The organism is Trichocoleus desertorum AS-A10 (assembly GCF_039962155.1).
In the GTDB taxonomy this organism is placed as follows: Bacteria; Cyanobacteriota; Cyanobacteriia; order FACHB-46; family FACHB-46; genus Trichocoleus.
In genome coordinates this window covers 115,343-160,409 of sequence record NZ_JAMPKN010000014.1, presented here as the reverse complement: position 1 = coordinate 160,409, position 45,067 = coordinate 115,343, and the positions used below count along the sequence as shown (strand labels likewise).

Here is a 45,067-nt window from a genome sequence, read left to right as displayed (position 1 = left end):
GATCTGTAGTTGTCGTCGCGATCCCTAGTTGTCGTTGCGATCTGAGGTCTCGACTGACGACATTCACTCACCAAGCCTCTGTCGCGACACGTCTATCCCCTTGACATTTAACACAATTCTGGCAGCAGCATCTTGTGAAGGGCTGGCCCATTGGCTCAACTCTTTTGCGAGAGGGGGTGGTCTAGCTTTGTACACAGGCTTAGCTGTGCTTCTTCCACTCAACTTGCCGCCATTTCTACCCTTCCACGAAGGCAATCGCGTCGGTTGGACTGGTTGGTTAACCCATGTGATTCGTGAGATACCTTTGCCAGTAGTAGTAGGACAAACATCAGAAGCCGCTTATTTGCAGAAAACAGTCCCTTCCTATTCGGCTTGGCAATATATCAATGCTCACTTACCCAAAACAGCTAGAATTCTCACCTTTAGTGATGGTGACCAATTCTATAGCGATCGCGCTCGCTTGTGGAGTGACGCCACGATCGCCCGCCCAGCGACTTGGGGAGCAGCACGAGGACAGGAAAAACAAGCCTTTCAGTCCTTACAGAAGTCAGAAATCTCCCACATTCTCTTCGATAAGCAACAGCTCAAGTCACTGCCTCCAGATACTCTGGCAATCGCCCAACCCGAAGTAGTAAAAACTTGGTATGAGGAAGTATATGAGGATAGCCGTTATATTCTCTACCGAGTGCAGTGGGAGAAATCAGCGCTTCAACCAAAAATCACCCTCACTCCGCCCTGAGTCTCACCCTTTTGATAGTAATTGAGGTGGTAACTGCAAAGGTAGCCTGATACAGCGGATAAAAACCGTTTACTGGATTACAAGACGCAGCTCAGGTTGACTCAATGCTTGAAACAGTTAAAAAGCCCCAACTTCCCCAAGAACAGCCACCTCAACTGTGGTCGCTGGGCAAAGTGATACAGATGGGCTTAGCTGGATTTGCCTTCCTATACTTATTGGGCTATGGCTTTGTAGGTCAGATGATGCTCTCCCCCTCGCCAGCTCAGCAAGTAACTTCTAACGTGACTGATACTGACGACGCGCTTACGATGGTTCCCTAGCAACAACTTGAGCCATTATTCGGGTCAGATTGATTTAGCAGTTAATTAGGTTGGCATCTACCATCGCTTGTTGTAGTTTTTTCAGAGTACCCTGAGCTTTACGGCGATTAAGTAAATCACCACGATCGCTAAATAATTGTTCTGCCTGCTGTAAATCGGCGATCGCTCCTGGGTTATCACCTAGCTTCGCACGAGCTAGACCGCGATAGAGGTAAGCAGTGGCGTCTTCAGGATGGAGTCCAATCGCCTGACTGTAGTCTTCAATTGCGCCTAGTTTGTTACCGATGCGGGTTCGAGCTACTCCCCGGTAGAAGTAAGTAGTCGCATCATCGGGAGACAGTGCGATCGCCTGAGTGTAGTCTTCAATTGCGCCTAGCTTGTCGCCTAACTCGGCACAGATAAAGCCACGATTGCAATAAGCGACACTGTTGTCAGGATTTTGCTGAATTGCTTGGTCAAAGTCGGCCATGGCCTCTGCTGAGTCGCCTAAGTCATAACGAGCCACGCCCCGGTTGGTATAGGCGACATCGTTATGTGGATCAATCTGTAAGACTTGGGTGTAATCGGCGATCGCCCCTGATTTATCACCAATCTCGTAGCGGGTAGCCGCCCGCTGAAAATAAGCTGTAGCATCGTTGGCATCTAACAGCGGTTGCTCAAAGCGATCAATTAATCCTTGAATAGTTTGAGCATCAGTGGTGCGGAGTCCGAGTTCTAGTTCTGGAAAAACGGTGCTAGAAACGGGTAGGTTAGGAATTTTGAGAATGGCTAAGCGGCGATCGCACACCAAGAAATTCTCATCTGCTCCCAAGATTTTGAACTTAAATTGTTGCGGAAACTCCTGCTTCAGTTGCGCTAGTTGCTTCAGCGTGTTGTGGAGCCAACTTCTTTCGGGGGGTGATATGGGTGATCGCGGACTGATATAGCGAGGGGCGTAGCTTTGATGGGTCATGCCTAAATGGCTCCACCCCATCGCAAGGCAACCGCCGCGTTGCAAGAACGCTCGAAACTTCTCTAGCAAGGCAGCATCTAAACTAAACGGGTTGGGCCACGGCCAAACTACAATCACTTGATTTTCCGCTTGGTCGAGTAATTCTTCTAAAAAGGCTCGGCTACCCGCTAGTGGTTCCGGGCGATCGCTGGGTGCTGGCAAGGTAGAGCGCAGCGCCATGACTAGCTCATGGTTTGGCATTCCCGGCAAAGCTTGCAATTGCTGATTGATACCGCCCAATCGCTTTTGCAACGTTGTTTCTAGTTCGCCCCGGACTTCTACCATGTTGCCCTCCACCCCTTCCAGGCGAGTTGCTAAGCTTTGGAGTTGGCTTTGCAGGGCACTGTTGTCTAACAGTTGCGGTAAACGATGAATCCAGTCGCGCAGGGCTTTGTGCTGTTGGTATAGCGCTTCCGTGTTGCGTTGTACGGTGGTGACTTGTTGGCGGAGCTGAGCGACCTCAGGGCCTAAACTCGCTTGAGCTTGAATCTGGTCTTGCAAATCCGCCAAGTCAGGTAAGGTTGGCAATTGGCTCAGCCGAGCCTCCATTGCAGCGACCGTTTGGCTCAGCTCCTCTAGAAGCTGGGCTTCGCCAGGAGCATGAACTTTACTGTGGAGGACATCTAGTTGTTTGCGAAAAATAGTGATTGCCAACCGCAAAGGGGCGACAGACTGCTCTAGACCTTGATACTTGTGCTGTAGATTTTCTAAATCCACTAAGGCGCGAGTAAATTCTCGGCGGGGTACTAGCCCTGCAATGACTCGGATCAGGGATTCTACGTCTTGCTTGAGGGAACTGGCATCAAAGGGAGTGGGCAAATGATTCAGGCGACGGTTGATGTGGTTAACCTGATCTTGCAACCCCTTCACCTGGCTCATAGGCTCGTTGCTGAGAAGCTTCAGATCAGCTTGGGCTTGTACCATGTCTGCTTGCAATCGGGCGATTGCGGCTTCTGTCTGCTCTGCTTGAGGATGCGCGGTCAACTGAGCCAATTGGTCTGTCACCTGTTCTAAGGCGGTGGCAACTTGAGTATGCTGGATTTGCATTTGCTCCAAGTCCTGACGCAGCCCTGCAACATCTTGGGCTTTCAGGGGAGCCAGTTGGCGTTGCATTTCCCATTGCAGTGTTTGTAACTGTTCTGAGAGCCTGTTCAAAGACTCACGGTGCCGCCGAAAGAAGTTTTGCTTGAGGCTGTCTAGCTCTACGACGCTGGGTAAGCCTTCAATGTGCTCTTGGAGGTAGGCTATTTCTCTAGTAACGCGACTGTCCAGTCGGGTGATGGTCAACTTGGTCAGTTGCTTGGTTTCTTGCTCAAACCGCTGTCGGTTGACTAGATTGAGAGCCAGCAAGCAAGAAATCGGGGCAGCCGCAAACAGAAATTGCTGCGAGACAGCCGCCGCAACTGCTCCAACCCCTGAGCTTGCAAGCATGAAATATTCGGCAGTTTCGCGCCAGCGACGATGATTCACAGCGTTTCCAGATAGCTGAAGTGAACAAGTCAGAAGGGTCTGCCTAAACTGGGTGGCCTAAACCTGGGTATAAGAGTAGATTGCACCGTGACAGAACAGCACCTTATTTCGCTCTTCAGCTCGGCTCAAGTGAATCAGGAACGTCTACGCATAGCAATGGTGATATAAAGCACGAGTTGCGGTGATACGGTGCAGCTCTCTAAACCAGCGATCGCCCCACATCTTTGAGTAGCAGCTTGCTACGGCTGACTCGGCTTCTCCGTACCTCGTTCTTTAAAGATTGGTTGAAGTAAAAAACTGTCAGCAGAGTTAAATATTTGGCTAAGCCTTTGGCGATCGCACCTTGGCTAAAAAGGTTGACAACTCCTGTGCTAGCCACTTTTGCTCTGTATGGGTCAGCGCCGAGCCAAATTGGTGAGTTCGCACTCCCTCGATTAAGGCACAGGTATACACAGGCTGATCGTTGATTCGCATTTGGCTGTCGAACCATTGAATAGCTTCCAAATCCTCCGTGTTACCTTCAACCTGACGGTACCGCCAACCCAAGCACTGCTGCTGGAGCCGAAAACGATGGCGATTGATTTCTACATACGTTTGGATGGTAATGGGAGCTAAGGCATGGCCTAGTAAAGTTAAACCTGCCATCCAGAAGGGAATGGAGAAGAGAGGAAAAAAGATGGGCGCACCCATCGCGATCGCAGAGCTTGTCCAAAAAAAGATAAAACCATTCCAAACCAACGCAAAACCGAATAAACCAAGATTGCGAGATAGAAAACGTTGGGGTGGGATGTCAACTAGTACCTCCTGGGCTGTACGCTTTAGCTGAATGCGACTGCCAGCAGGTTGCCGATCAATCTGGAACTCGGAGCTTGCTAACTCAACCTGATGACGAGGTGGCGCTTGTAATGCAGCCAAAGCTTCCTTGGCAGACGGAAAGCGATCCTCCATCGCAGGCTCTAGCATCTGGTCGAGCCAGTCGGCAAAACTGGGGGAGAGTTGAGTACAGGCATGAATATCGATTTTGAGGCGGCGCTGGGGTAGATCAGCGGGAGATTGGTGGGTCAGCAAAAATAATAGTGTGGCCCCCAAGCCGTACAGGTCAGTGGCGAGAACGGCTTTACCCCGAAACTGCTCTGGAGCCATGTAGCCGTAGGTGCCCACAACTGTACTGCCTTGAGTCAGAGTGTCCCGGTAAGTGTCTTGCACCGCCCCAAAATCTACTAAGAAGATTTGCCCGTCTGACCGTCGTAAGATGTTTTGGGGTTTGATGTCGCGGTGAATCACAGGTGGGGTGAGCGAGTGCAGGTAACTCAGCACTTCTAACACTTGTATCGCTAGCTGCTTAGCTTCGACCTCTCCAATCCGCCAGCCTTCCTTGACCCACTGCGCCAGCGATCGCCCCTCCGCCAATTCTTGCACCAGATAACACCAGCGATTCTCCGGCGTATCCACCTGAAAGTAGTTGAGATAGTGCGGAATAGCGGCATGTTGCAGGTAAGACAGCACTCTGGCTTCTCGCTCAAACAGTTCCAGCACTTTCCAGTCAGTGATGCGCCGAAGAGAGAGGGCTTTTAGGGCTACCTGCTGCTGGGTTTGTAAATCTGTGGCTTTGTAAGTGGTGCCAATGCCACCCTGACCCAAAACTTCCAGGATGCGGTAGCGATCGCCAATAACATCCTGCGGCTGATGTAGTGCCTCCATCCACCCTGCTCCTCAAGCTGCGGTTCTGCTTTAATTGTGGCCTATTGGCTAGAGCGAGTCAGAGGCTGGAGGAGTTTCTGCAACTGGGGGCGAGGGAGGTGTGGGTTTTTGCCAGCGGTGGTAAGCGATCGCCCCTAATCCGCCAACTAGCAAGAGATAAGGGCTGTAGACAAACAACCAAATACTTAGGTTCAGCAACCCAACGGTTAGCTTGCCCATCGAATGAGTGGCTTGGCCCCAGGTTTCCTGCATGCGTAAACCGACTGGGCTTTCGGCTGGCGGCGAGGCGGCGATCGGCTCGGCCAAACTCAGGTTAATCGTAGAGAAGGCGACTTGCCCTTGGAGGCTTTTGAGTTGTCCATCTATTTGCTCAATTGATTGCCGCACGTTACTCAACTCCTGGGTTACACGCAGCACATCATTCATTGAGCCAGAGCGCTCCATAATCTTGAGCAGCATTTCCTCAGAGCGACGGAGATTGCGTAACCGAGACTGAAAATCTACGAGTTGAGTGGAAACATCTTCTACGGTAATGGCGCGAGACTGCACATTGCCCAATTCTGCCAATGCCGCAAGCGTTGCTTCCAGGCGCTCCTGGGGCACCTGAATTTGCATTGAAGCGGTGTGGCGAGTACTGTTATCCTGCGGTTTTTGGTCTTGTAGACCGACGACATCGCCTTGCTGACGTTGAGCGATCGCCGCGACTGACTTTAAGCTCGCGTCAATTGATTTGACCACCACGCTCAGCTCTGCCCGCTTGATCAATTGGGGTCGAGCTTGGGGAACTGCGGCGATCGCTTGTCCCGATGCTGCTTCTGCTCCAGAGCCGCTGGTGTTGCTATCACTGCCAGAATTACCACTGGCAGAATCGGTAGCCGTTTGTTTTTGGGCCATCATTGGCGCTGAAGCCAACTCCATCGTCTGGTTAGGTGCTGAAGCACAACTAACAAACAAAACGCTGCTAAACAGGGTACTCAACAGCAACGAAGGCTTAAGTTTTAGGTGAGATAAGCGGTTCACAGCCTACCCTCTCAGTAATTTTTGTTACTGCTAGTATGGCTCCGACTTTAGCTCACTCAGGATTGTGTAGCAATTTGTGTAACAGAGTCATAGTTACGCCTGCTCATGCTCGATGAGAATTCTATGTTCTACCCACTCCGATTCTCTCTGTCTTAAATTTTCCTGTGCAACGGCAAGATAAGCTTTGACGGCTGCTACATGTTCCTCAACCGCTTTTCCATGCTCACTCGTAGCCATGACATAAGCTTCGGTAGAGGCAGCTTTGTTGATTTGGGCGAGCTTAGCATACTCCTTAGACGCTTGGGCATACTCCTGAATCCACTGCCCCCGCTCTTCAATAACCTGTCCTACGTCTGCGCTCGCACCCTCTTGGCCTTGCAAAAGTTTGCCGACCGTCTCGATCGATTCCCCATGCTTTTGAGCAATTTCTGCATGTCTTAATGCAGCTTCTGCACTTTCTGGTGATATTTCATGCATAGATGGCCATTCTCCTCTTGGCGGTGGGACTCTTTGAGCGCTCTCTCTAGATCATAGAAACATTACGGCTCATTCTCACCTATCCTGAGACCCAGGCTAAATATGTGATGAGCAGCACTTTAGGACCTTAAACAATTTCAGGCTGACAGGGCGATCGCCATTGAAATCAGACAGGTTTCCAGCGGCGTAAATATTGGCAGAATTGGCAGACTCTTTCACGCAACAAATAGACTAACAGAACGAGATCTAAGGTCTGCTCAAACCACTGAAATTCGTGGCCGTAATAGCGAGGGTCCCAATAGCTGATGGCACTGTGGAAGCGGACAGTCCAGTTCAGCGGGAAGAACAACAGCGGTCCATCATCTACATGAGTCAAGATGTCTACGGTCGTGTGAAATAGACAGGCCAGCAGAAACCAAAACAGCCAGCGAGTGCGAGAGCCAATGTTCCGTCGCCGGGGCCATACATAAGCTAGCCCCAACAGCAACAGCACTGGAGCGTGCAAGGTATTATGTGCCGCGATCCAAAACGGGTTGTGAAAATACAGCTCGTCAAACAGGAGATGAGCCGTATCCGCCAAACTCCAACCTTTGATGAGGTGATAGTAGACAATGCCCCCGATCGACAGAACCCACAGAGGCAAATCGGGAGCTACAGAACCCAGCAAGAAGGCTCGCTTAACGATGGGTACTCGTGGCAGCGCTTTGTCCAAGGCAGCCGTCATCAAAAAGTGAGAATAAGTGTTCATAGGGGCGATCGCACTACATCAAGAGCAGGTTGTTAGAGTGAGAAGGAATTTTGTCAGCAAACTAATCCGTTGTAGCAACTCAGGGAGCCCACATGGAGACGCGATCGCTCGGTAACTCTGACATCCAAATTTCGCCCGTTCTCATGGGTACCTGGCAAGCAGGCAAACGCATGTGGGTAGGAATTGAGGATGCAGACACAATTAAAGCAATTCGAGCGGCCTTTGAGTCGGGCATCACCACCATTGACACCGCTGAAGTTTATGGAGAAGGCCACTCAGAGCAAGTCGTCGCGGAAGCCCTCTCCGATGTGCGAGATCAAGCGGTCTATGCCACCAAAGTCTTTGCCAACCACCTCAAATATGACCAAGTGATCGAAGCTTGCGATCGCTCCCTCAAAAACCTCAAAACCGACTACATCGACCTGTACCAGATCCATTGGCCCTGTGGAGCCTTCAACAGCGAGCTAGTGCCGATTGAGGAAACGATGCGGGCGCTGAATGACCTGAAGCAACAAGGCAAAATTCGGGCGATCGGGGTGTCGAATTTCTCTCGCGCTCAGCTAGAAGAAGCCTCCCAGTATGGCCGCATTGATAGCTTGCAACCGCCTTACTCGCTGTTTTGGCGCTATGTCGAAACTGATGCTGTGCCCTACTGCGTCGAAAACAACATCTCGATCTTGGCCTACTCTCCTTTAGCTCAAGGCTTACTCACTGGCAAGTTTGGGCCAGGCCACACCTTTGACTCCGCCGATAATCGCGCCAAAAATAAGCTATTCCAAGGCGAGAACTACGAACGCGCCCAAACCGCACTGGACAAACTCCGCCCGATCGCCGAACGGCACCAATTCACACTAGCGAACCTGGCCTTAGCTTGGTTAATCGCCCAACCTCAAGCCAACGCGATCGCGGGTGCCCGGAACGCCGAGCAGTCGGTACAGAATGCTCAAGCCACAGAAGTAAAGCTCTCGGCGGAAGAACTGCAAGAGATTGACGCGATCGGTCGGATAGTCACCGATCAACTAGCCAACGAAGGCCCCGTGATGTGGAGTTGGGGTTAGTTCTAGCTACTGCCTTACATGCACAGGCCAAACTCCAAACCCAATGATCCGCGGCGGCAGATCCCGCAAAAATGGCCACTGGAGGAAGGCGGGTGGCTGGAAGGGCTGGCTAGTATCCAGGGCCCGCGCAATCAGTCGTTTTTGAATCAGCGCTTGCAGAGCTTGGATGATGCGAGTGGGCCATTCTCGTCGCGCTTGCACTTTTGCCAGATGCCGCACCTCTAAATGCTTTGTCTGCAGCGGCTGGGTCAGGATATTGGCTGCCACCACAGCATCTTGGATCGCGTAGTTGATGCCCACGCCGCCCACCGGAGACATGACATGAGCCGCATCGCCAATCAGCAGCAATCCAGGGCGATACCAACGAGGTAAGCGACTAGACTCCACCGAGAGAAACGCCACCTGAGACCACTCTTGTAAATGCTGAACGCGATCGCTCAATTCTGGCACCACCTCCGCGATCGACTGGCGCAATGCTTCTAAACCTGCTCCCCGCAACTGCTGATACCCGCCTTTAGGAAAAATGTAAGCAGCTTGCCAAGTTTCAAAGCGGTTGAGCAAGGCCATCATCTTGCCTCGGCCAACTTTGGCAACCACGCCTTCCGGTTCATCTGCGCGTCGAGGCAGGCGAAACCACAGTACATCCATAGGTGGTGAGGTGCCGACAGCGGTAAAGCCTGCCAGTTCGCGGATGCGAGAGTGACGACCATCTGCACCCACCGTCAGCATGGCTCGGACTTCGTGCCAGCCTCCCTGACCTCGATACCGCACCCCTCTAATCTCACCGTTCTCCTCAATCAGCTCTTGGACATTCGCCCCTAAGACGAGCTGGAAGTTAGGGTACTGTTTCGCTTCATCCGTAATAAATTCTAGAAACCGTGCTTGCGGCATCATCGTGATATACGGATAGTGAGTTTCGAGGCGGCTAAAGTCCAGCGTCAGGAAGGCTTGCCCTTGCGCCGTAAACGTTCCCGTTCGCATCTTGGTATGGGGCAGTTGGAGCAAGCGTTCTGCCAAGCCCAGTTCTTCCATAATTTCCATGACCGAAGGGTGCAACGTATCACCCCGAAAGTCGCGATCGAAATCTCGATGGGCTTCTAGCAGCGTCACAGCAATGCCTCGACGTGCCAAAAGTAAGCCGAGTAAAGCACCCCCAGGCCCACCGCCCACAATGCAGCAATCTGTGGGTCGCACATCTAAGATTTCGTGAGTTCCCGGCGTTGGGAGAGCAACCGGGACTTCTGAAGTCGCATTTGTCATGCTCAGCACTCCTGCAATCCGCAAATAGTTGAGGCGCGATCGCCGACTACAGGGCATTTGGTTCAGTGGCTTCTCTATGGCCCAGCCAGCCATAAGCCTACGAGGTCATGTTGCCTGATCTGAAGCGGCTTGAACTCACCCTAACTCAGGCAACTTGAGAGGTTCTGTAGATGTAAGAAAAAGTTTCTTTCCTTGGGGGGAGTTTAAGTCAGCACAACTTCTAGCTCAAGGATGACTCCCAAACCCGTTAAAACTCTTAATGTTCTACGAGAGGTGTGTCCTGAACTGATTCAAGCGGACCTCAAAGAATTCAGAGCAAGGATTCAGAGTTTGTCCAGGCTGTAAACGCTTTACAAAAAAAAGGAACTTTAAGATGAAATCTTCAGGCTTATCCAAGGTTGTTGGGGCAGGTGTTCTCACCCTCAGTTTGGCAGTACTCCCCATCACTCTTCCTGCTGCGGCTCAGGATGCAACAGGCGGAGCGACTGGTACCGCTGGCACCACTGGCACGACTGGTACTGGAACTGGAACCGATGCGACTGGTACCGCTGGCACCACTGGCACAGGTACCGATGCGACTGGCACAGGCACCACAGGCACCACCGGAACTGGCACGGGTCTCGGTACTGACACGACTGGCACCACAGGCACCACTGGAACTGGCACAGGTCTTGGTACTGATACGACTGGCACCACCGGAACTGGCACAGGCCTCGGCACTGATACCACCACAGGCACCACTGGCACGGGCACCACAGGTACCACCGGAACTGGAACCGATGCGACTGGTACTGCTGGTACCACTGGTACAGGCACGACTGGCACGACTGGCACCACCGGAACTGGAACCGATACCACCACTGGTACAACTGGCACCACTGGTACTACCACCTCTCCTAGCACCACGACCACGACCACAACCACAGATACTGCTGGCGATCGCGACTTCGACTGGGGTTGGTTAGGTCTGCTCGGTTTGCTCGGTTTGGCTGGTCTAACTCGCAAGCCTGAAACCACCACGACCTACCGTGATCCTGCTGAGACCACTCGCACTCGCTACTAAGCTTTGATATAGCACCGTTCTAGGTGCATACAAGCTAGAAATCAACTGAAGTCGGAGCCTTGGGTGAACGCCTGAGGCTCTTGTTTATTGGGTCCTTATTGGGGCGATCGCATTGTCAACCGTAAGTTTTCCGATAAGCGGGGTACGAGTTGTGAAGCTTTAATTAGCCAACTCAGGCGCGATCGCATTCAGCAGGGAAGAGAGCCCCATGAACGAAACAGCCAACAGCCCCAACTTGGAAAAGATTGCCAGCTTAGAACAACAAAATGCTGAACTGCGCCAAGAACTAAAAACCCTCACTGAAGAAATCTATCCCTATCGTCTTTACGTTGAAGCTCGTAACAAACTCTCTGGCCTCATGGTTGGATTAGTGACCGTGGTGGGCTTATTTGGGTTCGTCTCAGTTCAAGCCTTAGTGCAAGAAATTGAGCAGCATATTAAGGAGAAAGAAATTCAAAATATTAGTCGAGATGTTAAAGATGGTTTGATCGTCAATGAAGATTTTCGAGAAAAAATTTCGACAGATACGCGAGAAGCGATCAAGCAAGAAGTCCTACGAGATCAAGTTTTCAAGGACAGGATCGCTAAAGAAGTCATTACGTCATTAAATCAAGATCAGGCATTTCAAGACAAAATTGCTAAAGCTACGATTGATAACCCTAGAATTCAGTCCTTGATTGAGGAATCTGTTCGAGCTTCCCTACTTCCCGTGGCAACCAAAGCTCAACAAGCGGCGACGACTGAGAGTGGGTCTCAATTCGCGCAAGCCTTAACCCAGTCTTATGAAGACAAGCGCTACTTCGTAATTGCAGCCTCCTCGCTGAGAGCTAAAGATGTGCAAAACGAACTGAGCCGCGTCCAGAAACTGGTCGGTGAGTCATTTAATCAACAGTTTCCCAATGCCAGAACTTGCGTACCCAAAGCTAGCAATTCTAGACATGCCTTAGTAGTAGGTAGTAATCTATCCTTTTCCGAGGCAGAAGCACTTAAAAAGAAGGCGATCGCTAATAAGTTTCAGAGTGACACTTATGTTCTACCTGCCAACAAAATCTTTTTTAATTGCAGCTAACCTTTCTTAGCTTTGGCACCCTAGCGGGGAGCAACCGCTCAGACAGAGTATCATTCATCGGTTTTCAGGACAGGCAGTGGGTAAAATCAAGTTCGACTGCCTCGAATGGATGAATGGTGAAAGCGATGGGAATGCCCTGTGAAGTAAACAGTATTTTGAAACTCAACTCAAATCAGGGCTATCCCGCTGAATTGGTGCCGCGATCGCAACATCAAACCGTCAAATCAGGGTATCGCATTCTGCCAATGGATGTGCCATTGCCGTTGGTGAATGAACAGTGGGTTGCTCATGCGGATATTGTGATTTGTCAGCTAACCTGGGAAAACGGTGAAACGAAGCTTGTCTTTGAGATTCACCGAGTTTATGAAAGCCCGTTTAGTCTGAAGAGTTAGCAGCCGAAAGTGCGAATTCACGTTGAAACCTTTACTATTCACAAACGATTTCCGCTCACTATTAGCCGAGGTACAACGGCTCAAACGACAAATGTCTGGGTGCGAGTGGAAGCAGATGCCATTGAAGGCTGGGGGGAAGGGTCTCCTTTCTCGGTCGGAGAAACGCCACAAACTACAGAAGCGATCGCGCGACAGTTGCAGCAAATAGCGCTTGCCTTAGAACCGCTTCATCCCCTCGATCGCCAGAAAATTGAAAGGGTTTTACAGGAAGTTCAACTTTCTTCCGCGGCTCATGCTGCGTTAGATATCGCCTTGCTAGATTGGCTGGGCCAAAAAGCGCAGTTGCCGCTGTGGCGAATATGGGGCCTCAATCGCGATCGCATTGTTCCGACCTCGGTCACGATTGGCATTAACCCGCCAGAGGTAGCTCAGCAACGAGTGAAAGATTGGTTACAGCTCACCTGTGCTAAAGCTCTAAAAGTCAAACTAGGGAGTCCCGATGGGATTGCTGCCGATCAAGCCATGTTGCTAGCTATCCGTGAAGTCGCTCCCCCGCAGGTGAAGCTCAGCATTGATGCCAATGGGGGTTGGAGCCTGACTGATGCGATCAAAATGAGCCAGTGGCTGGAGCAGCAAGGCGTGACTTATATTGAGCAACCGCTGCGTCGGGGGCAAGAGCAAGACTTACCCAAACTGTACGAGCGATCGCCTTTGCCGATTTTTGTCGATGAAAGTTGCTTTACCAGTCGAGATATTCCCGCTCTCAGCGATCGGGTTCACGGCATTAATATCAAGCTGATGAAGTCGGGTGGGTTAAGTGAGGCGGTGCGGATGGTGCATACAGCGCGTGCCTGTGGCCTTCAGATTATGTTTGGTTGCTATTCTGACAGTGGCTTGCTGAATACTGCTGCTGCTCAGCTCTCACCTCTAGCGGATCATTTGGATCTTGATAGTCACTTGAATCTACTCGACGGTCCTTTTTCCGGTGCCAGCTTGCAGGATGGCCGTTTGCTACCCAACGATTTGCCTGGTTTAGGAGTTTACTATGCGCCTCAGTCCTGAACATCGTGTCGCCATTCTGCTCCATGATGGCATTCGAGGCACCCAAGGCAAAACAGGGCTATCTCTGCTGCGCTACAGCGATGCCAACATTGTCGCGGTGATTGATCAGCAGTGTGCCGGAGAATCTCTGCCTGATCTAACTGGCATTCACCGTTCCGCCCCCATTGTGGCCTCTGTTGCAGATGCTCTAGCTTATGAGCCAGATGTTTTAGCGATCGGGATTGCGCCTTCCGGTGGTGTGCTGCCAGAAGCTTGGCGGCAAGAAATTCAACAGGCGATCGCGGCAGGCATTTCTGTAGCCAATGGCTTGCATACCCCCCTGGCTCAAGACCCAGAACTCAAAGCTCTCCTTCGTCCAGAGCAATGGATTTGGGATATGCGCCAGGAACCCACAGGTTTAACGGTAGGTACTGGAGCGGCGCGATCGCTGAATTGCTTGCGGGTGTTGCTGGTAGGCACCGACATGAGTGTGGGCAAGATGTCTACCGCCTTGGAGCTGCACCAAACGGCTTTACAGCGGGGATTCCGGGCTAAATTTCTGGCGACAGGTCAGGCTGGCATGATGCTGGCAGGAGACGGCATTCCCCTAGATGCAGTTCGGGTGGATTTTGCCTCCGGTGCTGTGGAACAGTTAGTGCTGCGTTTGGGTGCCGACCAAGACATTGTGTTTGTGGAAGGTCAAGGTTCACTGCTCAATCCTGCCTCTACCGCAACTTTGCCGTTGTTGCGTGGCTCTCAGCCAACTCATCTGGTGCTAGTACATCGGGCTGGCCAAACTCACATTCGCAACTTCGCGCATGTGCCGATTCCGCCTTTACGCCAAGTAGTTGAGTTATATGAAACCGTAGCAACCGCTGGAGGAGCCTTTGCACCTGCTAAAGTGGTCGCGATCGCCCTCAACACAGCTCACTTAGATACAGCCACTGCAAAGCAGTTTATTGAGCAAACTCAACAAGAAACAGGTTTACCTTGTACTGATCCAGTACGGTTCCGCGCCGATTTATTGTTAGATGCAATTCTGGGCGATCGCTAATTTGCTAGCAATGCCGTTAATCCACCACTCGGATCAAGCCCGTCTGCAAACCATCGAAAACGCGAGTAATTTGCTGTTGGTCTTCTGTGCTCAAAGAATTTTTTGCGAGTAGTGCTGACATGAAGCGATTTTGGTCAGTACGGCTAATGCGACGGGATACCAAAATCCGATCGGCGAGTTCCTGAATTGCCATGTTCACGAAATGACCCTGATGCAGATAACGATCTGAACTATTTTCTGCGTATAAGAATATTAGATTTTTCTTAATTTTTAGCAATTTTATTCCAAGAACTTTATTTACTCAACTCAGGCTCTTAAAGCCCAAAGCCCTAGTAACTTAAGCTACCCAAAAGAGCCTTACTTTATCTAACTCCCATCCCTTCATCCTTCTTCCCTCGCCCCTCATCCTTCCTAATCCGTAGGGATCACCATTGACTCAGCCCTACAGCATCTTATAGAGTCGCGAAAGCAGGTCTAATTCTCTGCCTTTAGAAGGTGGTGCAACCGTTACAGCACCAAGCCTTTAGGCTTAAAAGTTAAGATATTTAAAGATACTTTACAGCTTCCTCACCATGCAAGTTACCCAAGCCAGCAGCATCGCTCCCGTATCTGGTCAGTATTGGCAGTGGCGGGGCCAGCCAATCTACTATGTCCGAGCGGGCGATCGCCAGCCTCACCGTCCTCCGCTGCTGTTGATTCACGGCTTCGGAGCCTCAACCTTTCATTGGCGCAAAAACGTGGCGGGGTTGAGCAACGACTTTGAAGTTTGGGCGATCGATTTGCTGGGGTTTGGGCGATCGGCAAAACCCAACATGCAATATAGTGGCGAGCTGTGGCGGAACCAAATCCACGACTTCATTACCGAGGTGATCGGCCAGCCGACCGTTTTAGGGGGGAACTCCTTGGGAGGCTATGCTGCCTTGTCTGTTGCCGCCCAACACCCCGAAGATGCTGCAGGCTTGGTTCTATTTAACAGTGCGGGGCCTTTCAGCGATGCCCAGCCTGTCCCCAAGAAGGACCCAATTCGGGAAGTGTTTGGCAGTTTTGTGCAGTCATTATTTCAGCAACCTTGGGCCAGCTATCTCGTGTTTCAATACACCCGCCAGCGTTCTGTAGTACGCCAGACGTTGCAGAAAGTGTATCTCGATCAAACTGCCATCACCGATGATTTGGTCGATGATATTTTGCGAGCAGCCAGTGACCCTGGTGCCGCAGATGTGTTTGCGGCGGTCTTCAAAACGCCCCAAGGTGACAAGGTGGATGTCTTGTTGGGACAACTCCAGTGCCCTTTACTGATGCTCTGGGGCGAGCATGACCCTTGGATGAACGCCAGAGCCCGCAGCGTCAAGTTCCGTCAGTATTACCCGCAACTAACTGAGCACTTCCTCAATGCTGGGCATTGCCCCCACGATGAAGTGCCTGATCAGGTCAACGATCTAATTCGCTCCTGGGTCAATTCCATTGCGAGTTAAATCTCATTAAATTTCAATCGTGGCGATCGCTCTTTTTGTTCTCTTTTTGTTGTAGCAGGGCGATCGCAGCATCTAGAGAGTCAACGAAAGAGAGTAAAGAATTTGTAGAAGTTCTCCTGCTACCTCCACCCATTCCCCAATAATGGATTGATTTTGTAGATGGAGGAGTGGGTTTATGCAATGGAGAGCGATCGCGTATCAAGCTGCAACAGTTGTCAGTGCCTTGACCGCTTGGGCCTTACAACAGTCCTCAGCTCAAGCCGCTTTGTTAGTAGGTAACACTGCCGGAAACAACGTCCTCATTTTTGATGAGCGCACAGGCAAGCTGGATGGTGAATTTATTGCTGCAGGTAGCGGGAGGCTGACTAGCCCAGATGATCTCACCTTTGGACCAGATGGCAATCTCTATGTCAGCAGTGGCAACAACTTCTCAGGAGCCATCCTACGCTACGACGGCAGAACGGGGCAGTTTCTCGGTCGCTTTGATCAAGGAGGAACGCTCATTCGTCCCTACGGCTCAGCATTTGGGCTAGATGGCAAGCTATATGTCAGCAGCTTCTTAACCGATCAAATTCTCCGTTATGACGGCAAAACAGGAGCTTTTATCGATGTATTTGCGGCGGGAAACGGCCGAGCCAACAGCTTGAATGGGCCTAACGATTTGCTGTTTGATGCGGCTGGTAATCTCTATGTCACCACGCAGGGCAGTGTGGCCGTTTCAGGCGATGGTGATGGCGATGGCGTTGTAGAACCCGGTGAGGTTGCAGCTAACTTCCCTGGTTTGCCTAGCCAAGTATTGCGCTTCACCAATCAGAACGGCGTTCTAGACTCTACGCCGACTGTTTTTGCTGACCAGCCGCAACCGCTGCCTCTCAGTTTTGGCTTTGTTAGTTTCTTAGGACTGGCGATCGCCCCTAACGGAGATTTAGTCACTACCGATTTCGCCAATGGCATTCGCAGCTACGACTTAGCCACGGGTATGCTCAAATCAACGATTGCTACCAGCTACGCCACCTTTAACGACAACGGCCAAACCCGCAGCAGCAACTTCATTGGCAACCTCACCTTTTCTCCTGACAACAACCTCTACACCGTGGGTTTTGACTCCCGGAACAACAATTTCGGAGCCATCCTCCGCTACGACGGCACCACAGGCCAACCTTTACCCAGCCCTGGCAGCACTAATGCAGTCTTCGTTGCCACCAACCCCAACCTCAAGCGCCCAATCGGCATCACCTACTCCCCCATCAGCGTCCCTGAACCCATTAGCACAGTTGGCTTATTGACCTTCGGCGTAGCAGCAACAGTGTTATCTCTAAAGCGCGATCGCAAGTCTTCTAATCCCTGAAACCAACCAGGCGATCGCTCTTTTTGTCAGGAGAAGGACGATCGCTCTCTAACCATTTGGTCAGTCTTATAAATGGTTCCCAATTCATCATTCGGGGGCTTAATAAAGCGGCAAACCTGTTTAGAACGTCTGAATCCTAGGGAACACTGTGAGCTACACGCTAGAGCATCAACACAGAATTAGAACTCTAGGGACTTCAGTAGGCTTAGCACTCGCAAGGTTATGCAACAGAAAGGCACTATCAAGTATCTCCGCAAGAGTGAAGGGAGAATGGGGATGGGATACATTGCTCCCGAATCTCCGATTTCTGACTATGACAGGGATGTTGTATTTTTTGAAGGTGACTTGGAAGAGTTGGATTTTGAGGTATTACAGAAAGGTATGGAGTTGGGGTTTATCTTAGAACAAAGGCAGACCAAAACTGGAGATATAGAATGGGTTGCTCGTGATGTACGCAAATTTGTAGCACCTCCTGAAAAAAAGGTTATTCCTATCCCAACTTCTACCAAGTCCAAGGCTAATCCAGAGTCTCCAGTAAATATCTATCCATCTTCATACAGAACTTTCCTAGAGAAATTAAGCGACTCACTCAAGTCGATAGAAAAGATCAATGACAGCGGCAATTTTGAAGATGCTGTCTTCTCACTTTTACGACTGCTTGGAATCCATTCCGTCTATCAATACAGCAGAGATGCTCAGGCTGGAAAAGCCGATGGGTTCTTTATCCTAGAGAATTTAGCTGTTATGTATGACTGCACTCTAAGAAACCCATTCGAAGAGTATAAGAAGGATCAAATCGAAAACTACATCCATAAGCTCAGTAATAAATCTCAGCTCACAATTGAGACAAGAAAAGCCGATGGTGGACGGGGATCGAAAACACTTCAGATTCAAGGTAAATCCCGCCAGGTTTGGATCATAACCAAAGGTAATACTCGTGAACTTTTGGTCTATGATTCCATCAAAGTCAAAGAAGTGGCTATAAAAGATTTGATTACAATTACGATTGAGCATTGCAGAGAGCTTAGCTATGATGCGGAGCATCTTTCAAGCAAGCTAGTTATGTTAGGAGACTAAGCCAATAAAACATTCTGAGTAGGCAACTCAGGTTAACTAGTGTAATAACAGCCTAAGCCGAATTACCCCAGGCACCACGGAGAAAACTGCGATCGCCCCAAGTCACCCCTGTTGCAAAGGAGCATTACAAACTTTCAAGAATTGCCTTAGCTGCGTGGAAATGAGGATGATACAGGGAATACTTTTTAGACCGTTTGGTCTTTTAGGGCACCTGCAACACTAGCTAAAACCTAGTGTCTTAAGACCAAATGTGTAAAACACCCTCGTAGCTGTTAAGGAATCATTACCATAATGGGCAAAATTGCCATCGCAGACCGCTTGCGCTACAGATTCGACAACTTCATGTCCAGAGGTACCGTATCCCTCATTAGTGGACTGGCGTTGGTGTCTCTGGCATTTATCCTGTTGATGGCATTCCTGGTTACCTTGAGTGGGATTGCTCCAGAGGGTGGCGATCGCCTCAGTCTCCCCGAAGCTATCTGGGGAGTTTTGATGCGAACCTTAGACTCAGGTACCGTAGGCGGTGATACAGGTTGGGTCTTCCGCTTTGCAATGCTGTTTGTCACCTTTGGTGGCATTTTTGTAGTCAGTACCCTGATTGGTTTGCTTAGTAGTGGTATCGACACCAAGCTAGAAGACCTCCGCAAAGGGCGATCGCGGGTAATTGAAACCGACCACATTGTGATTTTAGGCTGGTCGCTTCAAGTCTTCACACTCATTTCTGAACTAGCTCTAGCTAATGCCAATCGACCGGATACCTGCATTGTCGTCCTGAGTGAAGAAGACAAGATGCAGATGGATATTGCCTTAGCCGATACGTTGGGTAAGCTGCCCCGCATTCGCTTAGTTTGCCGTACCGGAAGCCCTAGCAGCATGGCAGACCTCGGTATGGTGAATATTCAAACCGCCCGCTCCATTATTATTCTTAGCCCCCACAACCAACGGGCAGATACCCAACTCGTCAAAACCTTGCTGGCTATTACTAGCATTCCGCGATCGCTACCTCAGCCCTATCACATCGTGGCTCAGGTCCAGAATCCCAAGAGCCTGGATGTGATTAACCTAGTAGGACAGAACGAAGTAGAGGTACTGCTGACAAACGACCTGATTTCCCGCATTGTTGTGCAGACCTGTCGGCAATCGGGTTTATCGATTGTCTATATGGACTTGCTAGATTTCAGCGGCAACGAAATCTACTTCAAAACAGAACCCACTTTACAGGGAAAGCCCTACGGTCAGGCACTGCTGGCTTACAACAATTCCACCGTCATCGGCATTCAGCACTCGAATGGCACGATTCAACTCAACCCACCTATAGAGAGGCCGCTACAAGCAAACGAGCAACTGATCTTAATCAGTGAAGATGATGACACGATGCAGCTGTCTGCTCACTCGATACCACCCATCGATCATCAAGCGATTCGACTAGAAAAGCGAGAATCTGCCACAGCAGAAAACACCTTAATTCTTGGCTGGAGCGATCGCGTAACTGACATCATTCGGCAGCTCGATCAATACGTTGCTTCTGGCTCTTCTGTAACCGTAGTGGCAGCCTTTCCTGAAGCAGAAGTGGATTTATCTCAGAAAACTTTAGGGCTACAGCGACAAACCCTGGAATATCGACGGGGAGATCCCAGCGATCGCGAGGTGCTGGAAAACCTCAACTTGATTCAATACGATCATGTTGTTGTGCTGTGCAATCCTGACGTCGAGCCTGAGCAATCCGATGCCGAAACTCTAGTAACTTTGCTACACCTGCGAGATATTGCCAATCGCCATCATCACAACTTCCAAATCGTCACGGAAATTCTTGATGTGCGTAATCAAGCCCTCGCTCAGGTGGCTCGCCCAGACGATTTTGTCATTAGTGAGCAAATTATTAGCCGCATGCTGGCTCAGGTGGCAGAGCAGAAAAGCTTGAATGCTGTATTTGCTGACTTATTCAACCCAGAAGGTTCGGAGATTTACCTCAAGCCAGTAGATGATTATGTCGCGATCGCGCAACCTGTGAATTTCTACACCGTGGTTGAGGCTGCTAAACAACGAGGAGAATCGGCGATCGGTTACCGTTGCAAAGCTGATTCTAACAACGTGGCTAGAGCCTACGGTGTGGTGATCAATCCCAAAAAAGACCAGCCCATCACATTTTCGTCTCAAGACACCATCATTCTCTTAGCTGAGAGCTAAAAGTTATGTGTTTGGGAGATTGGAGGCGATCGCTCTCTATAGAAACACTCGACATAGCCACTAAATCTTGCTCACGAAAATTCACGATTATTAGTACACCTAAACGAGAATTTTTCCGTTCTCAGAAGTTATTGGCTTGTAGCACCTACCAACTTCAAGCTCCCTAAGCCCTATGGAAACAGTTGAATACGTAGAATTGTTTTGGGATTGCCCTCATTGTGGACAACTTCATATCAGTGCTGTCTTCAACTCTCAGTGGAATCGCTGCCCCAGCTGTTTCTATTGGCGTACAGAAGCCGTAAAACTGTACGAAGCGTCAGATAGTCAGCTAATTACGGACCCCAGTTTAATCAATCGCCCGCCTTTTTGGGTTTGTAAGGTCTGTGAAGCCGTCAATGAAGATGTAGGGCTGTCTGCCGAACTTTTACAGTGCAGTAATTGCAACAGCTATCAAATCTCTGCGGTGGGAGGCATTACCGGCGATTCAGCAGCAGATCAGCAAGCCCCAAGTTTATCCGTGATTGGAGAGCTAGTACAGCGTCAGAGCGAGTCTCCTACCATTGCTCCCTCACGTTCAATGGACCACTCACCCTCCAACGGCTTTAACCCGTCAGGAAACAATAGTCGATTAGGCTGGCTAACAGCTGGAGCCCTAGGACTGACTGTAGTAAGTGGCGTTTTCTGGAATGGTGCAGTTGAGTCTGTGGGCACCAAGGATCCTACCTTGCTGAAAGTACAGGTCACTGACTTGCAGTGGACCGTCGAGGTAGATGTGCAAACACAGAAGACATCTACTCGCCAAGGCTGGGATGAGTCGGTTCCAACCAATGCCACTATTCTCAAATCCATTCGGAAACAGCGAGGGGTAAGCCAAAAACGGCAAGGTGTGCGTACAGTCATGGTGAGCGAGCAGTACCAAAGTGGCACTCGCACCGAGACTTACTACGAACCAGAGCAATATCAGAGCGGCACTCGTACTGAGATTTATACTCAACCAGAACAATATCAAAGCGGTACTCGCACCGAGACTTATTACGACTCGGAAGAATATCAAAGCGGCACTCGTACTGAGACTTATTACGATTCGGAGCGCTACCAATCGGGTACTAAGTCGGAGTGTAAAGTCACCAGTCAAGGTAACGGGCTGGGCAAGCGAGTTTGCCATGAGATTCCGGTTTACAGTACCCGCAAAATTCCCCGCACTCGCACTATTCTGATTTATAGCACTCGCAAAATTCCCCGCACTCGTACCGTCCCAATCTTTAGCACTCGACAAGTGAAGCATAGGCGCGAAGTCCCAGTCTACAGCACTCGGCAAGTGGAGCATACGCGTGAAGTTCCAATCTTTAGCACTCGTGTCGTGCCTGTGCAAAAGCCCATTATGGCAACAGTTCCAGTGCATGATACCTGGATGACTTATCGTGTCAAAGAGTGGGTGCCCCAACAGACCCATCAGCGAGTGGGTCAGGATGCGGCTGAGCGACGTTCCATCGACATCAATCTAGTACAGTTGCCTCCTCAAAGAATTTCAGCTACTCGTGCCACTTGCCGTTTATCTGGCAGCTACCTAGTGAAAAACGGTTGGTTTCAAAAACCTGAAGCCAAATCAGGAGCATGGAACCTGCCTTGCGAGGAATACGATCGCCTGAACTTAGGAGAGCAAGTACAGATTCGTCTCACAGATGCCAATTCAGCTCAGTTGGCGCGATCGCTGTAAGGCTTCAGGAAATTGTTGAATTTTTGATTTCTTCTGAGGAGGCTCGTGCTACTCTGTTGGACATTATTGTCATCTGGTGATTGTCATCTGGTACAGTAGTTAGTAAATTTGTACTTACTAGAAGCTTCGCTAGTGGTGTACGTCAAGCGGGTAGAACTCTCTAATTTCAAATCTTTTGGCGGCACGACCCCAGTCCCGTTGCTCCCTGGTTTTACTGTGGTTTCAGGGCCAAACGGATCGGGGAAATCTAATATTCTGGATGCGCTACTGTTTGCTCTGGGTTTGTCTAGTTCCAAGGGAATGCGGGCTGAGCGACTGCCTGACTTGGTGAACAACCAACAAACTGCACGTGGACGCTCTACCGTTGAAGCTAGCGTTACCGTCACTTTTGATCTCGAAGACGAACTCCCGAACCTAGCGGCTGAGAACCCCAACTCGGAGAACAAGTTTAAGCTTCAAAGTCCGGAGTCGAGTGACTGGACCGTAACGCGAAAGCTCCGGGTGACGCAGCAAGGCACCTACACTTCCAACTACTACATCAACGGGGAACCTTGCACCCTCACTGAACTGCATGAGCATCTGAATCGGCTGCGGATTTACCCAGAAGGCTACAATGTGGTGCTCCAAGGGGACGTGACCAGCATCATTTCCATGAACCCCCGCGAACGTCGCGCCATCATTGATGAGTTAGCTGGGGTGGCATCCTTCGATCGCAAGATTATTCAAGCCAAAGACAAGCTGGATGCGGTTAAAGAGCGAGAAGACCGCTTTCGCATTGTCGAAAATGAATTAGTGGTGCAGCGCGATCGTTTGGCCCAAGACCGCGTCAAAGCTGAGAAATATCAGAAATTACGCAAGGAACTGCAAGCCAAAGAACAGTGGGAAGGCGTGTTGGCTTGGCGCACGCAACAACGGCAGGCACAGCAACTCCATCAGCAAATTGAAGCAGGCGATCGCCAGACTACAGAACTAGCTGCCCAACTGACTACGGTTGCGGCTGAAGTACAACAAGCCACAGCAGAATTAGAAGAACTCAACAGTCGGGTAAAAGCCTTAGGGGAGGAAGAACAGCTTGCGCTTCAAGCTACCCTTGCTACCCGTGAAGCTGAGTTACGGCAACTGCAAAGACAAGAGCTAGATTTGACCAAAGCCAGTCAAGAAACGGCGGCAAATCTGACTAGAATGCAGCAGGAAATCCAGGAACATCTCAAGACTCTGGAAAACCTGGCTCAGCAACAAACCACAGGAACGCAAAGCCTAGCCCCTCTACAAAAAGCGCGAGATGAGGCGGAGAGTGCCTTAAATCAAAATCGTGAAGCGGCCAGTGCAATCGCCTCTGCCTCCGAAGTTTGGGTGCAGCAACAAACCAGCCTGCACCAACAGATTGACACACTGCTGCAAACCTTGGAACCGCAACGCACCGAGCAAGCACGGTTACGGGAACGGACAACGCAACTAGAGCGGCAGATTCAAGAACAGACTCAGTTATTGCAGTCGGTCGTTCAGGAAATAGCTGAGAAGGAAGCGATCGCCACTCAACAGAGCGAAACCCGCGATCGCCTTGCTCAGCAGGTACAGGAGCTTTCTCAAGCCGTTGCCAATACAGAGCAAAATCTACAAATCCAAAAAGAGACCGAAACCCGCTTATTACAAGAGCAACGAGAGAAGCATCGCCGCTTGGACAAACTAGAAGCCCAAGCTCAAGCCGCCCAGGAATCTCAGGGAACCCATGCGACTCGGCTGATTCTGCAAACGGGGATGCCTGGTGTCTGTGGTCTTGTGGCGCAACTGGGTCGAGTAGAGCCACAGTATCAGTTAGCGCTAGAAACTGCGGCGGGTGGTCGTTTAGGCCAGTTAGTCGTGGAAGATGATGCCGTAGCGGCAGCTGGAATTGAGCTACTGAAGCAAAAACGCGCCGGACGAGCCACGTTTCTACCGCTCAACAAAATCCAAGCCCCTCGGATTTCCAATGCGCCTTGGGAACGGATTGGTTCCGGTTTTGTGGACTACGCCGTGAATTTGATCGAGTGCGATCCGCGCTATCTCGATGTGTTTGCCTATGTGTTTGGCTACACAATCGTCTTTGAGACTTTGAAGGATGCCCGGCGTCATTTAGGGAAGCACCGCATAGTGACGCTAGATGGCGAATTGCTAGAAGTTAGTGGTGCGATGAGCGGGGGCAGTAGCGATAGCCGTTATGCGATCCATTTCGGTAAGGCTGACCCTATGGAATCGGCAGAAATTGTAGAGCTGAAAAAACGCTTACAAGAGATCGATCGCATCCTCAACCGTTGCACCAATGAGATCGCCAAAGCCTCAGTTGCGGTGAAGCAGCGATCGCAAGAACTAATTGAAGTCCGCCAAGCCCACCGGGAAAACCAACTGCAAGTTGAGCAATTACAAAAAGAATTAAAGAGCCTTGCACAACAGCGATCGCAACTAGAAACCCAACTTCAGCAAAACTCTCAAGAGTTAGCCACGGCTCAGACGCGGCTACAAACTCTAGAAACTGACATTCCCACCCAAGAAGCACAACTGCAAATATGGCGGCAAACCTTGGCTGAGTTAGAGCAATCGCAGACGCATAGCGAGTGGCAGCAAGTCCAGGTGGCAATCCGCGCTCAAGAAGCCCAACTGCATGAGCGAGAGTTAGCGTTGCGTGCTGCGGAACAACGGCTCAAAGATCTGGAAAATCAACAACAACGTTTGCAAGAAAAGGTGCAGCAAGGCCAAACCCGTCTGCAAGAGTATCGCACTCAGCAAACGACCCAGGTAAATCAGCAAGCTGGCCTAAGCGAACAACAAGCCACGCTCCAGGGACATATTGCCCAAACCCAAGCTGAACTCGCGACCTTAGAGAAAACGTTGGGGGTTTCTAAACAAGCCCGCGATCGCCTAGAGCGACAACTGCGCGAACGACAAACCGCGCAACAACAGCTAGAGTGGCAACGGCAGAAACTACAAGAAACCCTGCTAGCACAGCGGCAACAGTTAGCAGAACTTCAGCAACAGCTCACCGAACAACAAGAAGACCTGCCCGATCCATTACCTGAACTTCCTGAAAATTTAGGTTTAGAGCAGTTGCAGCAGGAGTTGCGATCGCTGCAAAAGCGGATTCAGGCGATGGAGCCTGTCAACATGCTGGCTCTAGAAGAGTACGATCGCACCCAAGCCCGTCTAGAAGAACTGACGCAAAAGCTCACCATTCTGGAAGAAGAACGTACTGAGCTGCTCCTGCGGATTGAGAACTTCACTACCCTACGACAGCGAGCCTTCAAAGAAGCATTCGATGCAGTGAATGCCAATTTCCAAGTGATCTTTGCCGAACTCTCCGATGGCGACGGGCATTTGCAACTGGACGATCACCAAGATCCATTTAACAGTGGCCTAAATCTAGTCGCACACCCAAAAGGCAAACCTGTACAACGACTCGCCTCAATGTCCGGGGGTGAGAAATCCCTAACAGCGCTCAGTTTTATCTTTGCTCTACAGCGCTACCGTCCTTCCCCGTTCTATGCCTTTGATGAGGTGGACATGTTCTTGGATGGAGCAAACGTGGAGCGATTAGCTAGAATGATTAGGCAACAGGCCCAACAAGCGCAGTTTATTGTGGTGAGTCTTCGCCGTCCTATGATTGAGTCTGCTGAGCGCACGATTGGCGTTACCCAAGCTCGTGGGGCGCATACTCAAGTTATAGGCATTAAACTAGAGCCTCAAAGTGCCTCGGTATGATTTAGTAATATTGATACTTAATAGCTAGGATTCACGATCAGGACTCGGACATAATGACATCTGACAAAATCTGGCAACGCTCCGATCTCCTTGGCACTCAAGTGATTACCCGCGATACCGGTAAGCGTTTGGGAGTCGTCAGTCAGTTGTGGGTGGACGTGGATCGGCGGGAAGTCGTCGCGCTCGGCCTCCGAGAAAACCTGCTTTCCGGCGTCCTAGGCAACATGCCTCAGTTTATGAGCTTGAGCAGCATTCGTCAGATTGGCGATGTGGCCCTGGTTGATAACGACACCGTCCTTGATGACATCAATATTGACGGCTACAGCACCCTGATCAACAGTGAAGTGATTACAGAAACGGGTGAAATGCTGGGTCGGGTACGTGGCTTCCGCTTCAACGTTGAGGATGGCAAAGTTTATTCCCTGATTATTGCCACCTTAGGAGTGCCGCTGATTCCTGACCAAGTTGTTAGCACCTACGAGTTGCCGATTGAAGAAATTGTCAGCAGTGGTCCCGATCGCCTGATTGTGTTTGAAGGGGCAGAAGAACGGGTGACTCAGCTCACCGTGGGTCTGCTAGAGCGCATCGGCATTGGTCGTGCCCCCTGGGAGCGCGAAGAAGAGGAAGATTACATTCTGCCCACCACTCCCGCCGAAAACCAACTGGGTAGTGGCGTGCGTATTCCCACGATGCAGCAACCGCTGCGGACTCAGCAGCCTGTGGTCGAAGAAGCTTGGAGTGAAGATGACTGGGGAAGTCAACCCGCTCCGAAGCAACTGCGTCAGCAACGCCAAGTCGAGCCTGCTTACTACGACGAAGAGGACAACTGGAGCGAAGCCACCGATCGCGATCGCTATACCTCCAGCTACGATGATGACTACGAGGACGATTTTGCGGGCACCTACGAAGAAGAGCTAGTAGAAGATGCTTGGGCCGATGATAAGCCCTACAAGCCACAAAAGCTAAACATTCCTGAGAAAACTAAAGCGCCTGAGTACGAGGAAGAAGGATTCTAAGCCCTCGCTCCTTTTTCTCCTCAATTTATGAATGAATGCCAAGGAAGCTAGCGATCGCTGGCTTCTTTTTGTGTGCGCCGTTTGGAAAACAAACTGGTCATGGGTAAGCCTGTTGCCAGCAATCCTAACAACCCCAAACCATTCAGAATCGGGTAAATGCTGCCTAAACCCAGGATCTCTCCGTTATGCAGGCTAAGAATAGTTGGCGCGATCGCTCCTTGCTGAAACCATTCCACCAAGATCGTGTACGCCATCCCTGTTAGCACTGTCAGGAGCAGGGGCAAAGCCAAAACCAAAGCAATTTTGCGGTGATATTGCCGCACCAGACGATTCAAGCGATTCATAGAGTAGTTCCTGCTCTATAGGGTGGGAATATTCAGCCTGCTTGTAATGTAACTTTCAGCAGGTACTAGTATCCAGCTACTAGGAATGCCAAAATGATCCATACGTTTTTTACCTTGAGATGGATCATGACCATTCTTCCCACGCTACAAAGCGCTTTCGAGCAAGGCCGTGCGCTCAAAATTATCAGCGGTTTGCATAATTTTGATGCAGAGAACGTTTTAGCAGTTGCTAAAGCGGCTGAGCTGGGTGGTGCGACGTTCGTTGATATCGCTGCTGATCCTGAACTCGTGCGCCAAGTGCGTCAAGCTATCAGTCTGCCGATCTGCGTTTCTGCGGTAGAACCTGAGCAATTTGTAGCCGCAGTTGAGGCAGGTGCTGACTTAATCGAAATTGGCAACTTTGATAGCTTCTACGCTCAAGGTCGTCGCTTTGAGGCAGAGGAAGTGTTGGCTCTGACCAAAGCCACCCGTGCTCTCCTGCCTGACATCACTTTATCTGTGACCGTGCCTCACATTCTGCCCCTCGACCAGCAAGTGCAGTTGGCAGAAGAATTGGTGAAAGCTGGTGCAGACATCATTCAAACGGAAGGCGGCACCAGCAGCGCTCCCGCTCACCCTGGCACCTTGGGCCTAATCGAGAAAGCCGCTCCCACCCTGGCAGCCGCCGCAGAAATCTCCCGTGCGGTTAGCGTGCCTGTCCTCTGTGCCTCTGGTTTGTCTAGCGTCACGGCACCGTTGGCGATCGCGGCTGGGGCGGCTGGTGTTGGCGTGGGTTCTGCGGTGAACCAACTAAACAGCGAAGTTGCCATGATTGCAGTGGTTCGCAGCTTGGTAGAAGCGCTAGCAACTGTGAGCCGTGCTCAAGTAACTGTGTAAGCGCGATCGCAACTTATCCTTAAAAATCGTAGCCAGAGAGGAGTATCTGCAAACTTCTTCTCTGGCTGTGTTTTTGAAGCAATCGCCCCTTGGGTATTTGGAGGCGCGATCGCCACACTTGCTCACTCATCTTCTTCGGAGTACGGAGGCAAAGACTTGAGTGGAGTTTTCAGCAGCACCCAATCGAGATAGAGAATCAGCAGTTGCATTTTCAGGTAGTTGCTGGAGCATTTGAGGTTGCGATCGCTGAATGCCCATTCCCAAAACTTCTTGAGCAGCAGCCCGAAAACAACTTCAGCAGATTTTCGCAGCGTTAGATAAACCAAACTTTCAACCATTTCAAAACTCACTTGCTGTTTGTCCTTCTAAGTTCGCTGTAAAGGAGTAATGGAAAGGCTTTTGAAGCGTGTGAGTTGTGTATGCGTTATGAGTGATTTTTGGTTGACGTGGCTAAAATGGGCAAAAGTTTAATTTTCAGAATATGGTTGAGCGATCGCTTCAGGCTTCTCCAGCAGGTATCCAGGCAGCAAAAGCGGCGCTGATCAGTCTGGGCCTTAATCAACAGAAATTAGCAACGCGCCTAGGAGTTACACGCCAACCGATCAGCAAGTTCTTCAACGAAAAATCAGTCGATCGCAACATATTCGTCCAAATTTGCGAAACACTCAAGCTGGATTGGCAAGAGATTACTGAGCAACCACAAACTAATACTGCATCAGATCAAGAAACTGATATTGACGCTCTGGTGCAAGCGGTACGGGAGCAAATTAAGCCGCTGATCAAAGGGCGATGTGGAACGATGCGGGTGCTGGACATGACCCAACCGATCGCGCTGACAGGAGAGCAGGGGATTTATACCAACGTCAACATTTTGGAGAAGATTACAGGGCGCAGGCGGTTGGGACTTGAGGAACTGCTACAAGGATGTGATCTTGAAGAGTTCGATCGCTTTGGCTTGAGCCGAGTAACTGAAAAACGAGTGCCAGGGTTAGAGGCAGTTAAGCGGTACTCGAAATTGATGGTGTTAGGTAAGCCCGGAGCAGGGAAAACCACATTTTTGAAATACCTGGCGATGCAGTGTATTGAGGGTAATTTTCAGGCCGATCGTATTCCGGTTTTTATTACCCTCAAGAGTTTTGCTGAGGATGAAGATCGACCGAATTTGTTAACCTGTCTAGCGCGGTTCATGACAGGTGTCTACAGCAAAACGAACAATTATTTATCTCAAAAAATCGATACAGAATCCTTACAATCAATTATTCAGCAAGGAAAATTATTAATTCTGTTGGATGGCCTGGATGAAGTAAGAGAGGAGGACACTAATCGAGTTCTACGGCAAATTCGAGATTTTTCTGAGCAGTGGACTGAAAATCAATTTGTCATGACATGCCGAATTGCAGCTAAGGAATATACCTTTGAGAAGTTTATTGAGGTTGAAGTTGCAGATTTTGATGATGAGCAAATTCGTACTTTTGTCGGAAATTGGTTGAAGTGTCGGGAACCAGGAAATGCTGAGAAGCTAACCGAGAAGCTGATTACCAAATTAGAAGCGCATAAGCCGATCAAGGAACTAGCAACTAATCCACTACTGCTGACGCTCTTATGTTTGGAATTTGAAGAACTACTTGAATTCCCAACAAATCGGGCTGAGCTATATGACCGAGGATTAGGAGTTTTATTGAGTAAATGGGATAGCAGTCGACGGATTGAGCGTGATCAGGTTTATAAACGATTATCGCTGAAGCGTAAAGAAGACTTACTCAGTCAAGTAGCACTCACCACTTTTAAACAAAAAGATTACTTCTTTAAGCAAAGAAGTGTTGAAGATTATATTGCTGACTACATTCGCAACTTGCCTGATGCGCAAACCGATCCAGAGGCATTGTTACTTGATAGCGAAGCAGTGTTGAAATCAATTGAATCTCAACATGGATTGTTGATAGAGCGGGCTAGAGGGATATATTCGTTCTCGCACCTGACATTTCAGGAGTATTTTGTAGCACGAGAGATTGTAACGAATTCAGCTTTTGAAATGCTGGTAAACCATTTAAATGAAAAGCGGTGGCGTGAGGTATTGCTGCTGAGTGTAGGGATGTTGCGAAATGCCGATGATTTATTAAAGTTGATAAAACAAGCAATAGATCAAGGAGTAGCTGTGAACAAAGAATTTCAAAAGCTTTTAGCTTGGGCTTATCAGAAATCCATACATATTAAAACCGAGTATAAACCAGCAGCTATTCGCGCCTCATATTTAAATTTTTCGGGGATGAGCTTTGCTAGTTATATTAGAACAACAAATAATTCTATACGTATAATAACTGCCGAACTTTCCATCTTAATAGATTGCAGAATTAAAAACAATATTAATTCCTTAAACTACATTGGTGGCGAACTTGAACTTGACAACTTAATTGGTTTCATGGTTGACAACCCGCTGGATGCTTCTTCTTGTCGATCGTTTGTTTCCACAATACAAAAATTGTTTAGTGAAAATTGCCAATTTAAGCAAGCGATTCAAAATTTAGAGATAGAGTTACATAATCAAACTCAAAAAGAAATTGGAGATTGGGAATTGTGTGATCAGTACGACTGGAGACAAAAACTAAGGAAGGTAGGCATAAAATATCGTGATATCGGGCATGAATGGGAATTTAGTGATGAACAACAAAAATTGTTTAAACAGTATGTTGATGCCAACAAACTATTAGTTGAATGCCTCAACTGCGATTGCTACGTTAGCCGAGAAGTACGGCAAGAGATTGAAGACACCTTGCTTTTACCGATCGTAGAAATTGAGAAATACAAAGCCGCAAAAGCTGCTCAGTAAAGCAACCAACGGTACAGATCCGCTTCATGCCTGTGATAGAAGCCCTTAGCGCGATCGCCTAAACATTACCTCTTAATGCCTCTAATTCTTCGCGCAGAGACAATGGTGCATAGCCTAGCGAAAAGGCCAGCGAGCTATCGAGAGAAACATCGGGCGGTCTAGGGGCGGCCATTTTTACATCTTGTTGACGGCCCGCTTTGAGTCCGGTTTCTGGTAATCCCAGCACTTCTACTAGTAAGCGGCCAAACTCATAACGGGAGATGCGTTCTTTCCCACCCAGATGCACGTAGCCTTGCACTTTTTCGAGCGCTAGCAGGAGTCCTTGAGCGGCTGTCGTACCACTGGCAGGCGTGCGAAACTCATCAGTAAACAGGCATAGCTCCTGCTCATCCCGAAGCATTTGGATAAAGGGTTGCATGAAGCTGGTAGCAGTGGGGCTAGCCGCTCCAAACATCAGGGGCATACGGCAAATAGCAGTTTGAGGGTAGCGCGATCGCATCCCTGCCTCAGCTAATACTTTTTGCTCCCCATACAGATTCACCGGATTAACTGGGTCAGTTTCGCGGTAAGGCGGATTGAGGCCATCAAACACTAAGTCAGTAGAAGAGAACACACAAGGAATGGCGCGATCGCTACAAAGTCCTGCAATGTTGCAGGAAGCCGTAACGTTAATTGCGTGTGAAGCTTCAGGATGGGTTTGGCAATAGTTGGGGCTAGATTGCGCTGCTAAATGGATAACTGCATCTGGTTGGACCGTTTCAAATAAGTGCTTCAGGGATACAAAATCGCTGATATCGACTTTGAGAGCCGTGACGCCGGCCATCGCGATCGCTTGGGAACAGTAAGTGCCATAGACATCCCACTGGCGCTGAGCAATCTGGCACAGGTGCCACCCTAAAAAACCGCTGGCTCCGGTGATTAACAGTTTTTTCAAGCTTTATTTCTCAGTAATCTCGTACGTCTTACCACTAATTACTACACTAATTTTCTTAGTTTCTTTGGGTGGTTTGTAAGTCGCAATTTGTAAAGCAATAACAGTAGCTGCTGCGATTAGCGCACCTAATAAAGGGTCCATAATCTTCCCTGATGTTTGACTTAATCTGTTTTATATTCTGGCTCGGGAAATTAAGTCATGCCAAACATTACTAGTGTTTCTTGATACAACTTCTTGCTATGTGTTTTTTGCATGAGTTGGTATCAGAAATGTTAATAATCCTAGAATAGCGACGTGACAAGATAGCAGGATTCTAGTACTCTAAATTGCCAACCTAATTGGCTACCTCTCATGCGTCTCGATTCAGATGCCAAAACTGCTCGACTCAAGCGAATTCGCAGCCTGAGTCACCTACTCGACAACTCTATTACGATTCCGGGAACTCGCTACCGCTTTGGGCTTGACCCCATCCTAGGGCTTTTACCCGGTGGCGGAGATTTAGCGAGCTTTTTATTCTCGGCTTACATTATTTGGGAAGGTGCCAAACTGGGCGTGTCTCAAGAAACCTTAACCCGCATGGTATCCAACGTGCTATTTGATACGGTGGCTGGCACGGTGCCTGTACTAGGGGATTTCCTAGACGTAACTTGGAAAGCTAATACCAAAAACGTTGCATTGCTTGAAGATCACCTTAGGGTTGCTCCCGCTAATGCCCGCTCAGTGAACCGTTGGGTTGTTGTTGCAGCTCTGCTAGGACTGCTTATTGTATTTATTGGCGTAGTGACACTGAGCTTTTTAGTCTTCAGTTGGCTCTTCCGACAACTAACAGGTGGCTAAGGGCAAGTGATGGGTTGTTAATGGGGCTGAGCGATCGCAGACGCACCAACTTTGGTCAGTTTTTCTCATGGCAACCCCTTGTAGGCATGTCATAATGATCCGGCTGTTTTCTGCACATGGTTTCTCATGGTTCAAGCCCCTGAATTTCCCACCGACTTTGCCGAAGCTGCACTAGAAGGTGGACTAGAACTCAATTTCGAGCTGCCTGATCCAGAAGATGAGCAGATTCCAGATTTAGAATTTCAGCAACGGGTAGAAGCCGCTTGGCAAGTTTGCGATCGCTTTGACCTCCAGACCGACATTTGGCGAGGCCGAATTTTGCGCACCGTCCGTGATCGCGAAAAACGGGGAGGGGAAGGACGCGGCACCGGATTTCTCAAGTGGCTGCAAGACCGAGAAATCAGCAAAAGCCAAGCCTACTCCTTGATTGAGGTAGCCGACAGCGCCGATACCTTACTAGAAGGTGGCTATCTCGACACCGATTCTGTAGAACGCTTTAGCAAACGCGCCTTTGTCGAAACCGCTCAATCAGCGCCAGAAGTGCAGCAAATGGTGAGTGACGCCGCGAGAAGGGGCGATCGCATTACCCGGCGCGAAGTGCGGCAGCTCTCCGACGAATGGACCGCCATGACCTCCGACTTGTTACCAGAAGTCATCAAAGAAAAAGCCGCCGCCAACTCCATCCCCTCGCGTTATCTAGCGCCATTCGTGCGGGAAATGGAAAAACTGCCAGAGTCGCACCAGGCAGAACTCCGCGAAACCGTAGCCGAAAGCCCAGACGTAGACACTCTCAAGCAAGTCACTTCTGAAGCCAAGTACCTAGCCAAATATCTAGAAGCCGCCACCAACGTCCAAGCCCTTAACAACGAGTCCCTAGACCTAGAAGCCGCTTTAGAAGAAGCTCTCCGCATCGGCTCCCTCAGCTCCACCGCTGATTTAGTCAACCAAGCCGCTCAGCTCGAACAAACGATCGCCAAGCTTTACACCACCTGGAAACGAGTCACAGGCTTAGTCGATCGCCTCTACGTAGACAGCGGAGCCAGCACCCCCCACCTGCGATCGCTCCTTAGCTGCCTCAACCACCTCTCCGGAGAAGTCGTCGAAACCCAAATCGGTAGCCTAGAATCCTCCCGAACAATCCGCCTCACTATTCAAACAGACTTGAGGGATGAGGAAGGGGAAGGGGTGAGGAGTGAGGAGTGAGGAGTAAGACACAGAAAGAGCAAGAGCATCGAAACACTCATACTTAGATTCGTTTGGAGGGGGTCTGGGGGACGCAACCGTCCCTCAGCGGGGGTTTAGGGGCGAGTGCCCCCAAGGATCGGATTACCTCAAACTGCGCCCCAACCGATTAATCCCCCGCTTCAGCGATCGCCAAATAGTCTTGAAATTGAAAAACTGTTTATAGCGCTGCGCCGCCTCCTTCCCCACAATCAGCAGCCCCAGCCAAAACAAAATCTCTGCTAATACCAGCAGTACAGGGATCAGTAAAGTTTTTTGCGTTGTCGTAATTGGTAGCCGGGGTAAGACCAACGGAATCGCAGCCCAGGGCAAAAACGACACCCCCACTAAAACCCAGCCTAACTTCTGCATGCTCTGACCCCTGCAACCCCAGTCTTTCAGTATAAAGGCCGCTTCATGCACTGTTGAAGATTCAAGGCTGTAGTAGAAACTACCATCTAGTTTTTGATTCCTGTAGTGGCAATACCTTGGATGAACTGCCGCTGCCCCACCAAAAACAGCAGCACCACTGGAACAGTTGCGATTACCACCGCTGCCATCATCAAAGGCCAATTGTTTGTAAATTGCTCTTGAAAACTGGCCAAAGATAACTGGACAGTCTGCAATTCTGGGCGAGTCGTAAACACAAGCGGCTTGAATAAATCATTCCACTCACCAATAAAAGTAAACAGAAATAGCGTCACCAAAGCTGGACGAGCTAACGGCAGCATCACCCGCCACAAAATCTGCCAACGAGTCGCTCCGTCTAAAGCTGCGGCTTCTTCTAGTTCCACCGGAATCGTTTGGAAATACTGTCGCAGCAAAAAAATGCCAAATCCGTTGGCTGCTGTGGGTAGAATCAGCGCTCCGTAGGTATTAATTAAGTGACCCCACTTCAAAATCAGGAAAACCGGAATCACCAACAGTTGAAACGGAATTACGAGTGTAGCCAAGACGAGCAAGAGAATTGCCTGCCGCCCCCAAAACTGGAAGCGAGCCAAAGCGTAACCTGCTAAAGCAGATGTGAGAGTCTGCAACCCTGTTACGGCGATCGCCACCAACGTTGAATTGGCGAAAGCCAACAGAAAGTTGCCTCGTTGCCAAGCTTCCCGATAACTGTCCCAAGACCATCTTGAGGCGAGGTTTTCACCTAAATTTCTGAGTGCGGGAGTCGGTGTCAAGGAAGTCCAGAAAACAATAGCCAGGGGAGACAAAACAACCGCAGCCCCAACGAGCAGCAGCAGGCCATTCAACCATGCCAAAGTCCGCTCCCAAATCCAGACAGGTTTGACAGAGGGAGAGACTGGGACATTAAGTTTTGCAGGTAAATTCTGACTCACGCTCGGTTCGCCTCGTGCGCTGGTTTAGGAGTACTGTACGCGTATAGTTATGGTAAATATGACCATTGGGTGAGTTTTCTTACTTATTCATGCTGTAAGGTCATAAATAGACAGTAGCGTGAGTCTCGATGCAACTGCTTAGTGATCGACTCACGGGTCAACTTGTGATATTCCCACTTTCTGCTTGGTCGATCCGCCATTAAAAAAGGTTAAAGTAACTTAAGGTTGTAAATTAATAATTTACATTCTGCCGTCACAATCTTTAGTCCATAGTTCTACCAAGTCGAACTATCACCGACTGATTCATGATGAGGAGACAAGAGATCCATGCCGCAGCTTGAGGCCAGTCTAGAAATTGACTTCCATAGCGCAGCCTACAAAGATGCCTACAGTCGGATTAACGCGATTGTGATTGAAGGCGAACAAGAGGCTCACGAAAATTACCTGAAGCTGGCTGAAATGCTGCCGGACAATCACGATCAATTGGTGAGTCTAGCCAGAATGGAGAATCGCCATAAGAAAGGCTTTGAAGCCTGTGGTCGTAATCTTCAAGTCACGCCAGATATGGAGTTTGCTCGTCAGTTCTTCTCTGACCTGCATGGTAATTTTCAAGTCGCAGCGGCAAACAACCAGATTGTGACTTGCTTGCTGATTCAATCCCTCATTATTGAGTGCTTTGCGATCGCAGCTTACAACATTTATATTCCCGTCGCTGACGACTTCGCGCGTAAAATCACCGAAGGCGTGGTGAAAGATGAGTACAGTCATCTGAACTACGGAGAAGAATGGCTCAAAGCTAACTTTGAAACTGCTAAAGCTGAGCTGGAAGTAGCGAATCGGCAGAACCTACCCTTGGTTTGGCGCATGTTGAACCAGGTCGCAGAAGACGCTCAGGTTTTGGGCATGGAAAAAGAAGCTCTAGTAGAAGACTTCATGATCCAGTATGGCGAAGCGCTGAGCAACATTGGTTTTAGCACTCGCGATATCATGCGTATGTCTGCTTATGGTCTTGCTGCTGCCTAAGTTAGGAACATTCAGGCAACCTCAGGAGTCTGATGAGGCAACCCACTGTAAATCTTTCCTTTTGATCAGAATCAGTTGTTTTCTACTGAGCGATCGCTATTTAGTACCTGCACAAATTTGCCGATCAGAACCTACCAACTGATCGGCAAATTTATGTAGTATTTTTGAGTGCTTTGAGCAATTACTCGTTTCAATTACTACCAACCTAAAGCTAGCCTGAATCGTAGGCTCCCCAACCGTCCATGTTTGGTCTTATCGGTCACCTCACTAGTTTAGAACACGCCCAATCTGTTGCCAGAGAGCTGGGCTACCCAGAGTACGCTGATCAAGGATTAGATTTTTGGTGTAGTGCTCCCCCGCAAATTGTTGACACCATCACGGTCACCAGCCTAACGGGCCAAAAGATTGAAGGCAAGTACGTTGAATCTTGCTTCTTGCCTGAAATGTTGGCGACACGACGCATCAAGGCAGCCACTCGCAAAGTGATTAATGCCATGGCTCATGCTCAAAAGCATGGCCTTAACATCACAGCTCTAGGTGGATTCTCTTCAATCATTTTCGAGAATTTTAATCTAAATCAAATTCAGCAGGTCCGAAATATCAAACTGGAGTTTGAGCGCTTTACCACTGGTAACACTCACACCGCCTATATTATTTGTCGTCAAGTTGAACAGGCAGCAAAACAATTAGGGATTGAACTCTCGAAAGCGACAGTTGCGGTTTGTGGAGCTACTGGAGATATTGGCAGTGCCGTGTGCCGCTGGCTAGATGCTCGGACAGATGTGGCAGAACTGTTGCTCATTGCCCGCAATCAAGAGCGCTTATTCGATTTGCAAGCGGAATTAGGTCGTGGCAAAGTCATGGAGCTGGACGAAGCCTTACCCTTAGCGGATATTGTCGTTTGGGTGGCTAGTATGCCCAAAGGTGTAGAGATTGATCCGTCTGCCTTAAAGCAACCTTGTTTGCTGATTGATGGTGGCTACCCGAAAAACTTAGGGACTAAGATTCAGCATCCTGGTGTGCATGTTTTGAACGGCGGCATTGTGGAGCACTCCCTCGACATTGATTGGCGAATTATGCAGATCGTCAGTATGGACGCTCCTGCACGTCAACTGTTTGCCTGCTTTGCAGAATCTATGCTTCTAGAATTTGAGAAATGGCATACCAATTTTTCCTGGGGGCGCAACCAAATTACGGTTGACAAAATGGATCAGATTGGAGATGCCTCAGTGAAACATGGATTTCGACCTTTACTACTTTAAATTGAATAATTGGCTCAGATCTTGAGATAATTGATGCGCTGTTTGATGCTTTTTGCCTTCCCAAAAAGCATCAAAATATCCTGGGAGAAATGCTCTCTAAAATTATGAGTGAACCCTTTTTAGAGCCTATACTGCGATGGATGCGGCTTCAGAGAGTCGTTTCTCGAATTGCTCCAAACTCCACGGTTCTGGATGTAGGATGTGGTAGAGCAGCAGTTTTCTTAAAAGCGATCGCTCCTCGTATTGCCCAGGGCTTTGGAGTAGACTTCAAAGTAGACACTGTAGAGTTCAAAAACATCAAAACTCTACAGTTCAAATTTGATGGTTCCTTGCCTTTCGCGGATGCCAGTTTTGACGTAGTAACGATGCTAGCTGTGCTAGAGCATATCGAACACGAGCATCAAATCTTGCAAGAAATTCATCGAGTTTTAAAGCCTGACGGTAAGCTAATAATCACTGTACCCTCCATTTGGGCACAACCCATTCTGGAGTTCCTAGCATATAAATTGAAAATTGTATCTGAAGCAGAGATTAAAGATCATAAAAGGTACTATAACCGACAAAAGTTGAGGAAGGTGCTTGTGGGAGAAACTAACTTTCGTAGCTTCCATCACCAATATTTTCAGCTTTGGATGAACAACTTCTGCACTGTTGTTAAATAGAACCGTCAACAGATGAAGCTAACTGTAGTAATCCCTTGCTTTAACGAATTAGGTAGTATTGAGCAGATCGTTAAAGCAGTGAAGGCCTCTCCAATCAAAGACTTAGAAATCATCATTGTAGATGATTGCTCTACTGACGGCACTAGGAGTCTATTAGCGTCCGCTATAGAGCCGCAAGTTGATCAGGTGCTCTACCACAAGAAGAATTATGGCAAAGGAGCCGCCCTACGTAGTGGTATTCAAGCGGCTACTGGAGACATCGTCATTGTGCAAGACGCAGACTTGGAGTATGACCCTCAAGAATATCCTTTGATGCTCCAACCCATCCTAGACGGCAAAGCAGATGTAGTCTTTGGATCTCGTTTTATGGGAGGTCGGCCCCACCGAGTTGTCTACTACTGGCATATGTTAGGGAATAAGTTTTTAACTACTCTCTCTAATATGCTAACTAATATTAATCTCACTGATATGGAAACTTGTTATAAAGCTTTCAAGCGTGAGGTAATTCAGGCAGTCAAGATTGAAGAAAATCGCTTCGGCTTTGAGCCTGAAGTGACTGCAAAAGTTGCTAAAATGGACTGCCGTATTTACGAAGTTGGCATATCCTACTATGGTAGAACCTATAAAGAAGGTAAAAAAATTGGCTGGAAGGATGGATTTCGAGCCATTTACTGTATTTTGAAGTACAACCTATTTCGTTGATTCTAGCTCTGAGCTAGTCAGAAGATGCAGGCTGAAAAATCAAAGAATATTTTATGTATTGAGTGCCTTCTTGTTTTTACGCTTTGTTGTGTCGTTTATCTAGCTAATAAAAAATTAATAAGTACTGGAGATTCTTTACCTAATTCATTACTAGCGTTGAATTGGCTAAAGAACCATACTCTTTACTTTGATTCTTTTAGAAATAACTATTTTTTTGAAGACTACGATGGTCTACCGTATTTTTTTGCAGAGTCTAAAGGCAATCATCTAGTTTCTGTCTACCCAATTGGCACTGCTATTGTTAGTTTGCCAATTTATTTAGTTTTTTCGATTTACTTAGATGTGATAGCTTTTATAAAAACTAACATTACAGGTATTTCCTTTGATTTTAATTTAGCTAATGCAAGCTTTGAGCCTTATAGACAAGCTTTTGAAAAACTTGCGGCAACACTAGCTACTTCCCTGTCAGTTGTCATCTTTTATATATCTAGTCGTCTGAAATTTTCTCTTGCCACCTCTCTTGTTTCTACTTTTATATATGCTTTTGCCACAAACACTTGGATGACTAGTTCTCAAGCTTTATGGCAGCATACTGCGACTAACTTAGTGCTGGCAAGTCTGCTCTTGTGTTTGCTAAAAGCTAATCGAACCGAAAAAAACCACCTCAGATTCCTGCTGTTTTTAGCAGGTTTTTTTTGTGGATTGTTACCTATTATTCGACCTACTAATTTACTTTTCTCTATTGCGGCGATATTGTATTTAGTCTCAATATATAGAAGAACAGCATTATTTCTGCTTTTGGGTCTTCCTATTAGCCTCTTGGGAATGGCTTGGAACTTCTACAATTTTGGTGATTTCCTAGGTGGGTATACAGCTTTAGGAAGTGCTTACGAGGTGACATTTTATAGATTTAGTTTTAATCAGTTTCTACAAGGGTTTTTGGGATTGCTATTCAGCCCTAGTAGAGGTGTTTTTGTCTTCTCACCCATAGTCATATTTTGTATTCCTGGCTTCTGGCAAGTTTTCAAGAAAACCAAAAATTGTCAAGATGAAAGACTAATTGCATCTTTAGCTATTGCTGGGATAATTTTGTTTTTTAGTTATTGCTTTTATACAATTTGGTGGGCTGGAGGTTCATATGGCCCAAGATTTATTAGTGATATAAATCCAGTACTTTGCTACTTGATAGGATATTTTATTGATAGCCAATTCAACTTTGTTTCAAGCAATCGAAAAATATTCATTTCAAGTCTAACTGTTTTTCTGATTTTTTTGGTGGTTTCTACGTTCTCTCAAGTGCTAGGTGCTTTTAGTAAAGCAGAATGGAATGGATTGCCGATTAATGTTGACACTTATCCTGTGAGACTTTGGGACTTGAAAGATACTCAGTTATCTAGACATGCCAAAAGTTTGTTCTTTCAGATTGCTAAACCCATTGAAAACATAGCAATATATTCTCAGAAGCTAGCAGGAACGATTGAAGAAGTTGAGAAAATTGATACGCAACAGTTAAATAAATATGTTCCCATACCAGATATTTCCACTCCAGGTGAGCTGCTAATTTTAAGGGCTAAGCTGAGAAATACTGGACTGTCTAGATGGCTTGGTTATGAAAGCGGGGTTATACCAGGGGAGACCAGAGTTCGCTTAAGAGTATTTGATCATATTAATACCCAGGTGCTCGAGACTCGCCTTTTTGTGAGTGGTATCGTAGAGCAAAACCATATCGCTGAAGCGATCGGTGCTTTAGCATTACCTAAAGAACTAGGTTCATATCGACTAGTTTTTGATCTGATTGCAGAGGGAATTGGAGAATTTCCAAGCAGCTCAAAATATGAATCTTATGAAGCCAAGATTATAATTAAATGTCAAATTACTGAAGAAGCTTTGAAGGAATTTTGTGCAAAGCGTTGATTGATTTCTACTGTACTTCTAAATAGGTAGGCCTTAAACTGTGAATCATTTACTAGTGTTCTATAGAAGGATGATTTCCTTCCTTCCTTACGGCATAGGAATAGTTTTTGGTGTTCTTACAACTTTTTATCCAACACTTATAAGTGGATTTTCACGTTTGCAATCTGACCCAGGCGATACTCGATTCGTTAACTATGTATTGGAACACTCTTTTCAACTATTAGTGAACACAGATTATGTTGGAGAACTATGGTCTCCTCCTTTCTTTTTTCCTTTGAAAAATGTCCTTGCTTTTTCAGAGAATATGTTTGGTTCAGCACCTATTTATTGGTTATTTAGAACTTTTTTTGACTCTGTATTGGCTTTCCAATTGTGGATGATTGCAGTTTTAACACTGTGCTTCGTTTGCTTTGCATTATTAATGCAACATTATAAGGTGAACTCTTGGTTGTCAGCTTTTGGAGCCTTCTTATTTACTTTTGGTATGCCAAGAGTTTCCCAGCTAGGTCACCAACAGCTACTACCTCAATTTTTTACACCCCTTGCTTTCTGGTTTTGTTGGGATTTTATTCGTCAACCAACCAACAAACGTTTAGTTTTAACGCTATTATTTATTTACTTTCAATTATTGGCTTCAGTTTATTTGGGTTGGCTTCTATTATTTAGTTTAGTTTTTGTTTTTTCAGTTGCCTGGTTTCTGGATAAAAATATTAAACAGAATTTATTTGAATATCTTAGAAAAAATTACAAAGTCTTTATTGCCGCAGTTTTAGCTTGGTCTACCTTGATTATTGGGCTATTCGCCCCTTATCTAGAAACGAAAAAGCTAATTGGGGGAAGACCTTATTCAGAAGTAGCAGATATATTGCCCAAGTTTACTTCTTGGCTACGTCCTGCTCCTGGTAGTTTATGGTGGCCTTTATTATCTTCCCAGCCTGAGAATTTTCTGCCTTGGCCTGTTGAGCATCATCTATTTTTAGGTTTTGCAGTTGTCCTATTAACAGGGTTTTCACTTTATGTTCTTTGGCGAAAGAAAGAAGTACTGACTTTCGAAAGAGAACTGCTAATTAAGACCTGCTTGGTAGTCGTTGCTATTCTCTTTATTCTATCGCTCAAAGTTGGTCATTTCTCTCTTTGGCGAGCTATCTATGAAATTGTGCCTGGAGGCTCTGCAATTCGAGCAGTAACTCGAATATCGCTTGTTCTTTACTTCTATCTATTGATTGCGGTAATTGTCTGCTTTGATTCGTACATCAAAAAAGCAAGTCAACCTCGAAGATGGCGAGTATTGGTGGCGAGTTTAGTTTGTCTTTTGGGCTTGTCTGAGCAAATCGCTTTAAGCCTAGCGAGCTATGAAAAGGCTTCTTTTATCCAAGTAGAGCTAGAAATGCAGGAGTTAATGAAAAAGGGGTGTGATATTGCTTATGTCTCAGCCACGACCGCAGATCCCAGTTTTTGGTTTCAACAGCTGTCTGCGATGGGAGCAGGTATTCAAGCTAACGTCCCTGTAATTAATGGATATTCAGGCTGGACGCCTCCTGGCTATGATGGTTCTATGGCGAACGAGCCTCGTAAGAATTTAGACCAGGTTGCCAAATTGCTACCCAAAAACTTTAAGGGGCAGCTGTGCGTTATTTTTCCAACAGATTACACAGAAGCGGAATCTGTGGTTGCCCCTCATGGAAAAATTCAATACCGGAGTTTTGCGGGCAATTTTACTTCTTATTCAGCTCAGATCCCCCTTCAAATCTTTGCGCAAGCTATAGAAGTGCTTAATCCTCCTAATAGTCTGAAACTGGGTTCAGCGATGACGCTGCCGGTTAGGGTCAAAAATACCAGTAACTTCCTTTGGTTTGCTAAAGGTTTAAAGCCTGTGCGTTTTTCCTATCACTGGATTGGACTGGATGGCAAAGTAGCGTTATGGGATGGAGAGCGGACTGAACTGCCTTTGAAGGTCTCGCCTCAAGAATCCATTCTCTTGAATGCAAAAATTAAAGCTCCTGACGTTCCTGGGAAATATATATTGCGTTTGACAATGGTGCAGGAAGGAGTAGCTTGGTTTGATGATAGAGGTGCCAAAACTAAAGATCTTGCCGTGAATGTTGCTGCGCAGTAAGGTGATTCTGATTTGCCAGTAATGTAAAGTAGCTGGTTTCCTTTGTCGATTTTTATGAGTACCCTTTTGCATCCACAAGAATGAAATCTAGCAGTAATTTCAGAGTCAGGAAATTCAAAGACACTAAGTAGTAGATATTTCGCTACTGAACTGTATTTAAAGGTGGTTGGGAAGTACGAAACACCTTTAATTAAGGGTGCAAGAAGGTGTAGCCTGGGTTGAGGGGCAGGGTAGCGAAGCCTCAGGATCTTTCTGTAACTGTTACTTCGGAGTAGTGTGGCGCTGGCATGGCAACGACTGAACGCAGACCTATTCTTTTAGATTTCGAAAAGCCCTTGGCAGAGCTAGAGGCACGGATTCATCAGATTCGTGAACTTGCAGAAGAAAATGACGTCGATGTGTCTGATCAGATCCGTCAGCTTGAGGCGCGAGCTTTGCAACTTCGCCAAGAAATTTTCAGCAGTTTGTCTCCTGCCCAAAGGCTTCAAGTAGCACGTCACCCTCGTCGGCCTAGCACCCTCGATTACATTCAAGCGATTAGTGACGAGTGGATGGAGTTGCATGGCGATCGCGGAGGCACCGATGACCCTGCTTTGGTCGGGGGCGTAGCTCGGTTCGCGGGTCGGCCTGTGGTGATTTTGGGGCATCAGAAGGGGCGAGATACTAAGGACAACGTGGCTCGCAACTTTGGTCAGGCAGCACCGGGTGGCTATCGCAAAGCCATGCGATTGATGGAGCATGCCGATCGCTTTGGCATGCCAATTTTAACCTTCATTAATACACCTGGCGCTTGGGCTGGGTTGGATGCCGAGCGGTTTGGGCAAGGGGAAGCGATCGCCCATAACCTACGGGAAATGTTTCGGCTAGACGTGCCGATTATTTGTACCGTGATTGGTGAAGGTGGATCTGGTGGTGCTCTGGGGATTGGCGTCGGCGATCGCCTGTTAATGTTCGAGCATTCTGTGTATTATGTGGCTAGCCCTGAAGCTTGTGCTTCAATTCTGTGGCGGGATGCTAGTAAAGCCCCTCAAGCCGCAGAAGCCCTAAAAATTACGGCCTGGGACTTGAAGAGTTTAGGCATTTTGGACCAACTCTTGCCAGAACCCATTGGGGGTGCACACTCTAGCCCCTTGGAAGCGGCGGCAACTTTAAAGCAGGCTCTCCTACAGCATTTGGAAGATTTGAGCCAAATGACGAATCAGCAACGGCGAGAGCTACGCTATCAGAAGTTTCGTAATATTGGTGTTTTCTTAGAAGCCACGGCATAGTTGATTCCAGACTGCTTAGCTCAACCCCGATTCTGAATTTAAGGCACAAATCTGCCCTAATCACTACCTAGCTAGGGAGCTTAGATCGCCTACGAGTAGGCGGTCTTGATTCTGAGTGATATAATTCACGAGGTAACATTTTTTTACATTTCCTCGGTGGCCTCTAAATGCTTCACCATGGAAGTGCTCGTTCTGGTCGCGCCTGCAACCACTAACTGCTTAAAGACAAGAGAGATTCTCAAAATTCAACGGGAGTGAAATGGTCTCAAACAGGGAATCCCCTCGGTTGGTTTTAAAGCTGTGGTTGTGCTGCGGCAACGATTAATTTGCTTACTAACTACTTAAAAATTGCATCAGCGAATCTCAAGTTTCCGATAGCTTAGATTGCTGGAATTGATGAGAGCGAATCAGGATATTTCATGGCTTCTCTAATAGAACGGCACGCTCTGATTACAGGAGCGAGCAGTGGAATTGGCAAAGCAACGGCCTTAGCGTTTGCCGAAGCTGGGATTCATTTGGCGTTGGTCAGCCGCTCTGAATCGAAGTTGGCGGCGGTCGCCGACGAGGTAAGACAGGCAGGCGTTACAGTGAAAACTTATCCGCTGGACTTGTCTCAAGTAGACCAAGTGAAAGAGCGCATGAGTGCGATCGCAGCAGATTTTGGCCCACTAGACATCCTGATTAACAATGCTGGCATCGCCTACACCGGCAGTCTAATGGAAACTCCATTGAATGACTGGCAACAAGTGCTAGATCTCAACCTGACAAGTGTGTTTCAGTGCATCCAAG

At 48.2% G+C, this 45,067-nt stretch carries 39 protein-coding genes (1 of these 39 only partly in view); 27 read left to right on the top strand and 12 right to left on the bottom strand.

Annotated features, from left to right (window positions below):
• The first annotated feature begins 100 nt into the window (after nt 1-100).
• Both NDA01_RS18640 and NDA01_RS18635 read left to right on the top strand, forming a co-directional pair.
• Nucleotides 101-739 carry a hypothetical protein gene (locus NDA01_RS18640; protein ID WP_348229116.1) on the top strand — a complete coding sequence of 213 codons (639 nt, stop codon included), beginning with the start codon at nt 101-103 and terminating at the stop codon, nt 737-739.
• Between the two features lie 104 nt (nt 740-843).
• Nucleotides 844-1,059: a hypothetical protein gene (locus tag NDA01_RS18635; protein ID WP_348229115.1), complete on the top strand. Its 216-nt coding sequence runs from the start codon at nt 844-846 to the stop codon at nt 1,057-1,059.
• A gap of 34 nt (nt 1,060-1,093) precedes the next feature.
• Here the strand turns inward: NDA01_RS18635 and NDA01_RS18630 are convergent, their stop codons facing one another.
• The 5 genes from NDA01_RS18630 to NDA01_RS18610 all read right to left on the bottom strand — a co-directional run bounded on the left by NDA01_RS18630 (nt 1,094) and on the right by NDA01_RS18610 (nt 7,466).
• Nucleotides 1,094-3,520 carry a tetratricopeptide repeat protein gene (locus tag NDA01_RS18630; RefSeq protein ID WP_348229114.1) on the bottom strand — a complete coding sequence of 809 codons (2,427 nt, stop codon included), beginning with the start codon at nt 3,518-3,520 and terminating at the stop codon, nt 1,094-1,096.
• A 321-nt stretch (nt 3,521-3,841) separates the two neighbouring features.
• The gene (locus NDA01_RS18625; protein WP_348229113.1) at nt 3,842-5,221 is read right to left on the bottom strand and encodes a serine/threonine protein kinase; all 1,380 of its coding nucleotides are present in this window, start codon (nt 5,219-5,221) and stop codon (nt 3,842-3,844) included.
• A gap of 48 nt (nt 5,222-5,269) precedes the next feature.
• A complete protein-coding gene (locus NDA01_RS18620) occupies nt 5,270-6,241 on the bottom strand; it encodes a DUF4349 domain-containing protein (protein ID WP_348229112.1) in 972 nt (323 codons plus the stop codon).
• A 93-nt stretch (nt 6,242-6,334) separates the two neighbouring features.
• The gene (locus tag NDA01_RS18615; protein WP_348229111.1) at nt 6,335-6,718 is read right to left on the bottom strand and encodes a hypothetical protein; all 384 of its coding nucleotides are present in this window, start codon (nt 6,716-6,718) and stop codon (nt 6,335-6,337) included.
• A 166-nt stretch (nt 6,719-6,884) separates the two neighbouring features.
• Entirely contained in the window at nt 6,885-7,466 is a 582-nt protein-coding gene (locus tag NDA01_RS18610) for a zinc dependent phospholipase C family protein (protein ID WP_348229110.1), read from the bottom strand.
• A gap of 92 nt (nt 7,467-7,558) precedes the next feature.
• Here NDA01_RS18610 and NDA01_RS18605 point away from each other — a divergent pair, with 92 nt between their 5' ends.
• A complete protein-coding gene (locus tag NDA01_RS18605; protein ID WP_348229109.1) occupies nt 7,559-8,524 on the top strand; it encodes an aldo/keto reductase in 966 nt (321 codons plus the stop codon).
• A gap of 6 nt (nt 8,525-8,530) precedes the next feature.
• Here the strand turns inward: NDA01_RS18605 and NDA01_RS18600 are convergent, their stop codons facing one another.
• Nucleotides 8,531-9,877, bottom strand: coding sequence for an FAD-dependent oxidoreductase (locus NDA01_RS18600; RefSeq protein WP_431193447.1), 1,347 nt, complete (start codon nt 9,875-9,877; stop codon nt 8,531-8,533).
• Nucleotides 9,878-10,157: 280 nt separating this feature from the next.
• On the opposite strand from NDA01_RS18600, the gene NDA01_RS18595 reads away from it, so the two are divergent.
• The 5 genes from NDA01_RS18595 (at nt 10,158) to NDA01_RS18575 (ending at nt 14,403) form a co-directional block, all read left to right on the top strand.
• Entirely contained in the window at nt 10,158-10,847 is a 690-nt protein-coding gene (locus tag NDA01_RS18595) for a WGxxGxxG-CTERM domain-containing protein (protein ID WP_348229108.1), read from the top strand.
• A gap of 208 nt (nt 10,848-11,055) precedes the next feature.
• The gene (locus tag NDA01_RS18590) at nt 11,056-11,916 is read left to right on the top strand and encodes a hypothetical protein (protein WP_348229107.1); all 861 of its coding nucleotides are present in this window, start codon (nt 11,056-11,058) and stop codon (nt 11,914-11,916) included.
• Nucleotides 11,917-12,029: 113 nt separating this feature from the next.
• The gene (locus NDA01_RS18585) at nt 12,030-12,308 is read left to right on the top strand and encodes a DUF2584 family protein (RefSeq protein WP_348229106.1); all 279 of its coding nucleotides are present in this window, start codon (nt 12,030-12,032) and stop codon (nt 12,306-12,308) included.
• Nucleotides 12,309-12,317: 9 nt separating this feature from the next.
• Nucleotides 12,318-13,370 carry a dipeptide epimerase gene (locus NDA01_RS18580; protein ID WP_348229105.1) on the top strand — a complete coding sequence of 351 codons (1,053 nt, stop codon included), beginning with the start codon at nt 12,318-12,320 and terminating at the stop codon, nt 13,368-13,370.
• On the top strand, nt 13,354-14,403 hold the full coding sequence (locus tag NDA01_RS18575) for an N-acetyltransferase DgcN family protein (protein WP_348229104.1): 1,050 nt from the start codon (nt 13,354-13,356) through the stop codon (nt 14,401-14,403). Before NDA01_RS18580 ends, NDA01_RS18575 begins: the two co-directional genes overlap by 17 nt.
• Before the next feature lie 16 nt (nt 14,404-14,419).
• Here NDA01_RS18575 and NDA01_RS18570 read toward each other — a convergent pair whose 3' ends face one another.
• Complete coding sequence (locus NDA01_RS18570) at nt 14,420-14,596, bottom strand: hypothetical protein (RefSeq protein ID WP_348229103.1); 177 nt, start codon at nt 14,594-14,596, stop codon at nt 14,420-14,422.
• A gap of 379 nt (nt 14,597-14,975) precedes the next feature.
• Between NDA01_RS18570 and NDA01_RS18565 the strand changes: the two genes are divergently transcribed.
• From NDA01_RS18565 to NDA01_RS18535, 7 genes are all read left to right on the top strand, one after another.
• Nucleotides 14,976-15,875 carry an alpha/beta fold hydrolase gene (locus NDA01_RS18565; protein WP_348229102.1) on the top strand — a complete coding sequence of 300 codons (900 nt, stop codon included), beginning with the start codon at nt 14,976-14,978 and terminating at the stop codon, nt 15,873-15,875.
• 175 nt (nt 15,876-16,050) lie between these two features.
• Complete coding sequence (locus tag NDA01_RS18560; protein ID WP_348229101.1) at nt 16,051-17,223, top strand: Vgb family protein; 1,173 nt, start codon at nt 16,051-16,053, stop codon at nt 17,221-17,223.
• A gap of 276 nt (nt 17,224-17,499) precedes the next feature.
• A complete protein-coding gene (locus NDA01_RS18555; RefSeq protein ID WP_348229100.1) occupies nt 17,500-18,300 on the top strand; it encodes a hypothetical protein in 801 nt (266 codons plus the stop codon).
• 291 nt (nt 18,301-18,591) lie between these two features.
• Nucleotides 18,592-20,487: a CASTOR/POLLUX-related putative ion channel gene (locus tag NDA01_RS18550; RefSeq protein ID WP_348229099.1), complete on the top strand. Its 1,896-nt coding sequence runs from the start codon at nt 18,592-18,594 to the stop codon at nt 20,485-20,487.
• A gap of 172 nt (nt 20,488-20,659) precedes the next feature.
• Nucleotides 20,660-22,204 carry a hypothetical protein gene (locus NDA01_RS18545; protein WP_348229098.1) on the top strand — a complete coding sequence of 515 codons (1,545 nt, stop codon included), beginning with the start codon at nt 20,660-20,662 and terminating at the stop codon, nt 22,202-22,204.
• A 108-nt stretch (nt 22,205-22,312) separates the two neighbouring features.
• Nucleotides 22,313-25,936 (top strand): chromosome segregation protein SMC, encoded by a 3,624-nt coding sequence (gene smc / locus NDA01_RS18540; RefSeq protein WP_431193446.1) that lies wholly within the window; start codon nt 22,313-22,315, stop codon nt 25,934-25,936.
• A 53-nt stretch (nt 25,937-25,989) separates the two neighbouring features.
• A complete protein-coding gene (locus NDA01_RS18535) occupies nt 25,990-26,952 on the top strand; it encodes a PRC-barrel domain-containing protein (protein ID WP_348229097.1) in 963 nt (320 codons plus the stop codon).
• 47 nt (nt 26,953-26,999) lie between these two features.
• Here the strand turns inward: NDA01_RS18535 and NDA01_RS18530 are convergent, their stop codons facing one another.
• Nucleotides 27,000-27,296: a peptidase gene (locus tag NDA01_RS18530; RefSeq protein ID WP_431193445.1), complete on the bottom strand. Its 297-nt coding sequence runs from the start codon at nt 27,294-27,296 to the stop codon at nt 27,000-27,002.
• A 126-nt stretch (nt 27,297-27,422) separates the two neighbouring features.
• Here NDA01_RS18530 and NDA01_RS18525 point away from each other — a divergent pair, with 126 nt between their 5' ends.
• The gene (locus NDA01_RS18525; protein ID WP_348229096.1) at nt 27,423-28,172 is read left to right on the top strand and encodes a DUF561 domain-containing protein; all 750 of its coding nucleotides are present in this window, start codon (nt 27,423-27,425) and stop codon (nt 28,170-28,172) included.
• Between the two features lie 122 nt (nt 28,173-28,294).
• On the opposite strand, the gene NDA01_RS18520 is transcribed toward NDA01_RS18525, so the two are convergent.
• Nucleotides 28,295-28,522, bottom strand: a complete 228-nt coding sequence (locus NDA01_RS18520; protein ID WP_348229095.1) for a hypothetical protein — start codon at nt 28,520-28,522, stop codon at nt 28,295-28,297.
• A gap of 131 nt (nt 28,523-28,653) precedes the next feature.
• On the opposite strand from NDA01_RS18520, the gene NDA01_RS18515 reads away from it, so the two are divergent.
• A complete protein-coding gene (locus tag NDA01_RS18515; protein ID WP_348229094.1) occupies nt 28,654-30,999 on the top strand; it encodes an NACHT C-terminal helical domain 2-containing protein in 2,346 nt (781 codons plus the stop codon).
• Nucleotides 31,000-31,057: 58 nt separating this feature from the next.
• On the opposite strand, the gene NDA01_RS18510 is transcribed toward NDA01_RS18515, so the two are convergent.
• Nucleotides 31,058-31,933: an SDR family oxidoreductase gene (locus tag NDA01_RS18510; protein ID WP_348229093.1), complete on the bottom strand. Its 876-nt coding sequence runs from the start codon at nt 31,931-31,933 to the stop codon at nt 31,058-31,060.
• A gap of 351 nt (nt 31,934-32,284) precedes the next feature.
• On the opposite strand from NDA01_RS18510, the gene NDA01_RS18505 reads away from it, so the two are divergent.
• Both NDA01_RS18505 and NDA01_RS18500 read left to right on the top strand, forming a co-directional pair.
• Nucleotides 32,285-32,770: a DUF4112 domain-containing protein gene (locus NDA01_RS18505; RefSeq protein ID WP_190555180.1), complete on the top strand. Its 486-nt coding sequence runs from the start codon at nt 32,285-32,287 to the stop codon at nt 32,768-32,770.
• 126 nt (nt 32,771-32,896) lie between these two features.
• A complete protein-coding gene (locus NDA01_RS18500; RefSeq protein WP_190434678.1) occupies nt 32,897-33,973 on the top strand; it encodes a hypothetical protein in 1,077 nt (358 codons plus the stop codon).
• 123 nt (nt 33,974-34,096) lie between these two features.
• Here NDA01_RS18500 and NDA01_RS18495 read toward each other — a convergent pair whose 3' ends face one another.
• Nucleotides 34,097-34,363 carry a transporter suffix domain-containing protein gene (locus tag NDA01_RS18495; RefSeq protein WP_190434675.1) on the bottom strand — a complete coding sequence of 89 codons (267 nt, stop codon included), beginning with the start codon at nt 34,361-34,363 and terminating at the stop codon, nt 34,097-34,099.
• An 86-nt stretch (nt 34,364-34,449) separates the two neighbouring features.
• Nucleotides 34,450-35,331: a carbohydrate ABC transporter permease gene (locus NDA01_RS18490; protein WP_431193444.1), complete on the bottom strand. Its 882-nt coding sequence runs from the start codon at nt 35,329-35,331 to the stop codon at nt 34,450-34,452.
• A gap of 327 nt (nt 35,332-35,658) precedes the next feature.
• Between NDA01_RS18490 and NDA01_RS18485 the strand changes: the two genes are divergently transcribed.
• From NDA01_RS18485 to NDA01_RS18450, 8 genes are all read left to right on the top strand, one after another.
• Nucleotides 35,659-36,354, top strand: a complete 696-nt coding sequence (locus NDA01_RS18485) for an aldehyde oxygenase (deformylating) (RefSeq protein WP_190559813.1) — start codon at nt 35,659-35,661, stop codon at nt 36,352-36,354.
• A 242-nt stretch (nt 36,355-36,596) separates the two neighbouring features.
• Nucleotides 36,597-37,616 (top strand): long-chain acyl-[acyl-carrier-protein] reductase, encoded by a 1,020-nt coding sequence (locus tag NDA01_RS18480; protein WP_348229092.1) that lies wholly within the window; start codon nt 36,597-36,599, stop codon nt 37,614-37,616.
• 89 nt (nt 37,617-37,705) lie between these two features.
• Nucleotides 37,706-38,278 carry a class I SAM-dependent methyltransferase gene (locus NDA01_RS18475; protein WP_348229091.1) on the top strand — a complete coding sequence of 191 codons (573 nt, stop codon included), beginning with the start codon at nt 37,706-37,708 and terminating at the stop codon, nt 38,276-38,278.
• Between the two features lie 12 nt (nt 38,279-38,290).
• Nucleotides 38,291-38,980, top strand: coding sequence for a glycosyltransferase family 2 protein (locus NDA01_RS18470; RefSeq protein ID WP_190434661.1), 690 nt, complete (start codon nt 38,291-38,293; stop codon nt 38,978-38,980).
• Nucleotides 38,981-39,004: 24 nt separating this feature from the next.
• Nucleotides 39,005-40,894, top strand: a complete 1,890-nt coding sequence (locus NDA01_RS18465) for a hypothetical protein (protein WP_348229090.1) — start codon at nt 39,005-39,007, stop codon at nt 40,892-40,894.
• 70 nt (nt 40,895-40,964) lie between these two features.
• Nucleotides 40,965-43,010: a hypothetical protein gene (locus NDA01_RS18460; RefSeq protein WP_348229089.1), complete on the top strand. Its 2,046-nt coding sequence runs from the start codon at nt 40,965-40,967 to the stop codon at nt 43,008-43,010.
• A 287-nt stretch (nt 43,011-43,297) separates the two neighbouring features.
• On the top strand, nt 43,298-44,278 hold the full coding sequence (accA, locus tag NDA01_RS18455) for an acetyl-CoA carboxylase carboxyl transferase subunit alpha (RefSeq protein WP_348229088.1): 981 nt from the start codon (nt 43,298-43,300) through the stop codon (nt 44,276-44,278).
• 419 nt (nt 44,279-44,697) lie between these two features.
• Nucleotides 44,698-45,067, top strand: the 5' portion of a protein-coding gene (locus NDA01_RS18450; protein WP_348229087.1) for an SDR family oxidoreductase. Its footprint extends 356 nt past the window's final position; 370 of the gene's 726 nt are visible here — the first part of the coding sequence; the start codon lies at nt 44,698-44,700; the stop codon falls past the right edge of the window.

Bases quoted from the DNA above. Each gene is read 5' to 3' on its own strand.
- accA (WP_348229088.1), top strand. From the start codon at position 43,298: ATGGCAACGACTGAACGCAGACCTATTCTTTTAGATTTCGAAAAGCCC.
- NDA01_RS18565 (WP_348229102.1), top strand. From the start codon at position 14,976: ATGCAAGTTACCCAAGCCAGCAGCATCGCTCCCGTATCTGGTCAGTAT.
- NDA01_RS18535 (WP_348229097.1), top strand. From the start codon at position 25,990: ATGACATCTGACAAAATCTGGCAACGCTCCGATCTCCTTGGCACTCAA.
- NDA01_RS18480 (WP_348229092.1), top strand. From the start codon at position 36,597: ATGTTTGGTCTTATCGGTCACCTCACTAGTTTAGAACACGCCCAATCT.
- NDA01_RS18485 (WP_190559813.1), top strand. From the start codon at position 35,659: ATGCCGCAGCTTGAGGCCAGTCTAGAAATTGACTTCCATAGCGCAGCC.
- NDA01_RS18610 (WP_348229110.1), bottom strand. From the start codon at position 7,466: ATGAACACTTATTCTCACTTTTTGATGACGGCTGCCTTGGACAAAGCG.
- NDA01_RS18500 (WP_190434678.1), top strand. From the start codon at position 32,897: ATGGTTCAAGCCCCTGAATTTCCCACCGACTTTGCCGAAGCTGCACTA.
- NDA01_RS18600 (WP_431193447.1), bottom strand. From the start codon at position 9,877: ATGGCTGGCTGGGCCATAGAGAAGCCACTGAACCAAATGCCCTGTAGT.
- NDA01_RS18465 (WP_348229090.1), top strand. From the start codon at position 39,005: ATGCAGGCTGAAAAATCAAAGAATATTTTATGTATTGAGTGCCTTCTT.
- NDA01_RS18525 (WP_348229096.1), top strand. From the start codon at position 27,423: ATGACCATTCTTCCCACGCTACAAAGCGCTTTCGAGCAAGGCCGTGCG.
- NDA01_RS18460 (WP_348229089.1), top strand. From the start codon at position 40,965: ATGATTTCCTTCCTTCCTTACGGCATAGGAATAGTTTTTGGTGTTCTT.
- NDA01_RS18585 (WP_348229106.1), top strand. From the start codon at position 12,030: ATGGTGAAAGCGATGGGAATGCCCTGTGAAGTAAACAGTATTTTGAAA.
- NDA01_RS18515 (WP_348229094.1), top strand. From the start codon at position 28,654: ATGGTTGAGCGATCGCTTCAGGCTTCTCCAGCAGGTATCCAGGCAGCA.
- NDA01_RS18470 (WP_190434661.1), top strand. From the start codon at position 38,291: ATGAAGCTAACTGTAGTAATCCCTTGCTTTAACGAATTAGGTAGTATT.
- NDA01_RS18550 (WP_348229099.1), top strand. From the start codon at position 18,592: ATGGGCAAAATTGCCATCGCAGACCGCTTGCGCTACAGATTCGACAAC.
- NDA01_RS18495 (WP_190434675.1), bottom strand. From the start codon at position 34,363: ATGCAGAAGTTAGGCTGGGTTTTAGTGGGGGTGTCGTTTTTGCCCTGG.
- NDA01_RS18575 (WP_348229104.1), top strand. From the start codon at position 13,354: ATGCGCCTCAGTCCTGAACATCGTGTCGCCATTCTGCTCCATGATGGC.
- NDA01_RS18635 (WP_348229115.1), top strand. From the start codon at position 844: ATGCTTGAAACAGTTAAAAAGCCCCAACTTCCCCAAGAACAGCCACCT.
- NDA01_RS18505 (WP_190555180.1), top strand. From the start codon at position 32,285: ATGCGTCTCGATTCAGATGCCAAAACTGCTCGACTCAAGCGAATTCGC.
- NDA01_RS18475 (WP_348229091.1), top strand. From the start codon at position 37,706: ATGCTCTCTAAAATTATGAGTGAACCCTTTTTAGAGCCTATACTGCGA.
- NDA01_RS18615 (WP_348229111.1), bottom strand. From the start codon at position 6,718: ATGCATGAAATATCACCAGAAAGTGCAGAAGCTGCATTAAGACATGCA.
- NDA01_RS18570 (WP_348229103.1), bottom strand. From the start codon at position 14,596: ATGGCAATTCAGGAACTCGCCGATCGGATTTTGGTATCCCGTCGCATT.
- NDA01_RS18625 (WP_348229113.1), bottom strand. From the start codon at position 5,221: ATGGAGGCACTACATCAGCCGCAGGATGTTATTGGCGATCGCTACCGC.
- NDA01_RS18560 (WP_348229101.1), top strand. From the start codon at position 16,051: ATGCAATGGAGAGCGATCGCGTATCAAGCTGCAACAGTTGTCAGTGCC.
- NDA01_RS18595 (WP_348229108.1), top strand. From the start codon at position 10,158: ATGAAATCTTCAGGCTTATCCAAGGTTGTTGGGGCAGGTGTTCTCACC.
- NDA01_RS18545 (WP_348229098.1), top strand. From the start codon at position 20,660: ATGGAAACAGTTGAATACGTAGAATTGTTTTGGGATTGCCCTCATTGT.
- NDA01_RS18590 (WP_348229107.1), top strand. From the start codon at position 11,056: ATGAACGAAACAGCCAACAGCCCCAACTTGGAAAAGATTGCCAGCTTA.
- NDA01_RS18605 (WP_348229109.1), top strand. From the start codon at position 7,559: ATGGAGACGCGATCGCTCGGTAACTCTGACATCCAAATTTCGCCCGTT.
- NDA01_RS18530 (WP_431193445.1), bottom strand. From the start codon at position 27,296: ATGAATCGCTTGAATCGTCTGGTGCGGCAATATCACCGCAAAATTGCT.
- NDA01_RS18555 (WP_348229100.1), top strand. From the start codon at position 17,500: ATGGGATACATTGCTCCCGAATCTCCGATTTCTGACTATGACAGGGAT.